Consider the following 56,634-nt stretch of genomic DNA (forward strand, 5'->3'; position numbering starts at 1 on the left):
TAGTGCGCCACGCCGTCACCGTGGGCGTTCAGCAGGTACGCACTGGTCGGACGGTCATTGACCAGCGGCTGCCACTCGCCCGCGTCATTGCGGTAGTGCCACTCCAGCCACAGGGGCTGGTGGACGGTCACCCGAAGCTGCTCCGTCGCCACCGTCACGGTATTTTCCTGCCGCGTCAGCGTCCAGGCCGGGCAGGTAAAGCCACTGACATCGTCACGACGGCGACCTTCCCACGGCACGTCTTGCGCCGGGGCGATGCTCCAGGTGCGGTCCAGCGCCAGTTCACCTTTGCGTTTGATCAGCACGCGGAACAGGTTCTCTTCCAGCACATACAGGCACAGGCGGTGCTGGTTATCCACCCGCAGTTCCAGATGGTTTGCCGACTGAGTATCAACGGTCCAGTTTTTCAGGGTTTTCATATGCAATACATCCACTATCAGGCGCGCTTGGCGCGACGTTCAGCAATAAATGCTACCAGGAAGACAGCGCCAATCAGGTCAAAGAAGCCCATGGCAATAAAGAGCGGGTTAAAGCCGATTTTGTCGGCGGTCACACCGATTAACAGCGAGAACAGGAAGCTGGCGATCCACGCCGCCGAGCCGCGCATGCCGTTGACGGTCGCCATCTGGCCCTTATCAAACGACTCCACGACCAGGGCGCTGAGCATGCAGGAGATAATCTGGTGCCCAAAGCCGCCGATGGAGATCAGCACGATGGTGATATACGGGTCGCGGGTAATGGCGACAATGCCCAGAGAAATCATCAGAAACGCGCCGGAGACGGAGCTGGCGACGACGGAGTTAACGCGGGAGCAGCCGAACAGGCGGGTGTACAATCGCGTCAGGTAGCCACTTGCCACGCTGCCGAGGTCAGCAGCGAGGAATGGCAGCCAGGCGAACATCGCAATCTGCTTCAGGTCCATGCCGTGTTCTTTGGCGAGATACAGCGGCACCCAGAAGCTCAACACCGCCCAGGCCGGTTCCGCCATAAAGGCCGGGATGGCGATACCGTAGAAACGTTTGTTTTTCGAGACGGTTTTCAGCGCGGTCAGGAACGGCAGTTTGACCGCAGGCGGTTCGTTATCCTGCTTGATAAATGCCAGCTCATCCTTGCTCAGGTTCGGGTGCTGCTCCGGGTTGTGGTAGAACGCCCACCAGAGGATCACCCACAGCAGCGCCAGCACGCCGGTAAACATAAACGCACCCTGCCAGCCAAACGACGCGTGAGCAAAGTAGATAATTGGCGGGGCCAGCATCGCACCGATGGAGAAGCCCACGCCCGCCCAACCGGCGGCAACAGGACGTTCCGATTTGGGGAACCATTCACCGATGGTTTTGGCGTTCGCCGGGGTTGCGGCGGCCTCAGAGGCCCCCATAAAGAAGCGCAGGATAGCCAGGTGCAGCCAGCTTCCGGCCCCCGCGTGGAAGATACACATCAGCGCCCAGATCCCGGCGCAGACCATAAAGCCAATCTTCAGGCCGATGACGTCAATCAGCCAGCCGCACAGGGGCTGGAAAATGGTGTAGGCGATCTGGAATGCGCCGACGATCCAGGAGTATTGCTCGGTGGTGATCCCGAGGCTCTCTTTCAGTTCCGGCGCGAGGATCCCCAATGAGTTTCGGGTGATGTAGTTAACGGTGACGCCCAGTAAAAACAGCACCAGCACGTACCAGCGCAGGTTCTTGATGACGCGACGGGTTTTGCTTGTCGCAACGGTGTTATTGATGTCCTGACTCATTTTACTCTCCACAAGACGGACGCTAAGGGGACGGAGGTTCAGGTGTCACACAGATTGTTATGCCTTTGATTTCTATCCGTTTAGAATCCTTAAGCTGCTATACAACTAGTATGGAAGTTGTGTGACAAGTTCACCTTAAGGGAGAAAATGAGTGGGCAATAGTGGATTTTGTGCAAAGTTTCTCATAACGGGCGCAAACCCTCTGGCATGATGGCCGTTATGCCCGTTATTACCTGACGGATACGCTATGAAAATTTTTTCATTTCGCAAATGGAGCCAGATCACAAAATGGACAAAAGGCTAAAAATCACCGAAATCGCGGCCCGTACACAGCTCTCTATCAGTACCGTTTCCCGCGTGCTGGCGGGCAAAGCGAACACCAGCGAAAAAGCGCGTGCAAAGGTGCTGGCGTGCGCACGGGAGCTGGGGGTGATGGATGGCATGGCGGCGGGGCGTCTGCTGCTTAACAGCCTGGTGGTTTTTGCTCCCCAGCGAGCCTTTGACGAGCGGTCCGACATCTTTTACTACCGCGTGATCCAGAGCGTCAGCAAAGGGCTGGCTTCGCACGAGGTTCGGCTACGCTACTGTGCGCTGGAGGAGAACGACAGCGACGCGCAGCTTTTTCTGGCACGCATGAACGAGCCGGACACCCAGGCAGCCATTTTGCTCGGTATTGACGATCCGCATATCCACGATCTGGCGGTGGACGTGGGAAAACCCTGCATGCTGATTAACTGCCGTGACCGCCACATGCGTCTGCCTGCCGTAGCGCCGGACCATCGCGCCATTGGCGAGCGGGCGGCGGAATACCTGTTCGAAATGGGACACCGCGACGTGATGAACGTGCTGTGCCTGCGCCGTTACACCATGGAGCTGCGCCTGGCAGGGATCCGCGACGCGTGGCACGCCCATAACCTGACGTTCAGCGACAAGCGCGATCTGCTGGTGGTGCCGAGCTTTAGCGCGCGCGAAACGGAACAGCTGGTTAGCGAGTGGCTTAACCAGCAGAAGGGAAAAGATCTGCCCACCGCGTTTTTGGTCGGCGGCGACTTTATGGCGGCGGGCACCATCAGCGCTTTGCAGAAACAGGGATTGCGGGTACCGCAGGACGTTTCCGTCATGAGCATCGACGGCTTTAATCTGGCGGCGATTCAGGATGTGCCCCTGACGGCAGTGCATGTCCCGCGTGATGAACTGGGAACGGAAGCGGTGCATATGCTCCAGCAGCGGCTGATGCGCCCGGACGCCCCGGTGGGAACCTTGCTGCTGAACGGCACGCTGACCGTGCGGGAATCGGTACGGCGGATACGCCAGGGGAAACGACGCACCGCCGTTGAGCGGGAAGGGCTGTACGACAGTTAAACCATACCCAGCGCGCGCTTGCCGTGGATGTTGAGATCGTTCACGGTAAAGCGGTCCTGCCAGCTTTTTTCATAATCTTCACGCGGGAAATCTCCCGGTGACGCACCGGTTTCCAGCGCTTCCTTCACCTTTTTCGCGTAGTCGAGGTTCTTCTCGCACATCGGCGCGGCAGGGATGTACATCACGTTGCCCCAGCCCTGCTGATTTTCCACCGGAGCGACGGAGTGGATCACATCGCAGTGCCACCACACGGAATCCCCTGCGTCCAGCGCCGGTATGCTGGTTAATGCTTCGATGAGCAGCGGGTGCCATTTTTCCGAAATCGGCAGCACGCGGCCCGGCGCGACGCCGCAGAGTTCGTCTTCCGGCACGTCTTCCAGCAGCGGACGCAGCAGAATGTACGCCATCGCTTCCGGGATGGGCACCACGTGCAGCAGTCCCTGGCCGGGGATCATGTCCGACAGCGCCGTCCAGCCCTGGAAAGTACGGAACACCGAACACTTGGTGGTGTTATCCACGGTGTACTCTTCCACTTCGGTGCGGTGCGCGGCGTTCCACGGATCGTACTTATCAATATTGCCGTCAAACACGCGGGCAAACACCTGCTGATAGGCAGGCAGCAGCCAGCGCTCCAGCGCGCCAGAATCGGTGTGCGCGCCCAGCCCTTTAGAGGTGGTGCCCGGTGGGCGGCGGCGAATACGATCCGGATAAATCACGCTGACATCCGGGTCGAACCACTGCTTGCCGATGCTCTCGAATGTCCATAAACGGTTCAGGAACGACTGCACCTGCGCCATCTCTTCGCTCTGACGCGCCTGCATTTGCGCCTGCGACCAGTAGATCGGGTAAATCTCCGGACGAGAGGCGGTTAAGGTGCCGAAGAAGTTATCGCCCGGCCCTTTATACACCTCGTCAAACTTATTGAGATCGAGATAGTCGAGCATCGACTGATCCCACGCCAGCGCCTGTTCGCGCGGAAAATGACCTTTGATCACCGCGCAGCCCCGACGCTTAACCGCCTCGCGCTGTTCAGCGGTGATTGTGCCGTTTTTCACATCCGCGAACGGGATCGTCGGCCAGACGGGTTGGCCTTTATTCTTGAGGGCGTTGATCTCTGCCACGCGGGTGGCAATGTTGTCGCTGAGCTTGTCGAACACCGCCTGAACATCACCGATCTGGGCGCGTAGCTCGCGCTTCATCTGACGAATTGCCGCTTTGTGGTCCGCTGGCAAAGTTTCACTGGTAAAGGTCATAACTGCCTCGCATCTTTCATTCGAAAGTAAGAATATCTACAAGTGATACTTTAAGTTAAAAATAAGTTAATGCAAGTTTAAAAACTTGACGCAAGCCACAGGTCGGAAAAAGAGTGAGAGGCCGGAGCGGGGCTCCGGCGGGAGAGAGATTAGGCGTCGAACGGGGAATGGTTATCGAGCACGGCCTGAATGACGTTCAGCGCGCCCTGATGGTTGTTGTCGTCGGTGCTGTAGCGGGCGATCTGTTTGATGCTTTCTGCCGCGTTGTTCATCGCAAATGAGTATTTCACCAGCTTCAGCATCTCCGCGTCATTGCCGCTGTCGCCAATGGCCACGCACTGCTGCGGGGAGAGCTCCCAGCGCTTCAGCAGGCGGCTGATGCCGTTGGCTTTATGCAGGCCAGGAATGATCAAGTCCACAAACCCAAAGCCGCTGGTGACTGGTTTCATAATGCCGTCGAGAGAAACATGCAGCGCGTCGATCAGGTTCGGGATATCGCTGTCGGGCAGGTTCAGTGAGAACTTGAACAGCACATCGTCAATCTCGTGATAATCGCTGACGCGCGTTAAGCGATGGTAGTGCTTAGACATCAGCGCCACAAATTCGTCCGGGGCTTTATCGCTGACGTAAGCGCTCTCCAGTCCGCAGGCCACGAAGTTCAGCGCGTTATCTTTCAGCAGTTCGCCAATGACGATCTGCGACTCATGGCGAGTCAGTTCACCGTGGAAAACGTGTTCCCCGTGATCGAACACCAGCGCGCCGTTTTCCGCCACGAAGGAGATTCGATCTTTTAGCTCAGGGAAGAAGGAGATGAGCTGATAATACTGATTGCCGCTGGCGACAACGAATTCAATGCCGCGGGCGTTAAGCTGCTCAAACTGTGCCTGGAAGCGGTCACGATCGTACTGCTTGGCATCATCAAGGAAAGTTCCGTCCATATCGGTGACGATAACTTTTACGGTCATACTGTGCTCCTGGGTCACTGCGTTTTGAAACATTCTAATAACAAGGTGACGGGGAGCACAAATTTAATTTCGAATGAAAGTCAGAAAGCCGGGTGGCGGCTTCGCCTTACCCGGCCTACGGGGGGGACAATGTAGGCCCGGTAAGCGCAGCGCCACCGGGCGTTTTTTTAAAGCGTATGCTCGGTACGCGCAATAATATCGTCCTGCGCATCCGGCGACAGGGCGGTGAAGAACGCCGAGTAGCCCGCCACGCGTACTACTAAATCGCGGTACTGGTCAGGGTGTTTCTTCGCTTCCAGCAGCGTTTCGCGCGAGACGATGTTGTACTGAATATGCCAGCCTTTATGCACCTCGAAGAAAGTGCGCAGCAGCACCATCAGCTTCTGGCGATCGCTGTCGTTTTCCAGCGTCGACGGGTTCAGTTTCTGGTTCAGCAGCACGCCGCCCAGAATCGCCTCGGTAGGGAGTTTACCCACGGAGCCGATGACCGCCGTCGGGCCGAGGTGGTCGGTACCGGACGCCGGGCTGGCCCCTTCCGCCAGTGGGGTATGCGCCTTACGTCCGTCCGGAGTCGCCATCGTTGCCGCACCAAACGGCACGTTTGCGGAGATGGAGGAGGTGCCCGCGTAGTAGTTACCGCCAATCGGACCACGGCCGTAGCGCGGGTTGTGGTAGTGCTTCAGCTCTTCAATGTAGGTCTGGTAAGCACGCGTCAGCAGCATATCCACGCTGTCGTCGTCGTTACCGTACTTCGGCGCGCCGTTGATCAGACGCTGACGCAGCTGCTCGTGGGTCAACCCGTCGAAATCATCCGCCAGCGCGGCCGCCAGCTGCTGTTGACCGATGACGCCCTGTTCAAACACCAGCTTCTTCACCGCCGCCAGACTGTTGCCGAGGTTGGCGATACCCACCTGCAGGCCGGAAACCCAGTCATACTTCGCGCCGCCCTGCTTGATGCTTTTCGCGCGTTCGATGCAGTCGTCCACCAGCGCCGAGCAGAGAATATCGTGCACGTTCTCTTCCAGCATGGTGTCCACCACGTACTCAATTTCGATGGATTTGCGGGTGTAGTAGCGAATCTGCGTATCCCACGCCGCCATCACCTCCTCGAAGTTATCGAAGTTACCGGCAGAGAGCGCTTTCTCCTGCGGCAGGAATACCTTACCGCTGGTGGCGTCGCGGCCGCCTTCCAGCGCGGCGAGCATCACGCGGGCAAAGTTGATAAAGCTCATGCCGGTGCAGCGATAGCCCCACTTGCCGCCCACGGCGGTTTCGATGCAGCCGATGGCCGCGTAGTCATAGGCGTCATCACGTTCAACGCCGAGCTTGATAAATTCCGGGATAACGATTTCATCGTTGTTGAACGCCGGCATCCCGAAGCCGCAGCGGATCACCTGTACGCAGGCGTCAAGGAAGTCGTTGCTCATGCCTGCGTGGTAACGCACGCTCAGGTTCGGCTGAGTGGAGCGCAGGCGACCGCAGGATTCCAGAATCGCGTAGGAGAGCGGGTTGACCGCGTCCATTGGCTCACCGTTGACCAGCTTCTGGCCGCCGATGGTGACGTTCTGGTACAGCGGGCTACCGGCAGAGGCCTTAGAGTGCGAGCCGGAGCGGATCTTGTTCACTTCCAGCAGCTTCAGCCAGCAGCTGTGCAGCAGCTCAATGGCGTGTTCGCGGTCCAGGCTCTGATCCAGCTCCACGTCGCGGCGGTAGAACGGATAGAGATACTGGTCCATACGGGCGAACGACACGGAGTGACCGTTAGACTCAATCTGCAGGATCAGCTGAATGAAATAGCACAGCTGCAGCGCCTGCCAGAAGGTTTTTGGCGGCTCGTGGGCAATCACGTCGCAGTTTTCCGCCATCGCCAGCAGCTCGTCGCGGCGACTTTCGCGGGTTTCCGTGGCCGCCATTTCGCGTGCCAGAGCGGCAAAACGTTTGATGTGCAGGCTCACCGCGTCCAGCACGATATCGATCGCTTTCAGGAACTGGTCGCCGTGCAGATCGTCCAGCACCGTCAGGTTGATACGCGAGCGGCGCTCGGCGACTTTAGCGCGCAGGCCGTCGAGACCTTTCTCCAGCACCAGCGGGAAGTTCACCGCCAGGTGCGCGTCGCCGGAGGTCATGTTGCCTTCGGCTTTGATAATACCGGTTTCCAGCAGGCCTTTTTGCTCGTCGGTGAACATGCCGTAGCAGCGATCCTGCACCGTCTGGCCGCGCCACCACGGGCAGATCGCATGCAGGACGCGCTTGTTCTCTTCGCTCACCGCAAAGCCCGCGCCCGGACGGTCCGCCAGATCGTCGATCTCTTTTTCAATCCAGGAGACGGTGTATTCCGGGAAGATAGGTGCGGCGCGAACTTCGCTTGCCTGGTTACCGATAATCAGCTCGTCGTGTTTGATCCAGATGGTACGCTCAGCCAGATGATGCGCCAGCGCCAGGGCGCGACGCACCGGGATCGGCTTGTCCATGTGCTGTTGGTACATTTCGGTGTAATGCTGCGCGCGCTCGGTACAGACCGGCGGCTTAACGATATGGACCAGCGCGGTTTTGTGCGCCTTGATGCGCTCGCTGAGGGTGTTGAGATTTAACGTCGTCATAGGTTTATCCTCGTAAGGTCGCGGTTAACCCTTTCTGGCAGGCGTACTGCTGCGCGAAGTCCAGCAGGGCAGGGTTATCCAGCGGTTTGTCAGGGGCAGAGTAGGGTTGGCCAAGCAGGGTGTATTTGTTCATGCCCAGCGTGTGATACGGCAGAAAATGAATATCATCGACGCCAAGTTCATCGGCGGCGAAGTTGGTAATGGCGGTCACGGACGCTTCATCGGCATTGAAGCCCTGAATCAGCGGTACGCGAATGGTGATTTTTTTCCCGGCAGCGGCAAGGCGCTTCAGGTTATCGAGGATCCGTTTGGCCGAGCCGTCCGTCCACTGTTTGAACACCTCAGGATCGACGTGTTTCAGGTCGGCGAGAAACAGATCGACGTACGGTAATGAAGGCTCGATATAGTGCCACGGCACGTGAAGACAGGTTTCAACGGCGGTGTGGATCCCCTGATCGTGGCTGGCTTTAAACAGCGCGTGCGCCAGCTCCGGGTTCATAAACGGCTCGCCGCCGGAAAGCGTAATACCGCCGCCGCTGCGGTCGTAAAAGGGCTTATCGCGCAGCACGGTCGCCATGATCTCGCCCACCTGCTGTTCTTTACCGCAGACGGTCAGCGCCTGCGTCGGGCAGCAGTCGGTGAGGGCGTTGAGCGTCTCTTCACGCAATTTTTCACGGTGGATGACGAGACCATTCAGCGCGCGTTCGATACAGCCCGGCGCCGCCTGCTGACACAGGTCGCAGCCGTCAAGGCACAGGCGCGCATCAAACAGCACGTCCCGGCTACGGGAACGGCTTTCCGGGTTCTGGCACCAGCGACAGCCCAGCGAGCAGCCTTTCAGGAACACCACGGTACGAATACCGGGGCCATCGTGGGTGGAGTAACGCTGAATATTGAAGATCATGTTTTTGCCCTCAGGTTGCATATGAAGATTAAATGACTTTCGAATGAAAGTTATCTTGATGCAGGTCAACTCCTGAGCAGGTTTTCCTGTGATAGGTTAAGTGCAGACTAATTTTGAGGGTGACATCATGGAACTTTATCTCGACACATCTGACGTTGCGGCAGTCAAAAAGCTGGCGCGTATCTTTCCGCTGGCGGGCGTGACCACCAACCCAAGCATTGTGGCGGCAGGTAAAACGCCGCTGGATGAGCTTCTGCCCGCGCTGCACGACGCGATGGGCGGTAAAGGCCGTCTGTTCGCGCAGGTGATGGCGACGACCGCTGAAGGTATGGTGGAAGACGCGCGTAAGCTGCGCGCGATGATTAACGACCTGGTGGTGAAAGTGCCAGTAACTGCCGAAGGGCTGGCAGCCATCAAGATGCTGAAAGCGGAAGGCATTCCGACGCTGGGTACGGCGGTGTACGGCGCGGCCCAGGGTATGCTCTGCGCGCTGGCAGGAGCCGAGTATGTCGCGCCATACGTGAACCGCGTGGACGCGCAGGGCGGGGACGGTATCCAGACCGTGGTTGAGCTGCAACAGCTGCTGACGCTGCACGCCCCGCAATCAAAAGTGCTGGCCGCGAGCTTTAAAACCCCACGTCAGGCGCTGGACTGCCTGTTGGCAGGATGCGAGTCCATCACGCTGCCGCTGGACGTGGCGCAGCAGTTTATTACCTCTCCTGCGGTAGACGCAGCGATTGTGAAGTTTGAGCAGGACTGGCAGGGGGCGTTTGGTCGGACGTCGATTTGACGGGTGCGGCCTGATGCCCTCACCCCAACCCTCTCCCACAGGGAGAGGGAGCAAACACTAAAACGGCAACCTGAAGGTTGCCGTTTGCTTTAACCTCCACAAACCTCACACCCCGGATTACGCATCAGCTTCATCTCGCGGAACTGGCAGGTCATCGCGTCAAACATCACGATTTTTCCTGCGGCAGGCGTACCGTAATGTGCCAGCACTTTAATCGCTTCCATCGCCTGCAGCGACCCAATCACGCCGACGAGCGGCGCCATCACGCCCGCCTCAACGCAGGTTAGCGCATTCTCACCAAACAGACGGCTCAGACAGCGGTAGCAGGGGGCCCCCTCCGCATAGGTGAAGACGCTGATCTGCCCCTCCATGCGGATCGCCGCACCGGAGACCAGCGGGGTTTTGTGGGCAAAACAGCCTGCATTAAGCTGGTTACGAACGGCGACGTTATCGGTGCAGTCGAGCACCAGATCGTGCTGCGCAATCTGCGCAAATAACGCCTCGTCATCCAGCATCGCGTCAAGCAGGGTGAACTGAACGTTGGGGTTGATGCGCGCCAGGGCAGCCCGGGCGGATTCCACTTTTGGCTCGCCAATGGTCGCGTCGCTGTGCAGCGTCTGGCGCTGCAGGTTAGACACCGATACGGTATCAAAATCCAGCAGCGTCATCCTGCCCACGCCCGCCGCGGCCAGGTATTGCGCGGCGGCGCAGCCGAGCCCGCCGAGGCCAACAACCAGCACGCTGGCCGCCTTGAGTGCTTCCTGTCCCTCGAAATCAAATCCGCGCAGGACAATCTGGCGGTTGTAGCGCATCATCTCCTGGTCGCTCAGTTCCACCGTCATGTCATCCTCCGAACAGGTGGTTGAAGCGCTCTACCTCAACCCATTCACCCGCTTCCACGTTGCCGCGCTCGCGCTCCAGCACGATAAAGCAGTTGCCCAGGCTGTAGGAGCTGAAAATGTGCGAACCCTGGTGCCCGGTCGTGCTGACTTCCAGCTCACCCTGCGCGTTATGCGCCAGAATGCCGCGCTGGAAATCAAGCCGACCCGGCGATTTTTTCAGGCGCGTCGCGGCGCGCACGCGCAGGCGTTCCGGCAGCGGGCTGGCGGTGTTGCCGGAAAGCTTCGCCAGCAGCGGGATCACCAGCTGGTAAAAGGTGAGTGCCGCTGAGACCGGATTACCCGGCAGACCGCAGAACCAGCTGTGCGGAAGCTTGCCAAACGCGAACGGTTTGCCCGGTTTGATTGCCAGCTTCCAGAAGGCGATTTCGCCCAGCTCTTCAAGAAGGGTTTTGGTGTAATCCGCTTCCCCCACGGAGACGCCGCCGGAGCTGATGACCACATCGGCGGATTTATCCGCCTCAATAAATGCCGCGCGCAGTTTTTCCGGATCGTCAGGAATGATGCCGAGATTAATCACTTCGCAGCCCAGCTGCTCCAGCATCAGGTGGACTGCCAGCCGGTTGGTGTCGTAAATCTGACCGTCCTGCAGCGGCTGGCCCGGAAGCTGCAGCTCGTCACCGGTGGAGAACACCGCGACGCGCACTTTCCGGATAACGTCAATGTCCGCGATGCCGAGCGAGGCCAGCACCGGCAGCTCCGCCACCGTCAGCTTCTGCCCGGCGGCAAAGACCGTTGCGCCAAGGGTAATGTCCTCGCCGGTACGGCGGATGTTCTGGCCCGCTTTGACGCTGGCGGTAAAACGCACGCCGTCGTCCGTCTGTTCGGTTTCTTCCTGCATCACCACGGCATCGCAGCCTGGCGGAACCGGCGCGCCGGTCATGATGCGCACGCAGGTGCCCACAGGCCATTCACCGCTAAACGGCTGACCGGCAAAGGCTTTACCCGCCACCGGCAGGGCGTTGCCCGTCTGGAGGTCCGCCAGGCGTACCGCATAACCGTCCATCGCGGAATTATCGAACCCCGGCACGTTAAGCGGAGAGACGATATCGCGCGCGGCGATTCGGCCAAAACAGCGCACGAGGGGCAGCGTTTCGACGTCTTGCAGCGGCGAAAGTCGGTCAAGCATCTGCGTGAGTGCCGTCTCAAGCGGCATCAGTCCGGCGGTAAAATCCATGGTGGGCTCCTGAGGAGTAACAACGAAAGCGTCCATTATGGCAGAAAAGTGCGGCTAACTGTATGACCCGATGGGTGTACGCTTTACATCACAGTTGCGTCTTTCTATATTCAAAAATCATCTGAAGTTTCATCGACGATAATGATATTTATAGAAAAAGCCGCGAATCAGGCTAACGGGTGATGTGAATGGTTAATGCGGTAATCGCAATTCATGGTGGCGCAGGGGCAATCACCCGTGCACAGCTCAGTCCTGAGCAGGAAAAGCGTTATATTGACGCGCTGTACGCCATTGTTGAAACAGGTCAAAAAATGCTGGAAGCGGGCGAGAGCGCGCTGGATGTGGTCACCGAGGCGGTGCGTCTGCTGGAGGAGTGTCCGCTCTTTAATGCAGGCATCGGTTCAGTCTTTACCCGGGATGAAACCCACGAGCTGGATGCCTGCGTGATGGACGGCGTCACCCTTAAGGCAGGCGCCGTGGCGGGAGTGAGTCGTCTGCGTAATCCGGTGCTGGCAGCGCGTCTGGTAATGGAAGAGAGCCCGCACGTGCTGCTGACGGGCGCCGGGGCGGAGGCGTTTGCCTTCGGTCACGGAATGGAACCGGTCTCGCCCGATCTGTTTTCCACGGACGCGCGTTTTCAACAGCTGCTGGAAGCCCGTTCGGCGGGCATGACGCAGCTTGACCATACTGCGCCGCTGGATGAAACCACCAAAATGGGCACGGTTGGCGCGGTGGCGCTTGATAAAGCCGGTAACCTCGCGGCGGCGACCTCCACGGGCGGCATGACCAACAAGCTGCCCGGACGCGTCGGCGACAGCCCGTTGCCGGGCGCCGGCTGCTATGCCAATAACGCCACGGCGGCGGTGTCGTGTACCGGCACCGGGGAAGTGTTTATTCGCGCCCTCGCGGCCTACGACATCACCGCGCTGATGGATTACGGCGGTTTAAGCCTGAGCGAGGCCTGCGAGCGCGTGGTGATGGAAAAATTGCCTGCTCTGGGCGGCGTTGGCGGCCTAATTGCCGTGGACCGTGAGGGCAACGTGGCCCTGCCGTTTAACAGCGAAGGGATGTATCGCGCCTGGGGTTACGCCGGTGATGAACCGAGCACGGGCATCTATCGTGAATAAGGGGGCCGCGCGTGCCGCACAGTGAAGAGCTGGACAACGGCGAAGTACTGGCTGTCCATCAGCTGAATATTGCGTTTCAGGAAGAGCGGCAGTTCATCCCCGCAGTAGAAAATTTATCGTTCTCGCTCAGACGCGGCGAGACGCTGGCAATTGTTGGCGAATCCGGTTCCGGTAAATCGGTTACCGCGCTGGCGCTGATGCGTCTGCTGGAACAGACGGGCGGGCAAATCAGCAGCGAGAAGATGCTCCTGCGCCGCCGTAATCGTCAGGTCATTGATTTAAACGAGCTGAGCGGCGCGCAGATGCAGGGCGTGCGCGGGGCAGATATTGCGATGATCTTTCAGGAGCCGATGACTTCGCTTAACCCGGTTTTCCCGGTAGGGGAACAGATTGCCGAGTCCATCCGGCTGCATCAGGGGCTAAGCGGCGATGAGGCGCTCAACGAAGCCAGAAGGATGCTGGAGCTGGTGCGCATTCCCGAGGCGCAGGCCATTCTGGGACGTTACCCGCATCAGCTTTCCGGCGGTATGCGCCAGCGGGTGATGATTGCCATGGCGCTCTCCTGCCGTCCGGCGGTACTGATTGCGGATGAACCGACAACGGCGCTGGACGTGACGATTCAGGCGCAGATCCTGCAGCTTATCAAAGTGCTGCAACAAGAGATGGAGATGGGGGTGATATTTATCACCCACGATATGGGCGTGGTGGCTGATATCGCCGACCGGGTGCTTGTGATGCACAAGGGCAATGCGGTGGAAACCGGCACGGTCGAACAGATTTTTCATGCCCCTGTGCATCCTTATACTAAAGCGCTGCTGGCGGCGGTGCCGCGTCTTGGCGCGATGAACGGCAGCGACCTGCCGCGTCGTTTTCCGCTGATTTCCCTTGAAGCGACAGGGCAGCAGGAGGATGAACGCGAGCAGGATACCGTGGTGCCGGGCAAACCCATTCTTGAAGTGCGCGACCTGGTGACCCGTTTTCCGCTGCGCAGCGGGATTTTCAATCGCCTGAAGCGCGAAGTCCACGCGGTCGAAAACGTCAGTTTCGATTTATGGCCGGGCGAAACGCTGGCGCTGGTGGGAGAGTCCGGCTGCGGGAAATCCACCACCGGACGCGCACTGCTCCGGCTGGTGGAGACGCAGGAAGGGACAATCACCTTTAACGGCGAACGAATCGACACCCTGCCAGACAACAAATTACAGGCGGTACGCCGGGATATTCAGTTTATTTTCCAGGATCCGTATGCCTCCCTCGACCCGCGCCATACGGTGGGATACTCCATTATGGAGCCGCTGCGGGTGCATAATCTGCTCGACGGCGAAGCAGCGCAGCGTCGCGTGGCCTGGCTGCTGGAGCGCGTCGGCCTCAAGCCGGAACATGCCTGGCGTTATCCGCACGAGTTTTCCGGCGGGCAGCGGCAGCGTATCTGCATTGCCCGTGCGCTGGCGCTGAACCCGAAAGTGGTGATTGCGGATGAATCCGTTTCGGCGCTGGATGTCTCAATCCGGGCGCAAATCATCAACTTATTGCTCGATTTACAGCGGGATATGGGCATCGCTTTCCTGTTTATCTCGCACGATATGGCGGTGGTCGAGCGCATCAGCCATCGCGTGGCGGTGATGTTCATGGGGCAAATCGTGGAGATAGGTCCGCGAAGGGCAGTGTTTGAGAACCCGCAACATCCTTACACTCGCAAGCTTATCGCGGCGGTACCGGTTGCTGACCCCGCGCATCGTCACGGCCAGCGCGTGCTGCTGCAGGATGAAATGCCGAGCAATATTCGCAAACGCGGCGAGGCCGTGGAGCGCGTCACGCTGCGTGAGGTTGGTCCGGGCCACTTCGTGGCTCCGCCGCGCCAGGACAATGCCTTCTCACGGTTATAACTTACAACAGGCAGGAGAACACAATGGTTACTTTTGTAGCGCGTAGATGGTTGTTAGCCGCGAGCGTGACGGCAGCCCTGGCCGCTGCCCCCGCGTTCGCTGCCAAAGATGTGGTGGTTGCTGTCGGCTCCAACTTCACCACGCTGGATCCGTATGACGCCAACGATACGCTTTCCCAGGCGGTGGCGAAATCGTTCTATCAGGGGCTGTTCGGCCTGGATAACGAGATGAAGCTCAAAAATGTTCTGGCGCAGGGGTATACCGTCTCCGACGACGGTCTGGTCTATACCATCAAGCTTCGTTCCGGCGTGAAGTTCCAGGACGGTACCGATTTCAATGCGGAGGCGGTAAAGGTCAACCTTGACCGTGCCAGCAACCCGGAAAACAGCCTGAAGCGCTATAACCTTTATAAAAACATCGCCAGCACCGAGGCGGTGGATCCGACGACGGTCAAAATCACGCTGAAAGCGCCATTCTCGGCGTTTATCAATATACTGGCGCACCCGGCAACGGCGATGATCTCGCCTGCCGCGTTGAAAAAGTACGGCAAGGAGATTGGCTTCCACCCGGTCGGTACCGGCCCGTACGAGCTGCTCACCTGGAACCAGACCGATTTTGTGAAGGTGAAGAAATTCCCAGGGTACTGGCAGAAAGGGCTGCCGAAGCTGGACACCATCACCTGGCGTCCGGTGGTGGATAACAATACCCGCGCAGCAATGCTGCAAACGGGTGAGGCGCAGTTTGCTTTCCCCATCCCGTATGAGCAGGCCGCCATTCTGCAGAAAAACAGCAAGCTGGAGCTGGTGGCCAGTCCGTCGATCATGCAGCGCTATATCAGCATGAACGTCACGCAGAAGCCGTTTGATAACCCAAAGGTACGTGAAGCCATCAACTATGCGATTAACCGTCAGGCGCTGGTGAAGGTCGCTTTTGCGGGCTATGCCACCCCGGCGACCGGCGTGCTGCCTCCGGCCATTGCCTATGCGCAAAGCTATCAGCCGTGGCCGTACGATCCGGCTAAAGCGCGCGAGCTGCTCAAAGAGGCGGGCTTCCCGAACGGTTTCAGCACCACGCTGTGGTCGTCGCATAATCACAGTACCGCCCAGAAGGTGCTGCAGTTCACCCAGCAGCAGCTGGCGCAGGTGGGCATCAAGGTGCAGGTCACCGCGATGGATGCCGGTCAGCGGGCCGCCGAGGTCGAGGGGAAAGGGCAGAAAGAGAGCGGCGTGCGGATGTTCTATACCGGCTGGTCGGCGTCGACCGGTGAAGCCGACTGGGCGCTTGCACCGCTGTTTGCTTCGCAAAACTGGCCGCCAACCCTGTTTAACACCGCGTTTTACAGCAATCCGCAGGTGGACAACGATCTGGCCGATGCCCTGAAAACCACTAAACCGGAAGAGAAAGCGCGCCTCTACAAAGACGCCCAGGACCTTATCTGGAAAGAGTCGCCGTGGGTACCGCTGGTGGTGGAGAAACTGGTTTCAGCCCATAACAGAGCGCTGACCGGGTTCTACATCATGCCGGATACGGGCTTTAGCTTTGACGATGCGGATTTAAAATAACACTCATGCTGAATTATGTTTGTAAACGCTTGCTTGGGCTTATCCCGACGCTGCTGATTGTGGCGATACTGGTATTTTTGTTTGTGCATATGCTGCCGGGCGATCCGGCGCGGCTGGTTGCCGGGCCGGAAGCAGATGCCGCCGTCATTGAGCTGGTGCGCAAGCAGCTGGGCCTCGATCAGCCCCTGTATATGCAGTTTCTTCATTACATTTGCAACGTTCTGCAGGGCGATTTTGGCATCTCGATGGTGTCGCGTCGTCCGGTAGCGGAGGAAATCGCCAGCCGCTTTATGCCCACGTTCTGGCTAACGATTGCCAGTATGAGCTGGGCAGTGGTGTTTGGGCTGGGCGCCGGGATTGTTGCGGCGGTCTGGCGCAACCGCTGGCCGGATAAGCTCGGTATGGCGCTGGCGGTCACCGGTATCTCTTTTCCGGCGTTCGCGCTGGGGATGCTGCTGATGCAAATCTTCTCCGTTGAGCTGGGCTGGCTGCCGACCGTTGGGGCCGATACCTGTAAGCATTACATTCTGCCCTCTATGACGCTGGGGGCTGCCGTCTCGGCGGTAATGGCCCGCTTTACCCGCGCCTCCTTCGTTGACGTGCTGAGTGAAGATTATATTCGCACCGCGCTGGCGAAAGGGGTCAGCGAGAAGTGGGTCATTCTTAAGCACGGATTTCGTAATGCGATGATCCCGGTGGTGACGATGATGGGGCTGCAGTTTGGCTTTCTGCTGGGCGGCTCTATCGTCGTGGAAAAGGTTTTCAACTGGCCGGGGCTGGGGCGTCTGCTGGTCGATTCGGTCGAGATGCGCGACTACCCGGTAATTCAGGCGGAAGTCCTGCTTTTCTCCCTGGAGTTTATTCTTATCAACTTAGTGGTGGATGTGCTCTACGCCGCCATTAACCCGGCCATCAGGTATAAGTAAAATGCGATTGTTGAACTGGCGACGTCAGGCCGTTTTAAACGCTATGCCGGGGCTGAAACCGGAGCATATCCGCACGCCGTGGTCGGAATTCTGGCGGCGTTTTCGCCGTCAGCCGGTCGCCATGACGGCGGGGCTGTTTGTGCTGCTGCTGATTGCGGTGGCGATCGTTGCACCCTGGGTGGCGCCGTTTGATGCGGAAAACTATTTTGACTACGACCGCCTGAACGATGGGCCGTCCATGCTCCACTGGTTCGGCGTGGATTCCCTTGGACGCGATATCTTCAGCCGCGTGCTGGTGGGGGCGCAAATCTCGCTTGCCGCCGGGGTGTTTGCGGTACTGATCGGCGCGGCAATCGGTACCGTGCTGGGTCTCGTCGCCGGATATTACGAAGGCTGGTGGGACCGCATCATCATGCGAATCTGCGACGTGCTGTTTGCCTTCCCGGGTATTCTGCTGGCCATTGCCGTGGTGGCCATTATGGGCAGCGGCATGGCGAACGTGATTATTGCCGTTGCGGTATTTTCGATTCCCGCCTTTGCCCGCCTTGTGCGCGGCAACACGCTGGTGCTGAAACAGCAGACGTTTATCGAGTCCGCCCGCAGCATGGGGGCCAGCGATGCCACCATTCTGTTCAGCCATATTCTGCCGGGAACGGTGTCGTCTATTGTGGTCTATTTCACCATGCGCATCGGCGTGTCGATTATTTCTGCGGCCAGCCTGTCGTTTCTGGGGTTAGGCGCACAGCCACCGACGCCGGAGTGGGGCGCGATGCTGAACGAGGCGAGGGCAGATATGGTGATTGCCCCGCACGTGGCGATCTTCCCGAGTCTGGCGATTTTCCTGACCGTGCTGGCGTTTAACCTGCTGGGGGACGGGCTGCGCGACGCGCTGGATCCGAGGATTAAGGGGTAGGGCAGTGGAATGTGCCGGGTGGCGGCTACGCCTTACCCGGCCTGGAAATGAGGTGCAGTACGATTAAACCCGACTACCCCACAGGTCATATTCGTCCGCGTTTTCAACCTTCACGCGAATAATATCACCCGGCTTAACGCGAGTTTCGCCGTTCAGGTACACCGCGCCGTCGATTTCAGGGGCATCCGCCATGCTGCGGCCAATTGCGCCTTCTTCGTCCACTTCGTCAATGATAACCATGATCTCTCGGCCCACTTTCTCCTGCAGACGTTCAGCAGAGATCTGCTGTTGCAGCTGCATAAAGCGGTTCCAGCGCTCTTCTTTCACCTCTTCCGGCACCTGATCCGCCAGTTCGTTGGCGGTTGCGCCTTCAACCGGGCTGTACTTGAAGCAGCCTACGCGGTCCAGACGCGCTTCTTTCAGGAAATCGAGCAGCATCTGGAAATCTTCTTCGGTTTCACCTGGGAAGCCGACGATGAAGGTTGAGCGCAGGGTCAGATCCGGGCAGATTTCGCGCCACTGTTTAATGCGTGCCAGCTGACGGTCAACGGAGCCAGGACGCTTCATCAGCTTCAGGATACGCGGACTGGCGTGCTGCAGCGGGATGTCGAGATACGGCAGGATTTTGCCTTCCGCCATCAGCGGAATGACGTCGTCAACGTGCGGATATGGGTAGACGTAATGCAGACGCGTCCAGATCCCCAGCTTCGCGAGCTGCTCGCACAGGCCCACCATGCTGGTTTTCACCGGCTCGCCGTTGTGGAAACCGGAACGGTGCTTCACGTCTACGCCGTAAGCAGAGGTATCCTGGGAAATCACCAGCAGTTCTTTCACGCCAGCATCGGCCAGACGTTTAGCTTCCGCCAGCACGTCGCCAATCGGACGGCTCACCAGATCGCCACGCATGGACGGGATGATGCAGAAGGTGCAGCGATGGTTGCAGCCTTCGGAAATTTTCAGGTAAGCGTAGTGACGCGGCGTCAGCTTCACGCCCTGTTCCGGCACCAGGCTCAGGAACGGATTGTGCTTTGGTTTTGGCACGTAGTGATGAACATGTTCCAGCACCTGCTCGTAACTGTGCGGGCCGGTGATCTCCAGTACCTTCGGATGCACTTCACGGATCTGGTCCTCTTTCGCGCCCAGACAGCCGGTCACAATGACTTTGCCGTTTTCCGTCAGGGCTTCACCGATGGCTTCTAGGGACTCCTGAACCGCGCTGTCGATAAACCCGCAGGTGTTCACAATCACCATATCGGCGTTGTCGTAGCTTGGCACCACGTCATAGCCTTCGGTACGAAGTTCGGTAAGGATGCGTTCGGAATCCACCAGGTTTTTCGGGCAGCCGAGGGAGACGAAGCCGATTTTCGGCGGGTGCGTAACATTGCTCATAGGTTAAAAATTGTTCGATTTTTGGAATGGTCAGGCAGGGATTCTACAGAGGTTGGGGGGAAATTTGTACTGAAGAATTGCGGTTAGCGCGGCTTTTTGGTCCTAACCGATTTTTCTGGTTATTACTGTTACAAATCAACCGAGTGGATTCAGGTCAGAATGTACGTGTAGTTGAGCCGGATTACTATTGGCTACTGGAGCGAGGCAGCATGTTCCTACTTGTGTATAGGGTACTTGAACGTTCTTAATAACTGTCTGTATTTGCAATAAGGCCGCGAAAGCGACCTTTTTTTGCTGGTTGCCCGGAATGCGTTCCCTTGCAAGGCGTGGAGATCTTGCATCCTGATTGATTTAAGTTAAGTCACTTTTTGGATATTATGCTTTCTATATCAGTATGATTCATGAGGGATTATGACCAGAGCACTGGTAAGGCTTGGAGACAAGACTACGAGCGGCGGGGAGGTGATTTCAGCTTCATCGACGATTATCGAAGAAAGAAATATTGCCCTGAATGGCGATATGGCATGGTGCCCACTAGAAACCTGCAACGGGCCATTTCAGATCAATGGGACCGCGTACCACTTTGCGGAAGACAAAGCCTGTGTAGCCACTGGCGATCGGGTACTTTGTAACTGTAAAAACAATCAGGTGCTGGGTAGCACAACACTTTGGGTGGAAGACAGCCCCGGCGACCATTTCGAAGAGCACCGTAAACGGGCTGCGGAATGGCCCATTACCAAAATGGCAGCTGCGGCAGCAGCAATTACCGCTATCCCTGTATTTGCTAAATCAGTACTTCGCGGTACTGGCAATACTGATGCAAGAATAGCGGAAGAACCACAAGCCAACATTGGCGAAATGAGTTTCTATCAGTCCAGACCATCGCAGCCAGCCCCCGAGCCAGAACAGCACGCACAGGCCGCAAAGAAGAAAACTCCACCGCCGCCAGAGCCACCGAAGAAAAAATCACTGTTTGATAAAGTGACAGGTTTCTTTTTTGGTGAAGCGGAAGCAATGCCACTTCCCCCGCCTCCGGTTGTTATGGGCGGTTCAGCACAAGCAGGAATGGCAGCAGCAGCGGGAGGGGCTACAGCAAAAGCGAATCAGGACGCAGCGAAAGCCCTTACGCATACGATGAAACACCTTTCCGGCCCTGAAGTCTGGAGCGGTTCGCTTGCGATGAATTTGCCGTTTGTTGTTATGGGGGCGATCGTCCAGTCAAAACTCAAGGGTGAAAAGAGCGATCTGCTAACGCCTGAAAAGTTATTGGAAGTCGCACACAGAAAGGTAACCGTACTAACACGTGTACGCTACAACTGGATCACTGACGATGAAACCGGGCGATTAAAAGCCGTTGGCTATCATACCAGTACTGAAAGTGGGCGTGATCAGGTTCGTGTCCGGATGCTCGAAAAGCTGATGGATGGTAGCTATGAATTTTGGGGTGACGAGCGAATCGATAAGCCTCTGATCACATGGACACCAGCGAGTACGCCGGGATCGCAAGATAGCTGGAATACTGGGAACAACAGCCCGCAAGCGGGTACTGTAACGATTCCGGGGCTTGAACATCCCGAAATTCAGGGCGTAACTATCACCACAACACCAGTACCGGAAGAGAAGGATTTTCGGGATTACATTCTGGTGTTTCCGGGGAACATACACCCGCCGATCTACATCTACCTCAGCAAGCCCCCAGTTGAACTACTGGAAGTTGAATTGTACAAGGATTTCACAGGGCGTTCTCGACAAGGCAAGTATGAGGCTGATCATATGCCGTCAAGAGCCGCAGTTGAACAATTCTTAATGGATGAGTATCCTGGACTTGATCAAAAACTGATCAGGAAAATGGCAGATCGGGTAGCTGCAATTGTTGTGCCAAAAGAAGTTCACCAGAAAATCAGTCAAACTTACGGTGGACGTAACAAACCAGAGCAAATTGCAAGGGATGCGAAGAATTTGAGGAGTGCCTTGGATCGGAATTTTGATGCAATAAAACCGGTCCTTAAAGATTATGGGGCTACTGAAGAACAAGTTGAATCCGCCAGAGCTAAAATGCACAAGCTGAATACAGAGCAAGGATTGTACTAATGACAGTAAATGTTACAGCATTGATCCGTAGTTTAGGTAAATCTTATAAAGATTTGGTTGATTCTGGATTGATAACCTATAAAAGCGATCCCAAAGGAGCATCAGGTTCACCAACAATTAGCCTTGATATGGCGAAAGAGGGCGTGTTTTTAGCGTTCAAACGTGATGGTCGTTTACTTAAAGAAATTACATTAAGCATACAACATGATACTTTGAGTGATTGGACATTCCCTAACGAGTTACCAACGCCTCTTAAGAAAAGCATGTCTCGCAATTGGATTCATGAAAACTTTGGTGAACCAGAAAACAGCATTCCGCCGAGAGTAATCATGAAGCAGGAAATCGGCAGGATTGAGCGATTCACTGTTGAAGATTTCCACATCCCAATCACAATGCAAATCCGCTATGACATGGCAGATATGGTTGTTGCTGTTACTTTCTTGCCAACCTCGGAACTTCGTTGGTGATCTACCGTACGCGGCCTTATGTAGGCCGCTTTTTCGTCCTCGCTAAAAGTACTCACCTTAAGATCACAAAATAATCAAATCCTAGGCATCCCGATTTTTGACAAAAAATTAAAGGGATCGTTTACTGAGATAAAAGTACAGTCAGTTTTTTTCTGCACGATTTGAAATCTCGTTCGTATAATCAGATTCAACCCTGCCCCCGCAGGGATGGCAACAGCAAGGGCCGCGACTACAGCAGGGATCGCCAATGATGCAGCAATTGAGGCCGGATACGCAGCAGTGCAGAAAATTGGAGGAAATCTTTCGACGGCTGGTCGCTGGATAGCCCCGAGTCCTCCAACCGTTTTTCTGTTTGGCATGTTCTACTCGCCAAAGCTCAACAGTGGCGAACAGGACAACATTAATAAAATGCGCCTTGAGCAGGCCGCACGGAATAAAGAAGATGTTCCGACCCGTGTTCGCTTTCGCTGGGAGGCTGACCAGTTCGGCATTATGAGGCCGAAAGGCTTCCATGTCAGCGCCGGAGGCGGACAGGACCGAGTGCCAGTGCGCATGCTTCAGAAGAACACCACCACCGGGAACTATGAGTTCTGGGAGGATGGCGCAGATAAGCCGATAGTCGTTTGGACTCCTGACTATCCGGGATATTCTTCCCCGACCAATACCGGCAGCCAGGACAACGTCTATATTCCTCCGAATGTACTGGTTTACCCGGAAAGTGAAATCAACAGCCTGTGGTCAACAGTTACCCCAGCACCGGGAGAACGTTCATTCCGGGATTATATTCTGGTGCATCCAGCAGGGACCTTCGATCCGATTTATGTCTATCTGAATGCGGATCACAAATACCACACTGCACCAAAAGGGACCCCTCCATTACCAGCATTCCCTGATGCGAAAAGAGCACCACGTAAGACAGCTATTCAAGGTGGCGGACAACTTCGGGCAAGATGGAAAGATGCCAAAGGTAAAATTTATGAATGGGATTCTCAACATGGCACAGTCGAAGTTTATGACCGTTCGGGCCGCAACCATTTAGGAGAGTTCAATCACATAACAGGTGAGCAAACCAAGCCAGCAGATCCAACCAGAAAGGTAGAAAAGTGATGGTAATCTATTCTGTGGAAGTCTTTGATAAACAAAGCGAAGAATTGGTTTTAGAGGTTGAGATCCCTAAGAGCAAACTGAAAGGAGTTGCTGCTATTATGGGGTGGGGGTCGGATGACGAAGAGGCATTTGTCAAAGGCATCGCAGGGTTCAATGTTAGCCAAACACAGGCATTGGATTTAGAAAATTTACTCGGCGAAAAATTCTATTCTAAAGACGTTATCGTGCAAATCGCTGGCGGAGAAATATCTTGAAGCGGTCATTTCGTGGCTACACAGAAAGTGAATTCTTGGAGTTTGTTCGTTCAGTCTAAAATGTTGCGGATACTTCAAAATGTGAAGATATCAAAAACATACTGGAGTTTAAGCGCCTGACCCAACATCCTGACGGCTCTGCATCATTTTTTATCCCCGAGATGACCGCGAAGATAGTCCTAAAGGAGTTGTTCAAGAGGTCTAAGGATGACGCAAAGCCAATGTTAAACCGGGCTTTCTTGAGAAATGAGCCTTTGACACTAAGCATTAAATGTTGATTAAAAGCGCCGGGTTTTTATCACGGCGTTTTTGCGTCAGGGTCAGAACTACCGGGGTTTAGAGCCAAGGCAGCAACGTATTATTTTCGCCCTTTAGGCAGCCGAGGGAGACGAAGCCGATTTCGGCGGATGCGTAACATTGCTCATAGGTTAAAAATTCATCAATTATGGAGTTATCAGGGCGGGATTTTACAGCGTATCGCGTGGGATTTATACACTCTTTGCAAGCGGGATGTACCGGGCAGAGGTTGTAACATTGTAAATAATGTTAATCAGTTAAGAATAATTGATCTCAGGCATTAAACTGTACAAAAAATGAACTTATTCTGACTGTGCAACATGGCTTACAGAGGAGGAAATAGCATGTCCGTTGACAGACTGAAACGCGATCTGCTTAACAAGCTGATCAACGCCCGAATCGACCTGGCCGCTTATCTGCAGCTCAGGAAGGCCAAAGGCTATATGTCAGTCAGCGAAAGCGAACATCTGCGTGATAATCTGTTTGAACTTTGCAATTTCATGCGTGAAAAAGCACCGATCCTGAGGGCGGAATACGATGAATGCGAGTTAATGGCGCTGCGTCGTGCCGCTGAGGTGCTCTCCATTGCTGGGGTATGTTTGATGAACGGACGCCGCGACTGCCCGAATTTTATCGCTGTAAACGCGGAGAAGCTTGAAAACTGCCTGACAACGCTCTCTCTATGCATCATGTGTCTGTCCGAGCATGAGAAGCTTGAACAACACTGAGCCCGGGGGAGGCAACTCCCCCTTCTGATTAAGCTTTTGTAAAAGTGGTAACGCGCCCGGAGGTACTGGCTAATCTTTATGCCATATGCCGAAAAAGGAGCGCGTCATGCCACGGTCCTCGTTGATTTTCCTTCCTGCGTTGTGCTTTTCCTTTTCACTTCTTGCGGCGCCAGAAGCGGTGAAGGTCGAGGTGCTGCAAAACCGACTCGATCACCCCTGGTCGATGGCTTTCCTGCCGGACAATAAAGGGCTTCTGGTCACCCTCAGGGGCGGGCAGCTCAAACACTGGCAGGCCGGAAAAGGGCTTTCCGATCCCATTGTCGGCGTTCCGAAGGTCTGGGCGAACGGTCAGGGAGGATTGCTGGACGTGGTGCTGGCGCCGGATTTTGCAACGTCGCGCCGCGTCTGGCTGAGTTACGCCGAAGCAGGGCATGACGGCAAAGCCGGAACGACGGTGGGTTATGGCCGCTTAAGCGACGATCTTTCCCGCATCGAGGCATTCCAGGTCGTGTTCCGCCAGATGCCGAAACTCTCGACCGGTAACCATTTTGGCGGACGGCTGGTGTTTGACGGCAAAGGCTACCTCTTTATCGGACTCGGCGAGAACAACCAGCGTCCGACGGCGCAGGACCTGGACAAGCTGCAGGGGAAAGTGGTGCGCCTGACCGAGGACGGTAAAGTCCCTGCGGATAACCCCTTTGTGAACACCGCCGGCGCACGGCCGGAAATCTGGTCTTATGGCATTCGCAACCCGCAGGGAATGGCGATGAATCCGTGGAGCGACACGCTCTGGCTGAACGAACATGGCCCGCGCGGCGGGGATGAAATCAACATCCCGGAGAAAGGCAAAAATTACGGCTGGCCGCTGGCGACACACGGCATTAATTACAGTGGCCTGAAAATCCCCGAAGCCAAAGGTGAACACGTCGAGGGAACCGAGAAGCCGCTGTTTGTCTGGAAAGTCTCGCCCGCGGTCAGCGGCATGGCGTTCTACAACAGCGACGTTTTTCCGCAGTGGAAAAACAAATTGTTTATTGGGGCGCTAAAGGAGAAAGACGTTATCGTCCTGAGCGTAGAGGGCAACAAGGTCACGGAGGACGGGCGCATCCTGGGCGATCGGGATCAACGTATTCGCGATGTGCGGGTGGGGCCGGACGGGTATCTGTATGTGCTCACCGATGAAACGGACGGGCAACTGCTAAAAGTTAGCCCGTCCGGTGCGTAATCAGGTGACCGGGGTCATCACGACGTTACGGTACGCCGGACGCTCGCTCAGTTGCTTGAGCCAGCGTTCAAGGTGAGGGCGCGGCGTCCAGTTCAGCCCCATATTGGTCAGGTTCCAGACAAACGGCGCCACGGCAATATCCCCCACGCCGAACGTCTCGCCGGAGAACCAGGCGTGCTTCGCCAGTTCGTCATCCATCATGGCAAACAGGTTTTCACAGGCATCCTGAGCGGCATGAATAGCAGGATAGTCGCGCTCGGCCTCGGGGGTTCTCACTAGCCCCATCAGGATCACCCGGTGAACAGGAGAGAACGTCTGGTTTGCCCAGTCCATCCACTTTTCACCCTGGGCGCGCTGCGCCGGGTTTTCAACCCACAGACGGCCAAGACCGTACTGGGCGGCGAGGTAGCGCACAATGGTGTTAGATTCCCAAAGCGTTGCGTCTGTTTCGTCATCGCGCAGCAGCGGCACCAGGCCGTTCGGGTTCATCGCCAGATAGTCGGCCTCTCTGTTTACCCCGAATGCCATGCCAGCCATGATTTGATTAAACGGTAAATCCAGCTCTTCCAGCGTCCAGAGCACTTTCTTCACGTTGGTCGAATTGTTCCTGCCCCACAGCGTAATCATATTTACTCCTGATGAGTTGTGAATCCGGGTCACCTTTTTCGCCATGGTGAGATAAACCTAACAATTACGCAACAGAAGACAAAAAAATCGCCTGAATCAAAGCGTAAATGAATGTTATTGCATAAACTTTAATAACTTTACCCTCGCTGGGTTTCTTTCACCGTTTTAGTGCGCTATTACTCATCGCTTCTTGCGACACGGTGATGTGACGTAATTTTTGAATGGACACTCGGGTGGCATTTATGACGCGAAAAATGACTTCTCTGCGCAGCCTGGCGGCAGGCTCTGCGCTCCTTTTCCTGTTTGCACCAACTCTCTACGCAGCAGAACAGGCTGCGCCCGAAGCGCCACCGGTGGATGCGCGCGCCTGGATCCTGATGGACTATGCCAGCGGGAAAGTGCTGGCGGAAGGCAATGCCGATGAGAAACTCGATCCGGCCAGCCTGACCAAAATCATGACCAGCTATGTGGTCGGCCAGGCCTTGAAAGCCGGAAAGATCAAGCTGGACGATATGGTCACCATCGGAAAGGACGCCTGGGCGACCGGTAACCCCGCGCTGCGCGGGTCATCGGTGATGTTCCTGAAGCCAGGGGATCAGGTGTCCGTTTCCGATCTGAATAAAGGGGTAATTATTCAGTCGGGAAATGACGCGTGTATCGCGCTGGCCGATTATGTGGCCGGCAGTCAGGATTCTTTCATTGGTTTGATGAATGGCTATGCGCAGAAACTCGGCTTAACCAACACGACATTCAAAACGGTTCACGGCCTGGATGCGCCTGGACAGTTCAGTACCGCGCGCGACATGGCGCTGTTGGGGAAAGCGCTGATCCACGACGTACCGGATGAATACGCGATCCACAAAGAGAAAGAGTTTACCTTCAACAAAATTCGCCAGCCGAACCGTAACCGTCTCCTGTGGAGCAGCAACGTTAACGTGGACGGCATGAAGACCGGCACCACGGCGGGCGCGGGCTATAACCTGGTGGCCTCTGCGACGCAGGGCGACATGCGTTTGATCTCGGTTGTGCTGGGCACCAAAACCGACCGCATCCGGTTTAACGAATCAGAAAAACTGCTGACCTGGGGCTTCCGTTTCTATGAAACCGTGACGCCGATTAAACCGGATGCCACGTTCGTCAGCCAGCGCGTCTGGTTTGGGGATAAGAGTGAAGTGAATCTCGGGGCGGGAGAAGCCGGTTCCGTGACCATTCCACGCGGTCAGCTGAAAAACCTGAAGGCCAGCTTTACCCTGACCGACCCGCAGCTCACCGCGCCGTTGAAAAAAGGCCAGGTGGTCGGGACGATTGATTTCCAGTTAAACGGGAAGTCAATTGAACAGCGTCCGCTGATCGTGATGGAAGCGGTAGAAGAGGGTGGCTTCTTCAGCCGGATGTGGGATTTCGTATTGATGAAATTCCACAGCTGGTTTGGCAGCTGGTTCAGCTAATCCATCATACTTTTCTCCCTCTCCCTGTGGGAGAGGGGCGGGGTGCGGGCATCAGGCCGCACCCCTCTCAATACATCAACTTCACCTGCTGCGCCTTCGCATGGACCACAATTTCCTCATCCGGGCGGCAATCGCTGACGATGGCGTCAAACTGCGCCAGCTCGCCCATTCTTGCCGACCGCACCTTACCAAACTTACTGTGATCGACCACCAGCACATGGTATTGCGCGGCGCTTAATGCCCAGTGCTTTACCGGCAGCTCCTCCAGGTTAAAGCAGGTCGCCCCCTGACGCACATTCACGCCCGCGGCGGAATAGAACGCGATGTCCGGACATAAGTTGCTGAGCGTGTCCTGCAGGTTGAGCGGCTTAAAGATAGCGTTGCTGGCGTGAAACTCACCGCCGCAGAGGATCACCCGGCACTCGGGTTTCTCCTGCAGCGCCAGAAAGGTGTTCAGGGAGTAACACACGGCGGTAAAGGGAATACTGCTGTCGATGGCTTCGATAATCCACGGCGTGGTGGTGCCGCAGTCAAAAAACAGCGTCTGGTGCGGCTGTACCAGCGTGGCGGCCAGGCGCGCGGCTTTGCGTTTCTCTTCCACCAGACGCGTTTTCTGATCGCTTATCAGATAATGGCTGGCGCTACGCGGCTCAAGCACAATGTACCCGCCCAGCAGCACCACGGGAGCGCTGTCGCTGTTCAGATCACGACGAATGGTCATCTCTGAGACGCCGAGGAGGTTGGCGGCTTCCTTAAGATGCAGCTTATCACTACGCTTCAGCGCCTGAAGCAGCTGAGCTATGCGGTCATCGCGTCGTGTTTCCATAGTTCCTCAGGATAAAAAAAATGAGCCCCCGCAGGGCGGGGGCTCAGTGTAACCTGTCCGGTTGGGGTTAGTCACGTATCCAGCCTTTGCGGATCGGGAGGGCAAAAATGGCGCGATAAAGGGAAGAGAGCCCCCGGTAGAGCGCTTCACCGAAGAGATTCCACAGGATTGCCGCGCTCACGCAGCCAATCAGTCCTACCAGGAAACCGCCGACCATATCCAGCGGCCAGTGGACGCCAAGATACACGCGGGACCAGGCAATCGCCGCGGCTGCGACCATCAGCACCGCACCAGACCACAGGCGATGCCAGAACAGGAAAGCCAGCGCGAAGGTGAAGATAACCGTACCGTGATCGCTCGGGAAGGAGTCATCCGGCGCGTGGTGCAGGAAGGTATAACCGACATGGTCGACAAAAGGACGATCGTGCGGGAACGCATGGCCGAGAATATAACTAACCAGTACGCTGACCCCGAGCGCCATCGCGACTTTGATCACCAGCTGGCGCTGTGCCTTCACCTGGCTGCGAGGGCCCCAGAGCCAGAGGATAGCGGCCAACACAGGCACGATACTAATCAGATCTTTTGCCAGGAAGGTGGCAAAATCAATCATCCACTCTGGCGAGGCCGGTGTGGCGTTGATCTGATAAAACAGCTGATAATTCAGATTCTCTAGCATAGCGTTATCACTCTTTTGCAAACCGGGTGGAAACCAGCCCGTAGACGGCCACCTGGGAAAACCAAACCCACCACCCGGCCCACAGGTTGTGAGAGAAAAAATGTGCCCCGCGCATCACCTGACCGAAGCCCATCGCCAGACCCAGCAGCACGCCGAGGGCAACAAAGCTCCAGGCGAGACGTGGACGCTCGCGCCAGAAGGCAAAAAACAGCCCCATCACCATAAAACCGCTGGAGGCATGGCCGCCGGGGAAACAGCGCCCCGGCCCGCTGTCTGTCGGGACGGCGCTAAACAGGGGGTAAGACATCGCCTTCCCGCCATACTCCACCAGATCCCACGGGCAGCTGTGGTGGCTAATGCTTTTCAGTACGCCCACTACCAGCGCGCCAAGCCCCATCAGCAGCGCCGCCGTAACCAGCCTGGCGTTACGTTTGTAAGCGCCGTAAAGCAGCGCCACGGCACCTAAGGCGATGGCGATATACTTCGCCAGACGATGGTTGAGCAAATCCAGCAGGTGGTCTTTCTGCAGCGGGAAGCTCTGCGTCGCCGCGTCATACCAAAAACCAGTGATCCATCTGTCGAGCGCTTCATCGCGCGAAAGCCACGTAAACACCACGGCAAGGACTAACAGCACGAAAAGCTGATAACCATAAAAGCGGGAGGGTAAGCGGTAAAGTCGTTTTGTCTTATTTGTCTGTAAGTTAGACAATTCTGAACGGCTGGAAGTGAGTGCCATAATTTGGGATCGTTGACGAGTAATCGGGCTATCATAAATCTGTCAACTTAAGGAAACCTTAAACGAAGACGATATGTGCTTTATTTCTGTTTATCCTCGATAAATCACTATCTCGGGCTGCGGCATTTCATTACACTCGTCGCGATTTTGTCATTTTAAAGAGATTGCATGTTAAACCGTTCTTCTTCTGGTTCACGTCTGGGTCGTCAGGCGTTGCTTTTCCCCCTGTGTCTGGTGCTCTACGAATTCTCCACCTATATCGGCAACGATATGATCCAGCCCGGCATGCTGGCCGTTGTGGAGCAGTACAACGCGGGAATTGAATGGGTGCCGACCTCCATGACCGCCTATCTGGCTGGCGGCATGTTTTTACAGTGGCTGTTAGGGCCGCTGTCGGATCGTATTGGCCGCCGTCCGGTGATGCTGACCGGCGTGGTGTGGTTTATCGTCACCTGCCTCGCTACGCTGCTGGCGCAAAACATTGAGCAATTTACCCTGCTGCGTTTCCTGCAGGGGGTGAGCCTGTGCTTTATCGGTGCCGTGGGGTATGCCGCCATTCAGGAGTCGTTTGAAGAGGCGGTGTGTATCAAAATTACCGCGCTCATGGCAAACGTGGCGCTGATTGCCCCTTTACTCGGGCCGCTGGTGGGCGCCGCGTGGGTACATGTTGCGCCCTGGGAAGGGATGTTTATCCTCTTTGCGGTTCTCGCCGCTATCGCGTTCTTTGGCCTGCACCGCGCAATGCCGGAAACGGCGACCCGTCTGGGTGAAAAACTCTCGCTCAAGGAGCTGGGCCGGGATTACAAAGAAGTGCTGAAGAATGGCCGCTTTCTGGCGGGGGCGCTGGCGACCGGGTTTGTGAGCCTGCCGCTGCTGGCGTGGATTGCGCAGTCTCCGGTCATTATCATCAGCGGTGAAAAGCTCAGCAGCTACGAGTATGGTCTGCTGCAGGTGCCGATTTTTGGCGCGCTGATTATCGGTAACCTGGTGCTGGCACGTCTGACGTCACGCCGCACCGTGCGTTCACTGATTATTATGGGTGGCTGGCCGATTGCAGCAGGGCTGATTCTGGCCGCGGTGGCGACCGTTGCGTCATCCCACGCTTATCTGTGGATGACGGCGGGGCTCAGCCTTTATGCTTTCGGGATTGGCGTGGCGAACGCCGGGCTGGTGCGCCTGACGCTGTTTGCCAGCGAGATGAGTAAAGGCACGGTGTCCGCGGCGATGGGTATGCTGCAGATGCTGATCTTTACCGTCGGTATCGAGGTGAGCAAGCACGCTTACGCGATGGGTGGCAACGGTCTGTTCAGTCTGTTTAACCTCGCCAATGGCGTGCTGTGGGTTGGCCTGATGATGGTGTTCCTGAAGGACAAACGCGTCGGCAACGCCCTGCAACCGTAATCTGTTTATTCCCTCTCCCACAGGGAGAGGGTTAGGGTGAAGGCACCAGACCGCACGATATCAATTAAACGGTGCCTCCCCGTTCAACACCTTCTCAATCACATCCAGCACACCTTCCTCGTTATTATGCGGCGCTTCAAACCGCGCCACTGCTTTAATATGCGGTCTGGCATTCGCCATCGCGAAGCTGAACCCGGACTGACGCAACATCTCCACGTCGTTGCCGCTGTCACCGAAGGCAACCACTTCACTGTCCTCTATGCCCCAGCGCTGTTGCAGGATCCGCAGGCCGTTGGCTTTGTGCACGCCGGGGATAATCAGGTCGATACTGCCGTGGCCGGTTGTCACGGGCACCATAATGTCGTTAAGCTTTTCATGCAGCATCGCCTGGATGCGCGGAATTTCATGGTCTGACACGTTCAGCCCAAACTTGAAGAAAATGTCGTTCAGGTTGTCGAAATCACTCACCATTTCGAGCCGGTGATAGTACTTCGCGGCGATATCCTTAAAGCTATCGTCATAGCATTTCAGCGTATAGGCGCTGTTTTTTCCGCAGGCGATAATCTCAATGCCCGGAACGTCGTTTAATACATTCGCGACGGTCTCGAAATGGGCTTTCGACAATTCACCGTTAAAGACATCCTCTCCGGCGCTCACGACCCAGCCGCCGTTCTCAGCGACGAACGCAATTTCATGGGCAATCTCCGGGAAAAAGGAGATCAGCTGGTAGTACTGGTTGCCGCTGGCGACCACGAAGCGAATGCCTTGCGCCTTCATGCGGGCGTACTGCGCCAGAAAGCGCGGGCGGTTATAGGTCTTGGCATCGCTCAGGAATGTGCCATCCATGTCGACGGCGATCAGTTTAACGCTCATATCCCTTCTCCAGTGTCGTTTGTTTCGTTTCCGGCTTTGCCACCGCGCGCGCCACCAGCGCAGCGATGATCACCAACCCTAACACCACCAGCATGGCGCTGCGCAGCCCGTAGTGTTCACCCAGGAAGCCGAGCAGCGGCGGCCCCACCAGGAAGGCGAGGTAGCCCGTTGTCGCCACCACGCTGACGCGCGTCGGGGCATCCGGCCCGGTGTCGCTGGCGGCGGAAATGGTCAGCGGGAAGCCGAGTGACGCCCCCAGTCCCCAGAGGATCACCGAGACGCCGGCAATCCAGTCCACGTCCACAAAGATAATCATCGCAATCCCCAGGCCGCCCAGCAGGGCGCTGGCGCGCACCACCGCCACGCGGCTGTAGCGGTCGATAAACCAGCCGCCGGTGAAGCGCCCGACGGTCATCCCCAGCGTAAACCCGGCGTAAATCAGCGAGCCGGAGGTCGGGCTAAAGCCGTGACCGTCCACCATCAGCAGCGGGAGCCAGTCGTTGGCGGAGCCTTCTGCAAACGCCATCGCCAGTACCACCACGCCGATCAGCATCAGCTGGAAATCGCGGTAGAAGGGGAGTCCTTTTTCGGCTGACGAGCGTTCGTCAGCAGAGTTTTTACCGGTGCCGTCCGGGATGGCCCGGATGCCGGTGAGGATCGGAATGATGCACACCAGCGCCGCCAGCAGGATATGCAGATTGGCGGTCACACCCGTGGCCGTCAGCGCCATTCCCACGCCCGCACCGGCCAGCGTACCGAGGCTATAGAAGCCATGCATCATGGGCAGCACGGTTTTGTTCATCTCACGCTCGACCGCCGCCCCTTCAACGTTGATGGCTACCTCCGCAGAACCGAAGCTGCCGCCAAATACCGTCAGCCCCAGCGCGAACAACACCGGCGAGGCAAACCACAGCGCGATGCTCAATACCACCATCCCGAACACCGCGCAGCACATGGTGGTGCGGATCACTGCTCGCGTACCAAAGCGCTTCACCAGCCATGCGGAACAGAGAATGCCGCTCATGGAACCGATCGACAGGCCGAACAGCACGATGCCCATCTCAGCCGTAGAGACAGACAAAATATCGCGAATGGCGGGCGTGCGCGTGGCCCAGGAGGCCATCAGCAGACCGGGAATAAAGAAGAACATAAATAGCGCCCACATGCGGAGCTGCAGGGTTTTACGGGGAGAGGTCAGCGTCATTGGGGTAGCACCAGAAGTACAACAATAGCGACAACACTAGCAAGTTTGTGTACATTTGTACACAAACCACGTGAGGAATTTATGAGCAGACCACCGAACGATCCGCATCGCCGGGAGAAGATCCTGCAGGCAACACTCGATACCATTGCCGAGCACGGTATTCACGCCGTCACGCACCGTAAAATCGCCGCCTGCGCGGGCGTGCCGCTGGGGTCGATGACCTACTATTTCGACGGTATGGAGCCACTGCTGGAGGAAGCGTTCACATGGTTTACGCAGCAGATGTCGCAGCAGTATCGGAATTTCTTTGCGGGCGTCACCGGGCCTGAAATGGCGTGCGAGTCCATCACCACCCTGATCCACAGTTCGCAGGTGACGACGCCGCACAACATGGCGCTGATGTACCAGCTTTACGCCTTTATGCACCGCAGCGCGGCGCTCAAAACGGTGATGCAGGACTGGATGAAGATGAGCCAGACTACGCTGGAGCAGTGGTTCGATCCGGTTACCACCCGCGCGCTGGATGCGTTTATCGAAGGGATGACGTTGCACTATGTGACCGACCGGGCGCCGTTAACCCGGGACGAGATTCGGGCGATGGTTGGGAGGATTGCGGGGGAGGGAAACACTTAGACATCGCTCGTTAAGCCTGACATTACGTATGCTCACGTTTAGAAAAGCTGGATAACGGGCTTTGGTTATTCTTTGTTGGGGTTTATTTAAGGCAACAAAAAACCCATCAACCTTGAACCAAAACGGCGGGGTTGATGGGCTCCACAAATTGGGGACATCAAAGAAAAGCAGTGGCACTAGTTATGACTGCCCCCTGATAAAAAAGTTCTGCGCGTAACAAAAATTTTTTCATTACGCGCAAACTTCAGAGTTATCCGAGTCCTGGCCAGATGATGATGATCAGCGTACCTGCCAGCGTCAGCAGTACGTTGGCGATAGCGTAGGTGCCTGCATAGCCCAGCGCCGGGATGTTGCTGCGCGCGGTGTCGCTGATAATTTCCATGGCCGGCGCACAGGTACGCGCCCCCATCATTGCTCCGAAGAGCAGGGCGCGGTTCATGCGCAGCACGTAGGCACCAAACAGGAAGCAGATCACCACCGGCACCAGGCTGACGATAAGGCCGGAAACCAGCATCTGCCAGCCGACAGCACCCAGGCTGTGTCCAATGCCGCTGCCGGCGCTTAAGCCGACACCCGCCATAAACACCATCAGACCGAACTCTTTCACCATGTTCAATGCGCCCTGCGGAATGTAACCGAACGTCGGATGGTTCGCTCGCAGGAAGCCCAGCATGATCCCGGCAAACAGCAGACCGGCGGCGTTACCGATTCCGAAACTGAAGTTGCTGAACTGGAAGGTGATCATCCCGATCATCAGGCCCACAATAAAGAAGGCGCAGAAAGCCAGCAGGTCAGTGACCTGGCTGTGAATGGAGATAAAGCCGATGCGGTCGGCAACGGTTTTTACGCGTCGCGCGTCGCCGCTGACCTGCAAAACGTCGCCTTTGTTGAGCACGACGTTGTCGTCGATGGGCATCTCAATCTGGCTGCGGATGACGCGGTTAAGGAAGCAGCCGTGGTCGGTCAGCTTGAGCTGCGCCAGACGACGGCCAACGGCGTTATGGTTTTTCACCACGATCTCTTCGGTGACGATGCGCATGTCGAGCAGATCGCGGTCGAACACTTCTTTGCCGTTTCGGAAGCTTGGGTCGAGACGGGCATGCGCGTCCGGGTAACCCACCAGCGCGATGTCGTCGCCCATCTGCAGCACCGCGTCACCGTCCGGGTTCGCCAGAATGCCGTTACGGCGGATACGTTCGATGTAGCACCCGGTCTGGCGGTAAATCCCCAGCTCGCGAAGATTTTTCCCGTCTGCCCATGCCACCAGCTCAGGTCCGACGCGGTAGGCGCGGATCACCGGGAGGTAGACTTTACGTTTGCTGTCGGTATCCAGCCCGCGCTCACGGGCGATTTGCTGGGCACTGGTCTGCAGATCCTGATGCTGCAGTTTTGGCAGATAGCGCGCGCCGACAATCAGGCTCACCAGACCAATCAGATAGGTCAGGGCATAGCCCAGGCTCAGGTGGTCGAGCGCGGTCGAAAGCTGTGCGCCAGCCATGCCCGAATGGCGCAGGGTATCGCCTGCACCCACCAGCACTGGCGTAGAGGTCATGGAGCCTGCCAGCATACCGGCCGTTAACCCGATATCCCAGCCAAACAACTTACCCAGTCCTAAGGCGATCAGCAGTGCGCTGCCGACCATCACCAGCGCCAGCATCAGATAATTTTTGCCGTCGCGGAAGAAAATCGAAAAAAAGTTCGGTCCTGCTTCCACGCCAACACAAAAAATAAACAACATAAAACCTAAGTTGAGCGCATCCGTGTTAATGCTGAAGTGCTGCTGGCCTAATAATAAGGAGACGACTAAAACGCCAATGGAATTACCAAGTTGAACCGATCCCAGGCGCAATTTACCCAGGCAAAGACCCAGCGCCAGTACCACAAATAATAACAGGATGTAATTCCCATTTAACAAGTCTGCGACGTTTATATTCACGGAGGCTAACTTCTTGTTTACCAGTAAGTTGTTGAATGAAAGGACTTTTTGGGCTACTGTTTTCTGGGTCAGGGAAAGGCGTTAACGCTCCCTGTTTCCTGCTTTATTCCCTAAAACATTAGCTGGCGTGTAGTTTAATCGCATTAGCTACTGACAGCTACTGATTATCGCATCACCCTGTGCGTACTTTGGCAAGGATTGCCGCATTGCTTTATCTGACTGGGCGTCTACCCGACGAAAGTGTATTTGATAGAGATAAGTCAGGAGGATTGTTTGAATATGAAACGAAACTGGGCGGGGGTGATCAGCTGCTTTTTGCTGTTCACGGTCGTATGCATGTCGCTCGCATTTAATGTGAAGGGCGCATTCAGGGCGTCCGGGCATCCGGAGCTGGGGTTGCTCTTCTTCACGCTACCGGGAGCCGCCGCCAGTTTTCTCTCCCGAAAAGGGGAAGTGGTGAAACCGTTACTGGGGGCGATACTTGCAGCGCCATTATGTCTGCTGCTAATGCGCCTGCTGTATGTTTCAACGCGGAGTTTCTGGCAGGAGCTGGCGTGGTTGCTAAGTGCCATATTCTGGTGCGCCCTTGGCGCGCTCTGCTACTTATTTGTGCGCAGCCTGATTCAGCACCGACGGCACCACAAATAAAAACGCCCTCAGGGTGAGGGCGTCCTTTCATTACTGCTCGGCAAACAGGCCAAGATGTTCTTTGGCGTAGGCTTCAAAGTCGGTGCAACCGCCGATGTGTTTCTGATCGAGGAAGATCTGTGGGACGGTTTCAACCGGCTTACCGACTGTTTTTTCCAGATCGGCTTTGGTGATGCCTTCCGCGTGGATGTCCACATAGCGGAAATTGAAGTCATCGCGTTCTGCGGTCAGTTTCTCAGCCAGCTCTTTTGCGCGCACACAGTAAGGGCACCCTGGACGACCAAAAATTACTGCAAACATTTCTCTCTCCTCAAAAAACAAGCCTGACGGCGAATGACACGTATAGTGCCCCATAACCTGTCGTCATTAAAGAAGGTTTCGCCTGTCGTTATAATACCTATGAGCTATGTTTCGCCAATTACACCGTGCAGATCATTGCCTATACTGGCTGCCATACGTTTTAAGCAAGCAAAGAGAGAGAAGATGACACCCACGATTGACCTGCTCCTTTCCCACCGTTCCATTCGCCACTTCACCGATGAGCCGATCACCGAGGCGCAGCGTACCGCCATTATTAACAGCGCAAGGGCGACCTCCAGCTCCAGTTTCCTGCAGTGCAGCTCCATTATTCGCATTACCGACCCGGCGATGCGTGAACAGCTGGTGACGCTGACCGGCGGGCAGAAGCATGTGGCCCAGGCCGCCGAGTTCTGGGTATTTTGTGCCGACTTTAACCGCCATCTGCAGATTTGCCCTGAAGCGCAACTGGGGCTCGCCGAACAGCTGCTGCTGGGCGTCGTGGATACCGCGCTGATGGCGCAAAACGCCTTTACGGCGGCGGAATCGTTGGGACTAGGCGGGGTCTATATCGGCGGGTTGCGTAACAACATTGAAAGCGTCACCGAACTGCTGAAGCTGCCAAAACATGTACTGCCGCTGTTTGGCCTCTGCCTCGGCTGGCCGGCGGATAATCCGGACCTGAAACCGCGTATTCCTGCGGCAATGCTGGTGCACGAGAACCACTACCAGCCGGTCGATCGTGACGTCCTGAATCACTATGATGAAGAGCTGGCGAATTACTATCTGACGCGTGACAGCAATAACCGCCGCGATACCTGGAGCGACCACATTCGCCGCACCATCATTAAAGAAAATCGCCCGTTTATTCTCGATTATCTGCATAAACAGGGCTGGGCGACGCGATAGTCCATTCTGTATGATATGAAGGCTTTTTCCATGTCTTCAGAGAGGTGCAGGGTGAAAATTGCCATATTGTCCCGGGATGGAACGCTCTATTCATGTAAACGCCTGCGAGAAGCGGCGGCAAAACGCGGACATCAGGTTGAGATCCTTGACCCGATGTCCTGCTATATGAACATCGACCCCGCCGCTTCATCTATACACTACAAAGGCCGCAAGCTGCCGCATTTTGATGCGGTGATCCCGCGTATCGGCTCCCAGATCACCTATTACGGCACCGCCGCGCTGCGCCAGTTTGAGATGCTGGGCAGCTATCCGCTCAATGAATCCGTGGCCATTTCCCGCGCCCGCGACAAGTTGCGCTCGTTGCAGCTGCTCGCCCGTCAGGGGATCGATCTCCCCGTTACCGGAATAGCCCATTCGCCGGACGACACCAGCGATCTGATCGACATGGTGGGCGGCGCGCCTTTAGTGATCAAGCTGGTAGAAGGCACGCAGGGTATCGGCGTGGTGCTGGCGGAGACGCGGCAGGCTGCAGAAAGTGTGATCGACGCCTTTCGGGGACTGAATGCGCACATTCTGGTGCAGGAGTATATCGAAGAGGCGAAAGGGCGTGATATTCGCTGTTTCGTGGTCGGAAATGAAGTGGTGGCGGCCATTGAGCGTCAGGCCAAAGAGGGCGATTTCCGCTCTAACCTTCACCGCGGCGGCATAGCGAGAGTGGCTGATATTAGCGATCGCGAGCGGGACATTGCCGTAAAAGCCGCTCAAACGTTGGGGCTGGACGTGGCGGGCGTTGACCTCCTGCGGGCGACGCGCGGGCCGCTGGTCATGGAGGTGAATGCCTCACCGGGGCTGGAAGGCGTGGAAAAAACCACGGGGGTCGATATTGCAGGTAAAATGATCACATGGATTGAGCGTCATGCCACGCCGGGCTACTGTCTGAAAACGGGCGGTTAAATGGCATTGAACGCACTTTTTGCGTAATCTATGCGAAGTTTTTATTAGAGAGGCTGCACCGCGATGGATTTACAGGTCGTACCAACACTGGATACGTTACGTCAATGGCTCGATGATGCCGGTATTACGTTCTTTGAATGTGATTCCTGCCAGGCGCTGCATCTGCCTCATATGCAAAATTTCGACGGTATTTTTGATGCCAAAATCGATCTGATTAACGACGTGATCCTTTTCTCCGCGCTGGCCGAAGTGAAGCCGTCTGCGCTACTGGCGCTGGCCTCCGACCTGTCGGCCATCAATGCCAGTTCTTTGACGGTGAAAGCATTTCTCGATATACAGGATGATAATCTGCCAAAACTGGTCGTTTGCCAGTCTTTATTCTCCGGGGCAGGGCTCTCCTTCAAGCAGTTCGCCTGGTTTATGCGCTTGAGTGAAGAGCAAATTTCCATGGTCATGATGGAAGCCAATGCACACCATCTGCTGTATAGCACGGAAGATGATGCAGAGAATAATGATGCATCTCCCAATTTTCTTCACTAAAGCTGTCTGACTTTTGCGCAGTCGCTGCCATGGCGGCTGCATAAGGCCATTTTTTCTGCTGCTTTTAACCTTTCTTTAAAGAATTTTTCACCTCCACAAAGGCCGTTTCGGCTTATCACGTAGACTAAACCTGCATAAAAAATTGATAAAAGGCGTTTTTTCGTCTGGGCTATAGCCGGAGACACGGGCTACAGTTATTCTTGCGATGCTTCAAAAAGCGAGCGGATCCTGCCGGGTAAAGAGGTTTCTTTTTATTTTGAGCAGAGCGACAAACTATGCATGATTTTTGCATATATCCAGATTGCACAGTTTTAGTTCGTTTGTTAACGAGCTTTCAGAAGGAATAACACTATGATCGCCTTGAATAAAAAATGGTTATCGGGTCTGGTTGCGGGTGCTCTGATGGCCGTCTCTGCCGGCACGCTCGCTGCGGAACAAAAAACGCTGCACGTTTATAACTGGTCTGACTATATTGCGCCGGACACCGTGGCCAATTTTGAGAAAGAGACCGGCATTAAAGTGGTCTACGACGTTTTCGATTCCAACGAAGTGCTGGAAGGAAAACTGATGGCAGGCAGCACCGGGTTTGACCTGGTCGTGCCTTCCGCGAGCTTCCTGGAGCGTCAGCTGACGGCGGGTGTCTTCCAGCCACTGGACAAGAGTAAATTACCGAACTGGAAAAACCTCGATCCAGAAGTGCTGAAGCTGGTGGCTAAGCATGACCCGGATAACAAATACGCCATGCCTTACCTGTGGGCGACCACCGGTATCGGCTACAACGTGGATAAAGTCAAAGCGGCGCTGGGCCCGGACGTCAAGCTGGACAGCTGGGACGTGGTGCTGAAGCCGGAAAACCTTGAGAAGCTGAAAAGCTGTGGCGTCTCTTTCCTGGACGCGCCAGAAGAGATTTTTGCCACCGTGCTGAACTACCTGGGCAAAGATCCGAACAGCAACAAGGCGGATGACTACACCGGTCCGGCGACCGATCTGCTGCTGAAGCTGCGTCCAAACATTCGCTATTTCCACTCTTCCCAGTACATCAACGACCTGGCGAACGGTGACATCTGCGTTGCGATTGGCTGGGCAGGGGACGTGTGGCAGGCGGCGAACCGAGCGAAAGAGGCGAAAAACGGCGTGAATGTGTCCTACTTCATCCCGAAAGAGGGGGCGCTGGCCTTCTTCGACGTCTTCGCGATGCCAGCTGATGCGAAAAACAAAGACGAAGCGTATCAGTTCCTTAACTACCTGATGCGTCCGGACGTGATCGCCCACATCAGTGACCACGTTTATTATGCCAACGGTAACAAGGCTTCCGTGCCGCTGGTGAGTGAAGCGATCCGCAGTAATCCGGCAATTTATCCGCCAGCGGACGTGTTCGCCAAGCTCTTCACCCTGAAAGTACAGGATCCAAAAATTGATCGCGTACGTACCCGTGCGTGGACCAAGGTGAAAAGCGGTAAGTAACCCTTTGTCACAGGCCGGGCAAGCGAAGCGCACCCGGCAACAGGCGCACCGTTCTGGTGCGCCTGCACCATGATTTGATTTCTGCCGGAGAGCACCCCGTGAATGACGCGATCCCCCGCCCGCAGGCGAAAGTCCGTAAAGCGCTGACCCCGCTTCTTGAAATTCGTAACCTCACCAAATCTTTCGATGGCCAGCATGCCGTGGACGACGTCAGCCTGACTATCTATAAAGGTGAAATATTCGCGCTACTGGGCGCATCGGGCTGTGGCAAATCAACCCTGCTGCGTATGTTAGCCGGTTTTGAACAACCCACGGCCGGGCAAATCATGCTTGATGGCGTGGATCTCTCCAGCGTGCCGCCGTACCAGCGCCCGATTAACATGATGTTCCAGTCCTACGCGCTGTTCCCGCACATGACGGTGGAGCAGAACATCGCCTTTGGCCTGAAGCAGGATAAATTGCCGAAAGCCGAAATCACCGCGCGCGTGGCCGAGATGCTGAGTCTGGTCCACATGCAGGAGTTCGCGAAGCGTAAACCGCACCAGCTTTCAGGCGGCCAGCGCCAGCGCGTGGCGCTCGCCAGAAGCCTGGCAAAACGCCCGAAACTGCTGCTGCTCGACGAGCCGATGGGGGCCCTGGATAAAAAACTGCGTGACCGTATGCAGCTGGAAGTGGTGGATATTCTTGAGCGCGTCGGCGTGACCTGCGTGATGGTTACCCACGATCAGGAAGAAGCCATGACCATGGCCGGACGTATTGCGATCATGAACCGCGGGAAGTTTGTGCAAATTGGCGAGCCGGAGGAGATTTATGAGCATCCAACCACCCGCTACAGCGCCGAGTTCATCGGTTCGGTCAACGTCTTCGAAGGGCTACTGAAAGAGCGTCAGGAGGATGGCCTGGTCATTGAATCGCCGGGTCTGCAGCATCCGCTCAAGGTCGATCCTGACAGCGCCGTGGTGGACAACGTGCCGGTCTACGTCGCGCTGCGTCCGGAGAAGATCATGCTCTGTGACGATCCGCCAGCTGATGGCTATAACTTCGCCGTGGGTGAAGTGGTGCACATTGCTTATCTGGGCGATTTGTCTATCTATCACGTGCGTCTGAAAAGCGGTCAGATGCTGAGCGCCCAGCTGCAAAACGAACATCGCTACCGCAAAGGTCAGCCGACCTGGGGCGACGAAGTGCGCCTGTGCTGGGATGCTGACAGTTGTGTCGTGCTGACGGTATAAGGAGCGGCCAATGAGTACACTTGAACCTCCAGCCCGCGCAGCCAGCTGGCTGACGCGCCTTAAGATGAAGCACGGCCGCAAGCTGGTGATTGCCATGCCTTACGTGTGGCTGATCCTGCTGTTCCTGCTGCCATTCCTGATCGTTTTCAAGATCAGCCTGGCGGAGATGGCGCGGGCGATCCCGCCGTATACCGACCTGTGGGAGTGGGCAGACGGGCAGCTGACGCTGACCTTAAACCTCGGTAACTACCTGCAGCTCACCGAGGACCCGCTCTATATTGAAGCCTATCTGCAGTCGCTGCAGGTGGCGGCGATCTCGACGCTCTGCTGTCTGGTGATGGGCTATCCGCTGGCGTGGGCCGTGGCGCACAGTAAACCCTCGACGCGTAATATCCTGCTGCTGCTGGTGATTTTGCCGTCGTGGACCTCATTCCTGATCCGCGTTTACGCCTGGATGGGGATCCTGAAAAACAACGGCGTGTTGAATAACGTCCTGATGTGGCTTGGGGTTATCGATCAGCCGCTGACGATCCTGCACACCAACCTCGCGGTCTATATTGGCATTGTGTATGCCTATCTGCCGTTTATGGTTCTGCCGATCTATACGGCGCTGACACGGATAGATTACTCGCTGGTGGAAGCCTCGCTTGACCTCGGTGCGCGTCCGCTGAAAACCTTCTTCAGCGTCATTGTCCCGTTGACCAAAGGCGGGATTATCGCCGGGTCGATGCTGGTCTTTATTCCGGCGGTAGGGGAGTTTGTGATCCCGGAGCTGCTCGGCGGGCCGGACAGCATCATGATTGGCCGCGTGCTGTGGCAGGAGTTCTTCAATAACCGCGACTGGCCGGTGGCGTCTGCGGTGGCGATTATCATGCTGCTGCTGTTGATCGTGCCGATCATGTGGTTCCACAAACATCAGCAGAAACAGATGGGAGACCACGGATGAATAACTTACCGGTAGTGCGCTCCCCGTGGCGAATTGCGATCCTGGCGATCGGCTTTACCTTCCTGTATGCGCCGATGCTGATGCTGGTGATCTACTCGTTCAACAGTTCCAAACTGGTGACGGTCTGGGCGGGCTGGTCGACGCGCTGGTACAGTGAGCTGTTCCACGACGATGCAATGATGAGCGCGGTAGGGCTGAGCCTGACCATCGCCGCACTGGCGGCAACGATGGCCTCTGTTCTGGGCACCATCGCCGCGCTGGTAATGGTGCGTTTCGGCCGTTTTCGCGGTTCGAACGGCTTCGCCTTTATGATCACCGCGCCGTTGGTCATGCCGGACGTGATTACCGGCCTTGCGCTGCTGCTGCTGTTCGTGGCGCTGGCGCATGCCATTGGCTGGCCGGCGGATCGCGGCATGCTCACCATCTGGCTGGCGCACGTCACGTTCTGTACCGCCTATGTCGCCGTGGTGATCTCCTCGCGTCTACGCGAGCTGGATCGCTCGATAGAAGAGGCGGCGATGGATCTCGGCGCGACCCCGCTGAAGGTCTTTTTCATCATTACCCTGCCGATGATCATGCCGGCGGTGATTTCCGGCTGGCTACTGGCATTTACCCTGTCACTCGACGATCTGGTGATCGCCAGCTTTGTCTCCGGTCCGGGGGCGACAACGTTGCCGATGCTGGTCTTCTCCAGCGTGCGCATGGGGGTTAACCCGGAGATCAACGCCCTGGCCTCTATCATCCTTGGCGTGGTCGGAATTGTCGGATTTATCGCCTGGTATTTGATGGCGCGCGCGGAAAAACAGCGCGTGCGTGATATCCAGCGTGCAAGACGCGGCTGAAGCATTTAAAATTTCCAGTGATGTGCCGCGTATCACGCGGCACTGTTTTTCAGGGAAGTAAAACATTGGGATTATTAAAAAAATCACGGCTTACGCACGCTCGTCCTAACGTTCCTGCGCTGGTACAGGTGGCGGCGCTCGCCATTATTATGATCCGCTGCCTGGACGTGCTGATGATTCTGAATACCCTGGGCGTGCGCGGTATCGGTGAATTCATTCACCGCAGCGTGCAGACGTGGAATCTGACGCTGGTTTTTCTGAGCAGCCTGGTGCTGGTGTTCATTGAGATCTACTGTGCGTTTTCGCTGGTCAAAGGTCGCAACTGGGCGCGCTGGGTCTATCTGCTGACGCAGGTGACCGCCGCCAGCTACCTGTGGGCCGCCTCGCTGGGGTATGGCTATCCCGAACTGTTCAGCATTGCGGGCGGATCAAAACGCGAGATTTTGCACGCGCTGTTTTTGCAAAAACTGCCGGATATGCTGGTGCTGTTCTTCCTGTTCGTGCCTGCGTCCAGTCGACGGTTCTTCCAGTTGCAATAATGTGTATAATCGCAGCCCCCGTTATTCTTAAGGTTTTCATATGCAGTGCGCACTCTATGACGCCGGACGCTGCCGCTCCTGTCAGTGGATAGAACAGCCGGTCTCTCAACAACTCACCGCCAAAATGGCCGACCTGCAACAGCTGCTGGCTGAACACGCGGTGGGGGAGTGGTGCGCACCCGTCAGCGGACCGGAGCAGGGCTTTCGCAACAAAGCCAAAATGGTGGTCAGCGGCAGCGTCGAAAAACCGCTGCTGGGGATGCTGCACCGCGACGGCACGCCGGAAGATTTAACCGACTGCCCGCTGTATCCCGCGTCGTTTGAACCCGTCTTTGCCGTACTCAAACCGTTTATTGCGCGGGCAGGGTTAACGCCCTACCACGTCGCCCGCAAGCGCGGCGAACTGAAATATCTCCTGCTGACGGAAAGCCAGCTAGACGGCGGCATGATGCTGCGTTTCGTGCTGCGCTCGGAAGCGAAGCTGGCGCAGCTTCGTGCGGCGCTGCCGTGGCTGCAGGCGCAACTGCCGCAGCTTAAGGTCATTACGGCAAACATACAGCCGGTGCACATGGCGATTATGGAAGGGGAGAAAGAGATCTTCTTCACCGAACAGCCTGCGCTGGCCGAAAATTTCAACGGCGTACCGCTGTGGATCCGCCCGCAAAGCTTCTTCCAGACCAACCCGACCGTGGCGAGTGCGTTGTATGCCACCGCCCGTGACTGGGTTCGGGCGTTAAACATTCATCACATGTGGGATCTGTTCTGCGGCGTGGGAGGTTTCGGCCTGCACTGCGCCACGCCTGAAATGCAGCTGACCGGGATTGAGATCTCGGCCGAAGCGATTGCCTGCGCGAAACAGTCCGCCGCCGGGCTGGGGTTAACGAATCTCCACTTCCAGGCGCTTGACTCTACCCAGTTCGCCACCGGCCAGGGCAATGTGCCGGAACTGGTGCTGGTCAACCCGCCGCGACGGGGCATCGGAAACGCACTCTGCGATTACCTGAGCCAGATGGCACCGGATTACATCGTCTACTCCAGCTGCAATGCGCAGACCATGGCGAAAGATATCGCCAGCCTGCCGGGCTACCGCATTGAACGCGTTCAGCTTTTCGATATGTTCCCGCATACCGCGCATTACGAAGTGTTGACGTTGTTGGTGAAAACGCGCTAATCCTAAACATCGCCCGGTGGCGCTGCGCTTACCGGGCCTACAATCTGGAGTAGGCCGGGTAAGGCGTAGCCGCCACCCGGCATGAACCCCGCACAATGTTCAACAAAATGTGAACTCTTCCCCCGCTCGAAATCAGGTAAGCTTACGTCATAAGAAATGATTGAAGGCTGACCCATGAAGCACATCCTGCTTGTGGAAGACGACCACGATATCGCGGCGCTTCTGCGACTCAATTTAGAAGACGAAGGCTACGCCATCACCCACGAGCCCGACGGGGGCAGCGCCCTGCAGCGCCTGGAAAAACAGCCGTGGGATGCGGTGATCCTCGACCTGATGCTCCCGAACGTAGACGGGCTTGAGATTTGCCGACGCATCCGTCAGATGACGCGCTACCTGCCGGTCATCATCATCAGCGCCCGCAGCAGCGAAACCGACCGCATTACCGGGCTGGAAACTGGTGCCGATGACTATCTGGCTAAGCCGTTTTCGGTGCAGGAGCTGATTGCCCGCATCAAAGCGCTGTTCCGCCGTCAGCAGGCGATGGGGCAGGCACAAACGGACGGGCAAATTCAGGCGCACGGTTTGACGATCGATCCGCTGGCGCGCAGCGTCCTGCTCCACGGACAGGTGGTGGATCTCACCCCGCGCGAATTCGAACTGCTTTACTTCTTTGCCCGCCACCCTGGCGAGGTGTTTTCCCGTCTGGCGCTGCTGGAGCAGGTCTGGGGTTATCAGCACGAAGGCTATGAGCATACCGTCAACACCCATATCAACCGCCTGCGCATCAAGATTGAGAAGGACGCTGCCGAGCCGGAAATCGTTCGCACCGTCTGGGGTAAGGGATACAAATTTGCGGAGCCAACGCCTGATGCGTCGCTTTAGCCTCAGCCAGCGCCTGACGCTGCTGTTCATTCTGCTGATGATGCTCTGCGCCACCGTCGCCTGCGCGGTACAGCTCTACACCAGTACGCAATACGGCAACGCGATGGTGCAGCGGTTGTCGGGCGGACTGGCGCAGCAGATCGTCCAGCGGGAACCGATTCTCGACGCGCAGGGCAGGGTTGACCGCAGTTCGCTGAAACCGCTCTTTGACCGTCTGATGACCTTTAATCCGAGCGTGGAGCTCTATGTTGTCTCACCCGACGGCGATATCCTGGCCGATGCCGCCCCGCCGGGGCATATTCAGCGGCAAAAAATCGATCTGGCACCGGTTCAGACCTTCCTGAGCGGCACCGCCATCCCGGTACTGGGCGACGATCCGCGCAGCCAGAACAAAAAAGTCTTCAGCGCCACGCCGCTGCGTCAGGACGGCGAGCTTAAGGGCTACCTGTACATTATTTTGCAGGGCGAGGAGTCGAATGCGCTGGCGGACATGGCCTGGCATAAGGCGCTGTGGAGCACGGTGCTCTGGTCATTGCTGTGGGTTGCACTGTTCGGCCTGCTGGCGGGATTACTGGTCTGGTACTGGGTGACGCGTCCGGTTAAACGCCTGACGGAAGAGGTCACCGGGCTTGAGCAGGACAGCATTAGCGCAATCAGGCTGCTGGCAGCAGAGCCGCCGGACGTCGCGGCCAATGACGAAGTGGCACGCCTGCGCAACAGTTTTATCGAGCTGGCGCGCAAAATCACCCGCCAGTGGGATCAACTGGCCGACAGCGATCGCCAGCGCCGGGAGTTTATCGCCAATATTTCGCACGATCTCCGCACGCCGCTGACCTCTCTGCTGGGTTATCTGGAAACGCTGTCGCTGAAATCCACCACGCTGACGCCTCAGGAGCACCAGCAATATCTCGCCACCGCCCTGCGTCAGGGGCAAAAGGTACGCCATCTTTCCCAGCAGTTGTTTGAGCTGGCGCGTCTTGAGCACGGCGGTATTAAACCGCAGCGCGAGCGTTTCGCGATGGCGGAGCTGATTTCCGACGTGGCGCAGAAGTTTGAGCTCACTGCCCGCACGCGAGAGGTCAATCTGCATATTGACGTGCCTGGGCCGTTGCCGCTGGTCAATGCCGATGTATCAATGATCGAGCGCGTGGTGACCAATTTGCTGGATAACGCAATGCGTCATACGCCGACCGGCGGGGAAATTCGTCTGGCGGTCTGGCAGGAGAATGAACAGCTTCAGGTCGAAGTGGCTGACAGCGGTACGGGCGTGGATGCGTCGCTGCGCGACGATCTGTTCCAGCGGCCTTCAGCGTTGAACACTCAGGCCTCGCGGGAGAACCGCGGCGGGTTAGGGCTGTTAATCGTCAAACGGATGCTGGAGCTGCACGGCGGTGGAATACGGCTCATGGAGTCGGTGAGTGGGGCACGATTCAGGTTCTTTGTGCCGTTGTGAGAATTGCCGGGTGGCGCTGCGCTTATCCGGCCTACAAAACCCCCCTCGTAGGCCGGGTAAGGCGAAGCCGTCACCCGGCAAAACACCTTACTGCGGGAACCACTGCTCGCTGATTTTCTGGTACGTACCGTCAGCTTTAATCGCTTTCAGTGCGCCGTTCAGTTTTGCAAGCAAAGCTTTGTTATCCGGACGTACCGCGATGCCGAGGCCGGTACCGAAGTACTGTGGATCGGTCACTTTCTCGGTCGCCGTGCCTAGCTGCGGGTTGGTTTTCAGCCACTCGTTGACCACGGCGGTATCGCCGAAGACGCCATCAATACGGCCATTTTTCAGGTCGATAATCGCATTCTGATAGCTGTCATAGGCCACGGTTTTCACTTCAGGATGTTTGTCCTGCAGGTATTTCTGGTGCGTGGTGCCGTTTTCCATCCCGATGCGTTTGCCTTTCAGCTCGTCGAAGGATTTATACGCCCCTTTCTTCGCAATCACTACCGCCGAGTTGGCGTAGTACGGGTCGGTGAACGCTACCTGCTTGCTGCGCTCTGGGGTGATGTCCATTCCGGAGATTACCGCATCGTATTTTTTGAACTTCAGCGACGGGATCAGGCTGTCAAAGGCGTGGTTGGTAAAGGTGCAGTCGGCCTGAATCTGTTTGCACAGCGCTTTCGCCAGGTCGATATCGAAACCGACGATCTGGTTGCTGGCATCCAGCGATTCAAACGGCGGATAGGTGGCGGACACGCCAAAATTGATTTTATCCGCTGCGGATGCGCCTGCGGCGAACGTTGCCAGTAATGCGGCCAGAACTAACTTTTTCATGGTAATGCTCCCGTCTGTCTTATTGATGCGCCGTGTCTGCGGCCTGGATTTACAATGCCAGTTAATGAATTTATATTCAATAAAAATGATTAAATATTATTTTTATGGCAAAAAAAAGCGGATAACCAGAAAGTTACCCGCATTGATTAATCACATTTATGCACTTCTTGCCGGGTGGCGCTGCGCTTACCTGGCCTACGATCTGCGCTCAAACGCTAAAGCTTTACGCTCAATCAGGCGCATCATCAGCGTCAACAGGCCGTTCACGACCAGATACACCACGCCGGCCGCGCCGAATACCATCACGTCATAGGTGCGTCCATACAGCAGCTGTCCGTGGCCCATCACTTCCATCAGGGTGATGGTATAGGCCAGAGAGGTACTCTTGAACACCAGCACCACTTCGTTGGAGTAAGAGGAGAGCGCACGCTTAAAGGCATACGGCAGCAGGATCGCCAGCGTGTCTTTCTTGCTCATGCCGAGCGCCCCACAGGACTGCCATTGCCCTTCCGGGATGGCACGAATCGCGCCGTAGAACAGCTGGGTGGTATAGGCCGCGCTGTTCAGGGAAAGGGCTATCAGGGCGCACAGCCACGGCTCAGAGAGCAGATGCCAGATAACCGGATATTCCTGCAGCGACGGGAACTGTCCCGGGCCGTAGTAAATCAGGAAGATCTGCACCAGCAGCGGCGTACCGGTAAACAGGGTGATGTAGCCGCGCACAATCCATACCAGTACCGGCGTTTTCAGCGTCAGGACGATGGTGAAGATGAGCGCCAGGATCAGCGCCACGATAATGGACGCCACGGTCAGCGTCAGGCTGGTGTGCAGCCCTTTCATGAGCTCCGGGAAATATTCAAGCATCAGCCTGGTCTCCGTTCAAAGCGCGTCGCCCGCAGGTCAATACGCTTGAGGATGTACTGACTGAGCAACGTGATCACCAGGTAGATCGCCGCCGCCACAATGTACCAGGTAAAAGGCTCCTGGGTACGGGTGGCGATGCTTTTGGTTTGCAGCATCAAATCGTTAACGCTGATCAGGCTCACCAGCGCGGTATCTTTCAGCAGCACCAGCCACTGGTTACCAAGGCCCGGCAGGGCATGGCGCCACATCTGCGGCATGACCAGACGGAAGAAGATCGCTGATTTCGACATACCCAACGCCTGACCCGACTCCCACTGCCCCTGCGGCACGGCTTTCAGCGCACCGCGCAGGGTTTGCGACGCGTACGCCGAGTAGAGCAGGGAGAGGGCAATCACGCCGCACAGGAACGGGCTGACGTCGAAGTTTTCAATCTGCATTTGCACCGGGATCTGCGCAAAGCCAAGATTGACAGTGAAGCCATCCGACAGCGTAAGCAGCAGCTGCGAGGAGCCGAAATAGATAAACAGGACCACCAGAATTTCCGGTAGTCCACGCAGCACAGTGACCAGCGCGGAGCCTGTCCAGGCGACGGGGAACCATTTCGCGGACTCCCACACCGCAAAGAACATCGCCAGCACCAGGCCGATAATCAGTGCGCAAACGGCAAGGCCGACGGTCATCCCGGCGGCGCTTGCTAAAGGAAAAATTTCATTCATCAGGAATTACTTCTGGAACCATTTTTTGTAGATGGTTTCGTAGGTGCCGTCTTTCTTCACTTTTTCCAGCGCAGCGTTGAACTTCTGCTGCAGCTCAGTGTTGCCCTGACGAACGGCAATCCCCAGACCGGTACCGAAGTAGTCCTTATCGGTCACTTTGTCGCCTACTGGCGCCAGTTTATCGTTCGCTTTCAGCCACTCGGTCACGACCGCGGTGTCGCCAAAGACGCCGTCAATACGACCATTTTGCAGATCCAGCTTCGCGTTCTGGTAGCTGTCATACGGAACGGTGGTGATTTCCGGATGCTTATCCATGATGAATTTCTGGTGCGTGGTGCCGTTCTGCACGCCCACTTTTTTGCCTTTCAGCTGATCAACAGAGGTGAATTTCCCTTTCTGACCAATGAACAGCGCCGAGTTGTCGTAGTAAGGGGTCGTAAACAGCACCTGCTTTTCACGCTCAGGGGTGATGTCCATACCGGCCATGACGGCATCGATACGGCGGAACTTCAGGCTTGGGATCAGGCTGTCAAACGCCTGGTTGCTGAAAGTGCAGGTCGCATCGATCTCTTTACACAGGGCGTTTGCCAGGTCTACGTCAAAGCCAACAATTTTATTGTTTGCATCAATGGACTCAAACGGAGGGTAAGACGCTTCCGTGGCAAAACGAATGGTCTGGGCTGCGGTAGCGGAAAGGGTAACGCCAGCAAGCAGCACGGCAAGTAATACTTTTTTCATTATATTTCCCCTGACACAATCAATGAGATAAATAGTTTTTGAAGGCATCGGTTTGCGGGTTAGCGAAGCAGCTCGCATCACCTTGCTCAACGATATACCCGTTTTCCATGTAGACCACACGGCTGGCGGTTTTACGCGCCACTTCCACTTCGTGGGTAACGATGACTTGCGTGATATTGGTTTCCGCCAGCTCACGAATAATGCTGACGATCTGAGCGGTGATTTCCGGGTCCAGCGCCGCGGTCGGTTCATCAAACAGCAAAACCGCCGGTTCCATCATCAACGCACGGGCAATCGCCACACGCTGCTGCTGACCACCCGAAAGATGCAGCGGATAACGGTCACTGTAAGGCTTAAGGCGCAGACGCTCCAGCAGCTTTTCGGCACGGGCGATGGCCTGATCCTTACTTAACCCCAGCACGCGGCACGGGGCTTCAATCAGGTTTTGCAGCACCGTCAGATGTGGCCACAGATTGTATTGCTGGAAGACCATGCCGACGTTTTGACGCAGCTCGCGAATCGCTTTATCAGACGGCGTTTTCGCGAAATCAAAATGGTTACCAGCAATCGCCAGCGTACCTGAACGGGGCATTTCAAGCAGATTAAGGACACGCAGAAGGGAGCTTTTACCTGCACCGCTTGGGCCAAGCAAAACCAGCGTTTCGCCTTCCGGGCAGTTCAGCGTGATGTCAAACAGCGCCTGGTGTGCGCCGTAGAAGCAGTTAATGCCGTTTAGTTTAATACTCATCGGGGCAGTCTTTACTCATCCAGGCAATCTATAGCAATTGAGGCCGCAGATAGTACCGTTGACAGAATAGTTATGCAATATTTCTGCGTTAAAAGTTAAATATAACCCGTATTTCCTCTTAAACATAGCACAAAATAGCGAAGGGCAAAGGCGGCGAGTATAAATGTCGGCATTCCGCGAGAAATGCCGGACATTTTACGGGGGTAACATTTTTATAACTGATGGTTTAGCGGTTCTCAATCGACTGGCGCAGCGTGCCTGCCGGGGCATGAACGCTGCCACCAATGTAGCGTACGTCGTCGACAGCCCAGCACTGACCTTCACGGATCATCAGTACCTCATCCTGCCAGGACTGGGTCCCCTGGGTCAGCTTGACGCGCAGCGGAATGTTTCGCGCATCGGTGTTGGGAATGGTAGAAGCGCTGGCCACTTCCGCACTGTCCGGCAGCGTGGTACGGCTGGAGAACGGATCGGATTTAAGCAGGGTATTATGCTGCGGATCGCGGGTGGCGTCGTTGAGCAGTTTTGCCAGACCGTCGCTCAGGTAAGGGCGCAGGCCGGTGAGATCGTTGCTGCGGTGCTGAATGCGGTAATCATAGAACTGCTGCGCCACGGTGTCCGGGCCGCCGTCAATGCAGGGGCCGCTGCGGGTACCAATATCCTTAAAGGCTGGCGTGACCGTGGTGGTACAGGCGCTGAGCACCAGCGCGCAGGGCACCAAAAGTGTTAAAGCAGAGTAGCGCATGTTGATTTCCTTATTTATTAACTATCCTTTCAATCATAGCGTAACGAACCGATAATGCTGTGCCTAAGGCATTGAACGCTAAAGAAGGAGAGAAACTATGCAGTTTTCAACAACGCCAACCCTGGAAGGGCAAACAATAACCGAGTATTGCGGCGTGGTGACCGGGGAAGCAATTCTCGGTGCCAATATCTTCCGCGACTTTTTTGCTGGCATCCGTGACATCGTGGGTGGACGATCCGGTGCCTACGAAAAAGAGCTGCGTAAAGCGCGAGAAATTGCCTTTAAGGAGCTGGGCGAGCAGGCCAAGGCGCTGGGTGCGGATGCGGTAGTCGGCATTGATATCGACTACGAAACGGTCGGGAAAGATGCCAGCATGCTGATGGTGAGCGTCAGTGGAACGGCGGTGAAAACCCGTCGATGAAGCGTTCGCTCTCCACTCTCCTGCTGGCGCTGTTGCTGGCAGGATGTACCTCGGAAAAGGGCATTGTTGATAAAGGCGCGTACGAGCTGGATACCCGCCATCAGGCGCAGGCGGCCTACCCGCGAATAAAGGTGCTGGTGATCCACTACACCGCCGATGATTTTGACACGTCGCTGGCGACCCTAACCGATAAAAACGTCAGCTCTCATTATTTGATCCCCGCAAACCCGCCAGCACCGGACGGCAAGCCGCGTATCTGGCAACTGGTACCTGAGAGCGAACTGGCCTGGCATGCTGGTATCAGCTTCTGGCGCGGTACCAACCGAATTAATGATACGTCTGTGGGCATTGAACTTGAAAATCGTGGCTGGCAAACGTCTGCTGGCGTAAAGCGTTTTACGCCTTTCGAACCCGCGCAGATTGCGGCGCTGGTGCCACTCGCCAAAGACATCATTGCCCGCTACAACATCAGACCTGAGAACGTGGTGGCCCATTCGGACATTGCGCCGCAGCGCAAAGACGATCCCGGGCCGTTGTTCCCGTGGCGACAGCTGGCTCAGCAGGGGATAGGCGCATGGCCCGATCCCGCGCGCGTGGCATTTTATATCAACGGACGACCACGCTTTCAGGCGGTGGATACCGCAGCGTTACTCGATTTGCTTGCGCGCTACGGCTATGACGTGCCGGCCAACAGCACCCCAGCGCAGCAAAAACGTATCATCATGGTATTCCAGATGCACTTCAGGCCTGACCTGTGGAACGGCGTCGCAGATGTCGAAACGATGGCCATTGCTGAAGCGCTTTTAGAGAAATACGGGCAGGGGTAATCCTTCGGATACCCCCGAAAGCGCCAATTACTCCTGATTTACTTGAGATTAATCTTAGGTACAAACTCAATTCATTTTTAGTTAATTGACTTAAAATTATCCGCATTTAAGATAGACACATAGCTTGCTAATTAATGCAGCAAATAAATATATCTCATTCATCTTTTATTTTTCTCCTTGAGCGTATCATCAGGAAAAATATTCTAAGGCCAAGGTTTTTTTTGCTTTGGTCTGCATACTAAAAATTAACATCTTAAATCGGGTATAACAATGTTAAGTATTTACGGTAAAAAGTTACGTCCACAGGACGAAATGAATAGTATTATTTCTGCAACCTCAGGTTTTGAAGAGAAAACCTTAAAGAAATGGCAGAAAATATCCACCTCTGATTCACAATATATTCATATTATCGTCAGCGGCGAAGTTGAATTCCGACGTGAATCCGACGAACTGTGTATGTTCACGGTTACCGGCCAGTGCATTTTTGGTCTCTCTTCGATGTACTACGACGCGACCCATATGTACGGCCTCGTTCGGGCCAATACCGTGGTGCGCTCAATTAAAAAAGAGACCTTCGCACAGCTTATGACGGATAACAATTTGTGGCCTCAACTGACCAAAGTTCTCTCCTGGTATATTTGTATGTTGAGCAAACGTGACGATGTTCTGGTTGCCCGCAGTGCGTATTCAGTCGTACGTGAGTTTTTATACGAGATCAATGACCTGATTGTTCATCAGCAACGCGATATTAACGTTTATGATTATATTCAGGAGTACACCAACCTGGCTCGTAGCACCATCATTAAAATTCTTTCCGATCTGAAAAAAGGTCAATATATTGTTGTGGAAAAGGGAAGACTCCTTAACCTGACAGCCTTGCCTGAAAAATATTAACTACTCCAGCCGGTCTCCTTTCTCACTCAAAGGGGACCGGGCATCCACTTTATGATTCACATCCCTCTGCGAATTATCCTGCGTTTCGTCAACCGGCGGCGCGGGAATTTTGCCTTGCGAATAATCTTGCTCTTGTTCTTTTAACGCCTGCTTAAGTAACTCGCTTATAGAAGCGTCATCACTGCCTGTGCTGGCGGAGGCGGCTTCGTGTGCTTCGGTTCCGGGTAACGTATCCCGGGAAGTATCATGGGGCACGTCACCATCAGGTGCCTGCTGCCAGTCGGCATCACCGCTGTTGATGGGCAGATCCTGCATGGCAGGAACATCCGCCTGCACCGGAGCCGGTTTTGGCTGCGGATGCGGATGGGGATGCGGGAACGGCTTGCTCACATACACATAGTGCATATCTGAAAGCTGCGTTTCCGGTTTCGCGGCGCTTGCTTTGACCGGTTCCGGCGCCGGATGGCGCAGGTTCCAGTAAACATGCGCGTACAGCCCTGCCATGATCATGGCGCACAGAGCCACCATTCCTAAAAAGGCATGGCTAACGATGTTTCTCAGACGGGGGAGGCGGTATGAAAACCAGACCGCCTCGCCGGTGGTGTAACTGCGCTGAGCCGCAAGACAGATGGTAGACATTAGGAATGCTTCTCCTGCGTGTTGGCGTCGGGGGTGGCATGCGTGGTCTGGAGCAGTACGCTCGGCGCGGTATGGGTTTCACGCATCAACTGCATCAACGTATCTTCGCCAGGAATGCCATCCACATGCAGATGCATTTTTTGCTGGAATTCGCGGGTGCGTTTCATCATCTCCGCCGTCCAGGTCTGCGAATGGGTTTCTGGCTGGCCAAGCGCCAGGCTCAACTGCTGGTCAAGCCAGCCCATGTCTTTCGTGTCGCTGGCGGCACTGATAGCGTCTTTACCTTCCGGCGTCAGGCGGTGCAACTGGGTAAAGTTGCCGGTCGCATGCTGGTTAAACCAGCGGCGGCTTACCTGCCAGGTACGGTTATTCATCAGCAGGTCGAGTGACGTATCTCCGACGCGGGCGACCACGGCATAGTTAAGATGATCGCCGGTTTTCAGCTCGCTCACCCACGGATACCCCTCCTGGGCCAGCGCATCGGGTGAAGCATTCCCTTGTTTACACATCAGGTTCACCTTCGCGGCGTTCTGGCACAGGGCATCATCCGCCGAGGCGTCATACCCCCACATCAGGTAGAGCTGGTGCATGGCATCCGGCTGATTAACCATTTCGTTGTCGATGACCGGCACCACCGGTGCCTCAACTTTTGGCGCCTGCTGTTTCCAGCTGACGGGTACCGGGAGTTGAACCGGAAGTTTTCCGGCGATCGACGACGTTAAATACCAGCCGCAGGCGGCGAACAGCACTGAGGCAAAAAGCCCCACGGTTGCCAGGCGCTTACCGTGTTTTTTCGCCGGGAGGATCTCACCTGCCGCCAGCCGTAAATGACGCGGGCTGACCTGGGCTGCACGTTCGGTCCAGGCAGCCAGCATCGACAGATGCGACAGTTCATTCAGTTTGCTGATATTCCCTTTGGTCAGCGCATGCATTTTACGCACGCGTGCCGGGGATAACGGTGCGTTCTCGCACCCGTGTTCTTCACACTGCGCCTGTACATAGCTGAGATATTCCCGGCAGGTAAGGGGACGCAAAGTGTGGCGAGTATGCGCATATTCACGCAGCTCAGATTGCTGCATCAGAACAACGTCCCGATCCGCCGCGCCCGTCAGCACCACCGACAGGCGAAACGCCAGCTCCTGGGCACGGGTGAGTAGCATCGCCAGCACCTCGTGACAGCTCTCTTTCATCGCCTCGCAATGGCTAACGATCAGTATCTTCGCCCGGTTTTTTTCCGCCTGCCACTGGTGCAGTATGGCATCCACCGCCTGAATCCGGTTCTTGTTCTCTTTGGTTCCCGGGCTGAGCTTGTACAGCAGGCTACTGGCA

57 protein-coding genes (2 of these 57 cut by a window edge) are annotated in these 56,634 nt (G+C 56.1%); 32 read left to right on the top strand and 25 right to left on the bottom strand.

What is annotated here, in order from left to right; translation table 11 throughout:
• Both A4308_RS10945 and A4308_RS10950 read right to left on the bottom strand, forming a co-directional pair.
• Window positions 1-419, bottom strand: partial view of a glycoside hydrolase family 31 protein gene (locus tag A4308_RS10945; RefSeq protein ID WP_045281094.1) — the 5' end (the start) only. 1,945 nt of this gene lie to the left of the window's left edge; 419 of the gene's 2,364 nt are visible here — the first part of the coding sequence; its start codon is at window positions 417-419; its stop codon lies beyond the left edge, outside the window.
• Between the two features lie 17 nt (window positions 420-436).
• On the bottom strand, window positions 437-1,738 hold the full coding sequence (locus A4308_RS10950; protein ID WP_045281093.1) for an MFS transporter: 1,302 nt from the start codon (window positions 1,736-1,738) through the stop codon (window positions 437-439).
• 288 nt (window positions 1,739-2,026) lie between these two features.
• Between A4308_RS10950 and A4308_RS10955 the strand changes: the two genes are divergently transcribed.
• A complete protein-coding gene (locus A4308_RS10955) occupies window positions 2,027-3,100 on the top strand; it encodes a LacI family DNA-binding transcriptional regulator (RefSeq protein ID WP_023332477.1) in 1,074 nt (357 codons plus the stop codon).
• On the opposite strand, the gene A4308_RS10960 is transcribed toward A4308_RS10955, so the two are convergent.
• The 4 genes from A4308_RS10960 to A4308_RS10975 form a co-directional block, all read right to left on the bottom strand.
• A complete protein-coding gene (locus A4308_RS10960; RefSeq protein ID WP_045281092.1) occupies window positions 3,097-4,353 on the bottom strand; it encodes a DUF1479 domain-containing protein in 1,257 nt (418 codons plus the stop codon). The two genes, A4308_RS10955 and A4308_RS10960, sit on opposite strands and share 4 nt — an antisense overlap.
• A gap of 149 nt (window positions 4,354-4,502) precedes the next feature.
• Window positions 4,503-5,318, bottom strand: coding sequence for a Cof-type HAD-IIB family hydrolase (locus A4308_RS10965; RefSeq protein ID WP_032637121.1), 816 nt, complete (start codon window positions 5,316-5,318; stop codon window positions 4,503-4,505).
• 167 nt (window positions 5,319-5,485) lie between these two features.
• Window positions 5,486-7,918, bottom strand: a complete 2,433-nt coding sequence (locus A4308_RS10970) for a formate C-acetyltransferase/glycerol dehydratase family glycyl radical enzyme (RefSeq protein WP_045281091.1) — start codon at window positions 7,916-7,918, stop codon at window positions 5,486-5,488.
• Window positions 7,919-7,922: 4 nt separating this feature from the next.
• Window positions 7,923-8,822, bottom strand: a complete 900-nt coding sequence (locus A4308_RS10975) for a glycyl-radical enzyme activating protein (protein WP_045281116.1) — start codon at window positions 8,820-8,822, stop codon at window positions 7,923-7,925.
• 127 nt (window positions 8,823-8,949) lie between these two features.
• Here A4308_RS10975 and fsa point away from each other — a divergent pair, with 127 nt between their 5' ends.
• A complete protein-coding gene (fsa, locus tag A4308_RS10980) occupies window positions 8,950-9,612 on the top strand; it encodes a fructose-6-phosphate aldolase (protein ID WP_014883128.1) in 663 nt (220 codons plus the stop codon).
• Window positions 9,613-9,701: 89 nt separating this feature from the next.
• Here fsa and moeB read toward each other — a convergent pair whose 3' ends face one another.
• Together moeB and moeA are read right to left on the bottom strand one after the other, a co-directional pair.
• Window positions 9,702-10,454 carry a molybdopterin-synthase adenylyltransferase MoeB gene (gene moeB, locus A4308_RS10985; protein ID WP_045281090.1) on the bottom strand — a complete coding sequence of 251 codons (753 nt, stop codon included), beginning with the start codon at window positions 10,452-10,454 and terminating at the stop codon, window positions 9,702-9,704.
• A gap of 1 nt (window position 10,455) precedes the next feature.
• The gene (gene moeA / locus A4308_RS10990; protein ID WP_045281089.1) at window positions 10,456-11,688 is read right to left on the bottom strand and encodes a molybdopterin molybdotransferase MoeA; all 1,233 of its coding nucleotides are present in this window, start codon (window positions 11,686-11,688) and stop codon (window positions 10,456-10,458) included.
• A gap of 188 nt (window positions 11,689-11,876) precedes the next feature.
• Here moeA and iaaA point away from each other — a divergent pair, with 188 nt between their 5' ends.
• From iaaA to gsiD, 5 genes are read left to right on the top strand one after another with little or no spacing between them, the layout of a single operon-like run.
• Window positions 11,877-12,815, top strand: coding sequence for a beta-aspartyl-peptidase (iaaA, locus tag A4308_RS10995; protein WP_023332483.1), 939 nt, complete (start codon window positions 11,877-11,879; stop codon window positions 12,813-12,815).
• An 11-nt stretch (window positions 12,816-12,826) separates the two neighbouring features.
• Window positions 12,827-14,698, top strand: a complete 1,872-nt coding sequence (gsiA, locus tag A4308_RS11000; RefSeq protein WP_023338180.1) for a glutathione ABC transporter ATP-binding protein GsiA — start codon at window positions 12,827-12,829, stop codon at window positions 14,696-14,698.
• A 23-nt stretch (window positions 14,699-14,721) separates the two neighbouring features.
• Complete coding sequence (gsiB, locus tag A4308_RS11005; protein WP_023332485.1) at window positions 14,722-16,260, top strand: glutathione ABC transporter substrate-binding protein GsiB; 1,539 nt, start codon at window positions 14,722-14,724, stop codon at window positions 16,258-16,260.
• A gap of 5 nt (window positions 16,261-16,265) precedes the next feature.
• Window positions 16,266-17,186, top strand: a complete 921-nt coding sequence (gene gsiC, locus A4308_RS11010; RefSeq protein WP_045281087.1) for a glutathione ABC transporter permease GsiC — start codon at window positions 16,266-16,268, stop codon at window positions 17,184-17,186.
• Between the two features lies 1 nt (window position 17,187).
• Window positions 17,188-18,099, top strand: coding sequence for a glutathione ABC transporter permease GsiD (gene gsiD, locus A4308_RS11015; RefSeq protein ID WP_014883135.1), 912 nt, complete (start codon window positions 17,188-17,190; stop codon window positions 18,097-18,099).
• Window positions 18,100-18,162: 63 nt separating this feature from the next.
• On the opposite strand, the gene rimO is transcribed toward gsiD, so the two are convergent.
• Window positions 18,163-19,488 carry a 30S ribosomal protein S12 methylthiotransferase RimO gene (gene rimO, locus A4308_RS11020; protein WP_045134211.1) on the bottom strand — a complete coding sequence of 442 codons (1,326 nt, stop codon included), beginning with the start codon at window positions 19,486-19,488 and terminating at the stop codon, window positions 18,163-18,165.
• A 411-nt stretch (window positions 19,489-19,899) separates the two neighbouring features.
• Here rimO and A4308_RS11025 point away from each other — a divergent pair, with 411 nt between their 5' ends.
• From A4308_RS11025 to A4308_RS11050, 7 genes are all read left to right on the top strand, one after another.
• Window positions 19,900-21,579, top strand: a complete 1,680-nt coding sequence (locus tag A4308_RS11025; RefSeq protein ID WP_045281086.1) for an S-type pyocin domain-containing protein — start codon at window positions 19,900-19,902, stop codon at window positions 21,577-21,579.
• Window positions 21,579-22,046: a DUF6392 family protein gene (locus A4308_RS11030; protein WP_023332490.1), complete on the top strand. Its 468-nt coding sequence runs from the start codon at window positions 21,579-21,581 to the stop codon at window positions 22,044-22,046. Before A4308_RS11025 ends, A4308_RS11030 begins: the two co-directional genes overlap by 1 nt.
• 207 nt (window positions 22,047-22,253) lie before the next feature.
• Complete coding sequence (locus A4308_RS11035; protein WP_052687573.1) at window positions 22,254-23,153, top strand: colicin E3/pyocin S6 family cytotoxin; 900 nt, start codon at window positions 22,254-22,256, stop codon at window positions 23,151-23,153.
• Window positions 23,153-23,407, top strand: coding sequence for a DUF7683 domain-containing protein (locus A4308_RS11040; RefSeq protein ID WP_023332492.1), 255 nt, complete (start codon window positions 23,153-23,155; stop codon window positions 23,405-23,407). The genes A4308_RS11035 and A4308_RS11040 overlap by 1 nt, the downstream gene beginning before the upstream one ends.
• A gap of 145 nt (window positions 23,408-23,552) precedes the next feature.
• A complete protein-coding gene (locus A4308_RS22965; protein WP_370991365.1) occupies window positions 23,553-23,612 on the top strand; it encodes a bacteriocin immunity protein in 60 nt (19 codons plus the stop codon).
• A gap of 436 nt (window positions 23,613-24,048) precedes the next feature.
• On the top strand, window positions 24,049-24,432 hold the full coding sequence (bssR, locus tag A4308_RS11045; protein ID WP_045281085.1) for a biofilm formation regulator BssR: 384 nt from the start codon (window positions 24,049-24,051) through the stop codon (window positions 24,430-24,432).
• A gap of 106 nt (window positions 24,433-24,538) precedes the next feature.
• Entirely contained in the window at window positions 24,539-25,657 is a 1,119-nt protein-coding gene (locus tag A4308_RS11050; protein ID WP_045281084.1) for a PQQ-dependent sugar dehydrogenase, read from the top strand.
• Here the strand turns inward: A4308_RS11050 and A4308_RS11055 are convergent, their stop codons facing one another.
• Window positions 25,658-26,284 carry a glutathione S-transferase family protein gene (locus A4308_RS11055; protein ID WP_023338183.1) on the bottom strand — a complete coding sequence of 209 codons (627 nt, stop codon included), beginning with the start codon at window positions 26,282-26,284 and terminating at the stop codon, window positions 25,658-25,660.
• Window positions 26,285-26,526: 242 nt separating this feature from the next.
• On the opposite strand from A4308_RS11055, the gene dacC reads away from it, so the two are divergent.
• Window positions 26,527-27,732: a serine-type D-Ala-D-Ala carboxypeptidase gene (gene dacC, locus A4308_RS11060; protein WP_014883140.1), complete on the top strand. Its 1,206-nt coding sequence runs from the start codon at window positions 26,527-26,529 to the stop codon at window positions 27,730-27,732.
• A gap of 67 nt (window positions 27,733-27,799) precedes the next feature.
• Here the strand turns inward: dacC and deoR are convergent, their stop codons facing one another.
• The 3 genes from deoR to A4308_RS11075 form a co-directional block, all read right to left on the bottom strand.
• Entirely contained in the window at window positions 27,800-28,558 is a 759-nt protein-coding gene (deoR, locus tag A4308_RS11065) for a DNA-binding transcriptional repressor DeoR (protein WP_023332496.1), read from the bottom strand.
• A 67-nt stretch (window positions 28,559-28,625) separates the two neighbouring features.
• Window positions 28,626-29,234 carry an undecaprenyl-diphosphate phosphatase gene (gene ybjG / locus A4308_RS11070; RefSeq protein WP_023332497.1) on the bottom strand — a complete coding sequence of 203 codons (609 nt, stop codon included), beginning with the start codon at window positions 29,232-29,234 and terminating at the stop codon, window positions 28,626-28,628.
• Window positions 29,235-29,241: 7 nt separating this feature from the next.
• Window positions 29,242-29,970 (bottom strand): phosphatase PAP2 family protein, encoded by a 729-nt coding sequence (locus tag A4308_RS11075; RefSeq protein ID WP_023332498.1) that lies wholly within the window; start codon window positions 29,968-29,970, stop codon window positions 29,242-29,244.
• Window positions 29,971-30,138: 168 nt separating this feature from the next.
• Here A4308_RS11075 and A4308_RS11080 point away from each other — a divergent pair, with 168 nt between their 5' ends.
• The gene (locus A4308_RS11080) at window positions 30,139-31,371 is read left to right on the top strand and encodes an MFS transporter (RefSeq protein ID WP_014883144.1); all 1,233 of its coding nucleotides are present in this window, start codon (window positions 30,139-30,141) and stop codon (window positions 31,369-31,371) included.
• A 60-nt stretch (window positions 31,372-31,431) separates the two neighbouring features.
• On the opposite strand, the gene A4308_RS11085 is transcribed toward A4308_RS11080, so the two are convergent.
• On the bottom strand, window positions 31,432-32,244 hold the full coding sequence (locus A4308_RS11085; protein WP_045134207.1) for a Cof-type HAD-IIB family hydrolase: 813 nt from the start codon (window positions 32,242-32,244) through the stop codon (window positions 31,432-31,434).
• The gene (locus A4308_RS11090) at window positions 32,234-33,448 is read right to left on the bottom strand and encodes an MFS transporter (RefSeq protein WP_014883146.1); all 1,215 of its coding nucleotides are present in this window, start codon (window positions 33,446-33,448) and stop codon (window positions 32,234-32,236) included. Before A4308_RS11090 ends, A4308_RS11085 begins: the two co-directional genes overlap by 11 nt.
• 81 nt (window positions 33,449-33,529) lie before the next feature.
• On the opposite strand from A4308_RS11090, the gene A4308_RS11095 reads away from it, so the two are divergent.
• Complete coding sequence (locus tag A4308_RS11095) at window positions 33,530-34,081, top strand: TetR/AcrR family transcriptional regulator (protein ID WP_045281083.1); 552 nt, start codon at window positions 33,530-33,532, stop codon at window positions 34,079-34,081.
• A 250-nt stretch (window positions 34,082-34,331) separates the two neighbouring features.
• Here the strand turns inward: A4308_RS11095 and A4308_RS11100 are convergent, their stop codons facing one another.
• Window positions 34,332-36,017, bottom strand: a complete 1,686-nt coding sequence (locus tag A4308_RS11100; RefSeq protein ID WP_014169303.1) for an aspartate:alanine antiporter — start codon at window positions 36,015-36,017, stop codon at window positions 34,332-34,334.
• 279 nt (window positions 36,018-36,296) lie between these two features.
• Between A4308_RS11100 and A4308_RS11105 the strand changes: the two genes are divergently transcribed.
• Window positions 36,297-36,665, top strand: coding sequence for an inner membrane protein YbjM (locus A4308_RS11105; RefSeq protein ID WP_014883148.1), 369 nt, complete (start codon window positions 36,297-36,299; stop codon window positions 36,663-36,665).
• Window positions 36,666-36,695: 30 nt separating this feature from the next.
• On the opposite strand, the gene A4308_RS11110 is transcribed toward A4308_RS11105, so the two are convergent.
• Window positions 36,696-36,965, bottom strand: coding sequence for a GrxA family glutaredoxin (locus A4308_RS11110; protein WP_014883149.1), 270 nt, complete (start codon window positions 36,963-36,965; stop codon window positions 36,696-36,698).
• A gap of 183 nt (window positions 36,966-37,148) precedes the next feature.
• Between A4308_RS11110 and nfsA the strand changes: the two genes are divergently transcribed.
• From nfsA to A4308_RS11170, 11 genes are all read left to right on the top strand, one after another.
• Complete coding sequence (gene nfsA / locus A4308_RS11115) at window positions 37,149-37,871, top strand: nitroreductase NfsA (RefSeq protein ID WP_014883150.1); 723 nt, start codon at window positions 37,149-37,151, stop codon at window positions 37,869-37,871.
• A gap of 51 nt (window positions 37,872-37,922) precedes the next feature.
• Window positions 37,923-38,825 (top strand): 30S ribosomal protein S6--L-glutamate ligase, encoded by a 903-nt coding sequence (rimK, locus tag A4308_RS11120; RefSeq protein WP_045281082.1) that lies wholly within the window; start codon window positions 37,923-37,925, stop codon window positions 38,823-38,825.
• A gap of 63 nt (window positions 38,826-38,888) precedes the next feature.
• Complete coding sequence (locus A4308_RS11125; protein WP_032637108.1) at window positions 38,889-39,365, top strand: YbjN domain-containing protein; 477 nt, start codon at window positions 38,889-38,891, stop codon at window positions 39,363-39,365.
• Window positions 39,366-39,716: 351 nt separating this feature from the next.
• Window positions 39,717-40,829, top strand: a complete 1,113-nt coding sequence (potF, locus tag A4308_RS11130; protein WP_014883152.1) for a spermidine/putrescine ABC transporter substrate-binding protein PotF — start codon at window positions 39,717-39,719, stop codon at window positions 40,827-40,829.
• Between the two features lie 98 nt (window positions 40,830-40,927).
• Window positions 40,928-42,061 carry a putrescine ABC transporter ATP-binding subunit PotG gene (gene potG, locus A4308_RS11135; RefSeq protein ID WP_023336982.1) on the top strand — a complete coding sequence of 378 codons (1,134 nt, stop codon included), beginning with the start codon at window positions 40,928-40,930 and terminating at the stop codon, window positions 42,059-42,061.
• A 10-nt stretch (window positions 42,062-42,071) separates the two neighbouring features.
• Window positions 42,072-43,007, top strand: coding sequence for a putrescine ABC transporter permease PotH (gene potH, locus A4308_RS11140; protein WP_014883154.1), 936 nt, complete (start codon window positions 42,072-42,074; stop codon window positions 43,005-43,007).
• On the top strand, window positions 43,004-43,849 hold the full coding sequence (potI, locus tag A4308_RS11145; protein ID WP_014883155.1) for a putrescine ABC transporter permease PotI: 846 nt from the start codon (window positions 43,004-43,006) through the stop codon (window positions 43,847-43,849). Before potH ends, potI begins: the two co-directional genes overlap by 4 nt.
• A gap of 20 nt (window positions 43,850-43,869) precedes the next feature.
• Entirely contained in the window at window positions 43,870-44,388 is a 519-nt protein-coding gene (locus A4308_RS11150; RefSeq protein ID WP_045134203.1) for a YbjO family protein, read from the top strand.
• Between the two features lie 40 nt (window positions 44,389-44,428).
• The gene (gene rlmC, locus A4308_RS11155; RefSeq protein ID WP_045281081.1) at window positions 44,429-45,559 is read left to right on the top strand and encodes a 23S rRNA (uracil(747)-C(5))-methyltransferase RlmC; all 1,131 of its coding nucleotides are present in this window, start codon (window positions 44,429-44,431) and stop codon (window positions 45,557-45,559) included.
• A 174-nt stretch (window positions 45,560-45,733) separates the two neighbouring features.
• Window positions 45,734-46,441, top strand: a complete 708-nt coding sequence (locus A4308_RS11165) for a response regulator transcription factor (RefSeq protein WP_014883158.1) — start codon at window positions 45,734-45,736, stop codon at window positions 46,439-46,441.
• The gene (locus tag A4308_RS11170) at window positions 46,425-47,894 is read left to right on the top strand and encodes a sensor histidine kinase (protein WP_045281115.1); all 1,470 of its coding nucleotides are present in this window, start codon (window positions 46,425-46,427) and stop codon (window positions 47,892-47,894) included. The genes A4308_RS11165 and A4308_RS11170 overlap by 17 nt, the downstream gene beginning before the upstream one ends.
• Before the next feature lie 87 nt (window positions 47,895-47,981).
• On the opposite strand, the gene artJ is transcribed toward A4308_RS11170, so the two are convergent.
• From artJ to A4308_RS11200, 6 genes are all read right to left on the bottom strand, one after another.
• Window positions 47,982-48,713: an arginine ABC transporter substrate-binding protein ArtJ gene (gene artJ / locus A4308_RS11175; protein WP_045281080.1), complete on the bottom strand. Its 732-nt coding sequence runs from the start codon at window positions 48,711-48,713 to the stop codon at window positions 47,982-47,984.
• A gap of 195 nt (window positions 48,714-48,908) precedes the next feature.
• Window positions 48,909-49,577, bottom strand: a complete 669-nt coding sequence (gene artM / locus A4308_RS11180; protein ID WP_014883161.1) for an arginine ABC transporter permease ArtM — start codon at window positions 49,575-49,577, stop codon at window positions 48,909-48,911.
• Window positions 49,577-50,293: an arginine ABC transporter permease ArtQ gene (artQ, locus tag A4308_RS11185; RefSeq protein WP_014883162.1), complete on the bottom strand. Its 717-nt coding sequence runs from the start codon at window positions 50,291-50,293 to the stop codon at window positions 49,577-49,579. The genes artM and artQ overlap by 1 nt, the downstream gene beginning before the upstream one ends.
• 6 nt (window positions 50,294-50,299) lie before the next feature.
• Window positions 50,300-51,031, bottom strand: a complete 732-nt coding sequence (gene artI / locus A4308_RS11190) for an arginine ABC transporter substrate-binding protein ArtI (protein WP_008500032.1) — start codon at window positions 51,029-51,031, stop codon at window positions 50,300-50,302.
• 19 nt (window positions 51,032-51,050) lie between these two features.
• Window positions 51,051-51,779, bottom strand: coding sequence for an arginine ABC transporter ATP-binding protein ArtP (gene artP / locus A4308_RS11195; protein ID WP_008500030.1), 729 nt, complete (start codon window positions 51,777-51,779; stop codon window positions 51,051-51,053).
• A 226-nt stretch (window positions 51,780-52,005) separates the two neighbouring features.
• On the bottom strand, window positions 52,006-52,524 hold the full coding sequence (locus tag A4308_RS11200) for a lipoprotein (protein ID WP_014883164.1): 519 nt from the start codon (window positions 52,522-52,524) through the stop codon (window positions 52,006-52,008).
• A 97-nt stretch (window positions 52,525-52,621) separates the two neighbouring features.
• Between A4308_RS11200 and A4308_RS11205 the strand changes: the two genes are divergently transcribed.
• The 3 genes from A4308_RS11205 to A4308_RS11215 all read left to right on the top strand — a co-directional run bounded on the left by A4308_RS11205 (window position 52,622) and on the right by A4308_RS11215 (window position 54,666).
• Window positions 52,622-52,945 carry a heavy metal-binding domain-containing protein gene (locus A4308_RS11205; protein WP_023332507.1) on the top strand — a complete coding sequence of 108 codons (324 nt, stop codon included), beginning with the start codon at window positions 52,622-52,624 and terminating at the stop codon, window positions 52,943-52,945.
• Window positions 52,942-53,772: an N-acetylmuramoyl-L-alanine amidase gene (locus tag A4308_RS11210; RefSeq protein ID WP_045281078.1), complete on the top strand. Its 831-nt coding sequence runs from the start codon at window positions 52,942-52,944 to the stop codon at window positions 53,770-53,772. The genes A4308_RS11205 and A4308_RS11210 overlap by 4 nt, the downstream gene beginning before the upstream one ends.
• A gap of 270 nt (window positions 53,773-54,042) precedes the next feature.
• Window positions 54,043-54,666, top strand: a complete 624-nt coding sequence (locus A4308_RS11215; protein ID WP_014883167.1) for a helix-turn-helix domain-containing protein — start codon at window positions 54,043-54,045, stop codon at window positions 54,664-54,666.
• Here A4308_RS11215 and A4308_RS11220 read toward each other — a convergent pair whose 3' ends face one another.
• Together A4308_RS11220 and A4308_RS11225 are read right to left on the bottom strand one after the other, a co-directional pair.
• Window positions 54,667-55,305: a hypothetical protein gene (locus tag A4308_RS11220; protein WP_014883168.1), complete on the bottom strand. Its 639-nt coding sequence runs from the start codon at window positions 55,303-55,305 to the stop codon at window positions 54,667-54,669.
• Window positions 55,305-56,634, bottom strand: partial view of an ExeA family protein gene (locus A4308_RS11225; protein WP_045281077.1) — the 3' portion only. The gene runs 236 nt beyond the window's last position; 1,330 of the gene's 1,566 nt are visible here — the last part of the coding sequence; its start codon lies beyond the right edge, outside the window; it ends in the stop codon at window positions 55,305-55,307. Before A4308_RS11225 ends, A4308_RS11220 begins: the two co-directional genes overlap by 1 nt.

This window comes from Enterobacter sp. ODB01, from assembly GCF_001623605.1.
GTDB classification, from domain to species: Bacteria; Pseudomonadota; Gammaproteobacteria; order Enterobacterales; family Enterobacteriaceae; genus Enterobacter; species Enterobacter kobei.

Coding starts and splice junctions, on each gene's coding strand:
- A4308_RS11205 (WP_023332507.1), top strand. CDS start 52,622: ATGCAGTTTTCAACAACGCCAACCCTGGAAGGGCAAACAATAACCGAG.
- artQ (WP_014883162.1), bottom strand. CDS start 50,293: ATGAATGAAATTTTTCCTTTAGCAAGCGCCGCCGGGATGACCGTCGGC.
- A4308_RS11220 (WP_014883168.1), bottom strand. CDS start 55,305: ATGTCTACCATCTGTCTTGCGGCTCAGCGCAGTTACACCACCGGCGAG.
- deoR (WP_023332496.1), bottom strand. CDS start 28,558: ATGGAAACACGACGCGATGACCGCATAGCTCAGCTGCTTCAGGCGCTG.
- A4308_RS11110 (WP_014883149.1), bottom strand. CDS start 36,965: ATGTTTGCAGTAATTTTTGGTCGTCCAGGGTGCCCTTACTGTGTGCGC.
- bssR (WP_045281085.1), top strand. CDS start 24,049: ATGTCCGTTGACAGACTGAAACGCGATCTGCTTAACAAGCTGATCAAC.
- artP (WP_008500030.1), bottom strand. CDS start 51,779: ATGAGTATTAAACTAAACGGCATTAACTGCTTCTACGGCGCACACCAG.
- moeA (WP_045281089.1), bottom strand. CDS start 11,688: ATGGATTTTACCGCCGGACTGATGCCGCTTGAGACGGCACTCACGCAG.
- A4308_RS10950 (WP_045281093.1), bottom strand. CDS start 1,738: ATGAGTCAGGACATCAATAACACCGTTGCGACAAGCAAAACCCGTCGC.
- A4308_RS11040 (WP_023332492.1), top strand. CDS start 23,153: ATGGTAATCTATTCTGTGGAAGTCTTTGATAAACAAAGCGAAGAATTG.
- gsiC (WP_045281087.1), top strand. CDS start 16,266: ATGCTGAATTATGTTTGTAAACGCTTGCTTGGGCTTATCCCGACGCTG.
- A4308_RS11080 (WP_014883144.1), top strand. CDS start 30,139: ATGTTAAACCGTTCTTCTTCTGGTTCACGTCTGGGTCGTCAGGCGTTG.
- iaaA (WP_023332483.1), top strand. CDS start 11,877: ATGGTTAATGCGGTAATCGCAATTCATGGTGGCGCAGGGGCAATCACC.
- artM (WP_014883161.1), bottom strand. CDS start 49,577: ATGCTTGAATATTTCCCGGAGCTCATGAAAGGGCTGCACACCAGCCTG.
- A4308_RS11030 (WP_023332490.1), top strand. CDS start 21,579: ATGACAGTAAATGTTACAGCATTGATCCGTAGTTTAGGTAAATCTTAT.
- A4308_RS10960 (WP_045281092.1), bottom strand. CDS start 4,353: ATGACCTTTACCAGTGAAACTTTGCCAGCGGACCACAAAGCGGCAATT.
- fsa (WP_014883128.1), top strand. CDS start 8,950: ATGGAACTTTATCTCGACACATCTGACGTTGCGGCAGTCAAAAAGCTG.
- artI (WP_008500032.1), bottom strand. CDS start 51,031: ATGAAAAAAGTATTACTTGCCGTGCTGCTTGCTGGCGTTACCCTTTCC.
- A4308_RS10955 (WP_023332477.1), top strand. CDS start 2,027: ATGGACAAAAGGCTAAAAATCACCGAAATCGCGGCCCGTACACAGCTC.
- A4308_RS11215 (WP_014883167.1), top strand. CDS start 54,043: ATGTTAAGTATTTACGGTAAAAAGTTACGTCCACAGGACGAAATGAAT.
- rimO (WP_045134211.1), bottom strand. CDS start 19,488: ATGAGCAATGTTACGCACCCGCCGAAAATCGGCTTCGTCTCCCTCGGC.
- moeB (WP_045281090.1), bottom strand. CDS start 10,454: ATGACGGTGGAACTGAGCGACCAGGAGATGATGCGCTACAACCGCCAG.
- A4308_RS11050 (WP_045281084.1), top strand. CDS start 24,539: ATGCCACGGTCCTCGTTGATTTTCCTTCCTGCGTTGTGCTTTTCCTTT.
- gsiD (WP_014883135.1), top strand. CDS start 17,188: ATGCGATTGTTGAACTGGCGACGTCAGGCCGTTTTAAACGCTATGCCG.
- A4308_RS11125 (WP_032637108.1), top strand. CDS start 38,889: ATGGATTTACAGGTCGTACCAACACTGGATACGTTACGTCAATGGCTC.
- ybjG (WP_023332497.1), bottom strand. CDS start 29,234: ATGCTAGAGAATCTGAATTATCAGCTGTTTTATCAGATCAACGCCACA.
- A4308_RS11055 (WP_023338183.1), bottom strand. CDS start 26,284: ATGATTACGCTGTGGGGCAGGAACAATTCGACCAACGTGAAGAAAGTG.
- A4308_RS10975 (WP_045281116.1), bottom strand. CDS start 8,822: ATGATCTTCAATATTCAGCGTTACTCCACCCACGATGGCCCCGGTATT.
- A4308_RS11075 (WP_023332498.1), bottom strand. CDS start 29,970: ATGGCACTCACTTCCAGCCGTTCAGAATTGTCTAACTTACAGACAAAT.
- nfsA (WP_014883150.1), top strand. CDS start 37,149: ATGACACCCACGATTGACCTGCTCCTTTCCCACCGTTCCATTCGCCAC.
- potH (WP_014883154.1), top strand. CDS start 42,072: ATGAGTACACTTGAACCTCCAGCCCGCGCAGCCAGCTGGCTGACGCGC.
- potI (WP_014883155.1), top strand. CDS start 43,004: ATGAATAACTTACCGGTAGTGCGCTCCCCGTGGCGAATTGCGATCCTG.
- A4308_RS10970 (WP_045281091.1), bottom strand. CDS start 7,918: ATGACGACGTTAAATCTCAACACCCTCAGCGAGCGCATCAAGGCGCAC.
- A4308_RS11200 (WP_014883164.1), bottom strand. CDS start 52,524: ATGCGCTACTCTGCTTTAACACTTTTGGTGCCCTGCGCGCTGGTGCTC.
- A4308_RS11150 (WP_045134203.1), top strand. CDS start 43,870: ATGTGCCGCGTATCACGCGGCACTGTTTTTCAGGGAAGTAAAACATTG.
- A4308_RS11085 (WP_045134207.1), bottom strand. CDS start 32,244: ATGAGCGTTAAACTGATCGCCGTCGACATGGATGGCACATTCCTGAGC.
- A4308_RS10965 (WP_032637121.1), bottom strand. CDS start 5,318: ATGACCGTAAAAGTTATCGTCACCGATATGGACGGAACTTTCCTTGAT.
- gsiB (WP_023332485.1), top strand. CDS start 14,722: ATGGTTACTTTTGTAGCGCGTAGATGGTTGTTAGCCGCGAGCGTGACG.
- A4308_RS11035 (WP_052687573.1), top strand. CDS start 22,254: ATGGCAACAGCAAGGGCCGCGACTACAGCAGGGATCGCCAATGATGCA.
- A4308_RS11095 (WP_045281083.1), top strand. CDS start 33,530: ATGAGCAGACCACCGAACGATCCGCATCGCCGGGAGAAGATCCTGCAG.
- A4308_RS11025 (WP_045281086.1), top strand. CDS start 19,900: ATGACCAGAGCACTGGTAAGGCTTGGAGACAAGACTACGAGCGGCGGG.
- dacC (WP_014883140.1), top strand. CDS start 26,527: ATGACGCGAAAAATGACTTCTCTGCGCAGCCTGGCGGCAGGCTCTGCG.
- artJ (WP_045281080.1), bottom strand. CDS start 48,713: ATGAAAAAGTTAGTTCTGGCCGCATTACTGGCAACGTTCGCCGCAGGC.
- potF (WP_014883152.1), top strand. CDS start 39,717: ATGATCGCCTTGAATAAAAAATGGTTATCGGGTCTGGTTGCGGGTGCT.
- A4308_RS11210 (WP_045281078.1), top strand. CDS start 52,942: ATGAAGCGTTCGCTCTCCACTCTCCTGCTGGCGCTGTTGCTGGCAGGA.
- A4308_RS11105 (WP_014883148.1), top strand. CDS start 36,297: ATGAAACGAAACTGGGCGGGGGTGATCAGCTGCTTTTTGCTGTTCACG.
- A4308_RS11090 (WP_014883146.1), bottom strand. CDS start 33,448: ATGACGCTGACCTCTCCCCGTAAAACCCTGCAGCTCCGCATGTGGGCG.
- rlmC (WP_045281081.1), top strand. CDS start 44,429: ATGCAGTGCGCACTCTATGACGCCGGACGCTGCCGCTCCTGTCAGTGG.
- A4308_RS11165 (WP_014883158.1), top strand. CDS start 45,734: ATGAAGCACATCCTGCTTGTGGAAGACGACCACGATATCGCGGCGCTT.